At 72.6% G+C, this 56,646-nt stretch carries 50 protein-coding genes; 13 read left to right on the forward strand and 37 right to left on the reverse strand.

Going from position 1 to position 56,646, the window contains the following annotated elements:
* Positions 1–155: 155 nt before the first annotated feature.
* Positions 156–1,052: a DUF4231 domain-containing protein gene (locus ACFXDJ_RS17830; RefSeq protein ID WP_384654238.1), complete on the forward strand. Its 897-nt coding sequence runs from the start codon at positions 156–158 to the stop codon at positions 1,050–1,052.
* Positions 1,053–1,073: 21 nt separating this feature from the next.
* On the opposite strand, the gene ACFXDJ_RS17835 is transcribed toward ACFXDJ_RS17830, so the two are convergent.
* From ACFXDJ_RS17835 to ACFXDJ_RS17845, 3 genes are all read right to left on the reverse strand, one after another.
* Positions 1,074–1,553, reverse strand: a complete 480-nt coding sequence (locus ACFXDJ_RS17835; protein WP_384654236.1) for a hypothetical protein — start codon at positions 1,551–1,553, stop codon at positions 1,074–1,076.
* 111 nt (positions 1,554–1,664) lie between these two features.
* Positions 1,665–2,489: a S1 family peptidase gene (locus ACFXDJ_RS17840; RefSeq protein WP_384654270.1), complete on the reverse strand. Its 825-nt coding sequence runs from the start codon at positions 2,487–2,489 to the stop codon at positions 1,665–1,667.
* A gap of 476 nt (positions 2,490–2,965) precedes the next feature.
* Positions 2,966–4,105 carry a DUF5685 family protein gene (locus ACFXDJ_RS17845; protein ID WP_384654234.1) on the reverse strand — a complete coding sequence of 380 codons (1,140 nt, stop codon included), beginning with the start codon at positions 4,103–4,105 and terminating at the stop codon, positions 2,966–2,968.
* Between the two features lie 283 nt (positions 4,106–4,388).
* Here ACFXDJ_RS17845 and ACFXDJ_RS17850 point away from each other — a divergent pair, with 283 nt between their 5' ends.
* Complete coding sequence (locus ACFXDJ_RS17850; RefSeq protein WP_330295645.1) at positions 4,389–4,841, forward strand: cell division protein SepF; 453 nt, start codon at positions 4,389–4,391, stop codon at positions 4,839–4,841.
* A gap of 32 nt (positions 4,842–4,873) precedes the next feature.
* Here ACFXDJ_RS17850 and ACFXDJ_RS17855 read toward each other — a convergent pair whose 3' ends face one another.
* Positions 4,874–6,043: an acyl-CoA dehydrogenase family protein gene (locus tag ACFXDJ_RS17855; RefSeq protein WP_384654232.1), complete on the reverse strand. Its 1,170-nt coding sequence runs from the start codon at positions 6,041–6,043 to the stop codon at positions 4,874–4,876.
* 117 nt (positions 6,044–6,160) lie between these two features.
* Between ACFXDJ_RS17855 and ACFXDJ_RS17860 the strand changes: the two genes are divergently transcribed.
* Positions 6,161–7,135 (forward strand): helix-turn-helix transcriptional regulator, encoded by a 975-nt coding sequence (locus ACFXDJ_RS17860; protein ID WP_384654230.1) that lies wholly within the window; start codon positions 6,161–6,163, stop codon positions 7,133–7,135.
* Positions 7,136–7,434: 299 nt separating this feature from the next.
* Here ACFXDJ_RS17860 and ACFXDJ_RS17865 read toward each other — a convergent pair whose 3' ends face one another.
* Positions 7,435–8,514 carry a phosphatase PAP2 family protein gene (locus ACFXDJ_RS17865; RefSeq protein WP_384849493.1) on the reverse strand — a complete coding sequence of 360 codons (1,080 nt, stop codon included), beginning with the start codon at positions 8,512–8,514 and terminating at the stop codon, positions 7,435–7,437.
* A gap of 250 nt (positions 8,515–8,764) precedes the next feature.
* Positions 8,765–9,880 carry a glycosyltransferase family 39 protein gene (locus ACFXDJ_RS17870; protein ID WP_384663878.1) on the reverse strand — a complete coding sequence of 372 codons (1,116 nt, stop codon included), beginning with the start codon at positions 9,878–9,880 and terminating at the stop codon, positions 8,765–8,767.
* A gap of 243 nt (positions 9,881–10,123) precedes the next feature.
* Here ACFXDJ_RS17870 and ACFXDJ_RS17875 point away from each other — a divergent pair, with 243 nt between their 5' ends.
* Positions 10,124–11,857 carry an MFS transporter gene (locus ACFXDJ_RS17875; protein WP_384849496.1) on the forward strand — a complete coding sequence of 578 codons (1,734 nt, stop codon included), beginning with the start codon at positions 10,124–10,126 and terminating at the stop codon, positions 11,855–11,857.
* Positions 11,858–11,879: 22 nt separating this feature from the next.
* Here ACFXDJ_RS17875 and ACFXDJ_RS17880 read toward each other — a convergent pair whose 3' ends face one another.
* Entirely contained in the window at positions 11,880–12,581 is a 702-nt protein-coding gene (locus tag ACFXDJ_RS17880; protein ID WP_384663472.1) for a transglycosylase family protein, read from the reverse strand.
* Positions 12,582–12,887: 306 nt separating this feature from the next.
* Here ACFXDJ_RS17880 and ACFXDJ_RS17885 point away from each other — a divergent pair, with 306 nt between their 5' ends.
* Positions 12,888–13,676 carry a hypothetical protein gene (locus tag ACFXDJ_RS17885; RefSeq protein ID WP_384663470.1) on the forward strand — a complete coding sequence of 263 codons (789 nt, stop codon included), beginning with the start codon at positions 12,888–12,890 and terminating at the stop codon, positions 13,674–13,676.
* Between the two features lie 206 nt (positions 13,677–13,882).
* Positions 13,883–14,338, forward strand: coding sequence for a hypothetical protein (locus ACFXDJ_RS17890; RefSeq protein WP_384663469.1), 456 nt, complete (start codon positions 13,883–13,885; stop codon positions 14,336–14,338).
* A gap of 25 nt (positions 14,339–14,363) precedes the next feature.
* Here ACFXDJ_RS17890 and der read toward each other — a convergent pair whose 3' ends face one another.
* The 5 genes from der to ACFXDJ_RS17915 form a co-directional block, all read right to left on the reverse strand.
* Positions 14,364–15,824 carry a ribosome biogenesis GTPase Der gene (gene der / locus ACFXDJ_RS17895; protein WP_384849499.1) on the reverse strand — a complete coding sequence of 487 codons (1,461 nt, stop codon included), beginning with the start codon at positions 15,822–15,824 and terminating at the stop codon, positions 14,364–14,366.
* A 75-nt stretch (positions 15,825–15,899) separates the two neighbouring features.
* Positions 15,900–16,547: a lysophospholipid acyltransferase family protein gene (locus ACFXDJ_RS17900; protein ID WP_384654430.1), complete on the reverse strand. Its 648-nt coding sequence runs from the start codon at positions 16,545–16,547 to the stop codon at positions 15,900–15,902.
* The gene (cmk, locus tag ACFXDJ_RS17905) at positions 16,544–17,251 is read right to left on the reverse strand and encodes a (d)CMP kinase (protein ID WP_384654433.1); all 708 of its coding nucleotides are present in this window, start codon (positions 17,249–17,251) and stop codon (positions 16,544–16,546) included. The genes ACFXDJ_RS17900 and cmk overlap by 4 nt, the downstream gene beginning before the upstream one ends.
* A 105-nt stretch (positions 17,252–17,356) precedes the next feature.
* Positions 17,357–18,445, reverse strand: coding sequence for a prephenate dehydrogenase (locus ACFXDJ_RS17910; protein ID WP_384654436.1), 1,089 nt, complete (start codon positions 18,443–18,445; stop codon positions 17,357–17,359).
* A 139-nt stretch (positions 18,446–18,584) separates the two neighbouring features.
* Positions 18,585–19,112: a YidB family protein gene (locus ACFXDJ_RS17915; protein WP_384658823.1), complete on the reverse strand. Its 528-nt coding sequence runs from the start codon at positions 19,110–19,112 to the stop codon at positions 18,585–18,587.
* 71 nt (positions 19,113–19,183) lie between these two features.
* Here ACFXDJ_RS17915 and ACFXDJ_RS17920 point away from each other — a divergent pair, with 71 nt between their 5' ends.
* The 3 genes from ACFXDJ_RS17920 to ACFXDJ_RS17930 all read left to right on the forward strand — a co-directional run bounded on the left by ACFXDJ_RS17920 (position 19,184) and on the right by ACFXDJ_RS17930 (position 20,814).
* Positions 19,184–19,525: a DUF952 domain-containing protein gene (locus ACFXDJ_RS17920; protein WP_384658788.1), complete on the forward strand. Its 342-nt coding sequence runs from the start codon at positions 19,184–19,186 to the stop codon at positions 19,523–19,525.
* An 88-nt stretch (positions 19,526–19,613) separates the two neighbouring features.
* A complete protein-coding gene (locus tag ACFXDJ_RS17925) occupies positions 19,614–20,078 on the forward strand; it encodes a Rieske (2Fe-2S) protein (protein WP_384658791.1) in 465 nt (154 codons plus the stop codon).
* A gap of 28 nt (positions 20,079–20,106) precedes the next feature.
* Positions 20,107–20,814 (forward strand): DNA polymerase beta superfamily protein, encoded by a 708-nt coding sequence (locus ACFXDJ_RS17930; protein ID WP_384658794.1) that lies wholly within the window; start codon positions 20,107–20,109, stop codon positions 20,812–20,814.
* A gap of 29 nt (positions 20,815–20,843) precedes the next feature.
* Here ACFXDJ_RS17930 and ACFXDJ_RS17935 read toward each other — a convergent pair whose 3' ends face one another.
* The 13 genes from ACFXDJ_RS17935 to ACFXDJ_RS17995 all read right to left on the reverse strand — a co-directional run bounded on the left by ACFXDJ_RS17935 (position 20,844) and on the right by ACFXDJ_RS17995 (position 35,889).
* Positions 20,844–21,872, reverse strand: a complete 1,029-nt coding sequence (locus ACFXDJ_RS17935) for an ADP-ribosylglycohydrolase family protein (protein WP_384658797.1) — start codon at positions 21,870–21,872, stop codon at positions 20,844–20,846.
* Positions 21,869–22,639, reverse strand: coding sequence for an NUDIX domain-containing protein (locus tag ACFXDJ_RS17940; protein ID WP_384658799.1), 771 nt, complete (start codon positions 22,637–22,639; stop codon positions 21,869–21,871). Before ACFXDJ_RS17940 ends, ACFXDJ_RS17935 begins: the two co-directional genes overlap by 4 nt.
* Complete coding sequence (locus ACFXDJ_RS17945) at positions 22,636–23,832, reverse strand: AAA family ATPase (RefSeq protein WP_384658802.1); 1,197 nt, start codon at positions 23,830–23,832, stop codon at positions 22,636–22,638. Before ACFXDJ_RS17945 ends, ACFXDJ_RS17940 begins: the two co-directional genes overlap by 4 nt.
* Complete coding sequence (pnuC, locus tag ACFXDJ_RS17950) at positions 23,829–24,467, reverse strand: nicotinamide riboside transporter PnuC (RefSeq protein WP_384658806.1); 639 nt, start codon at positions 24,465–24,467, stop codon at positions 23,829–23,831. Before pnuC ends, ACFXDJ_RS17945 begins: the two co-directional genes overlap by 4 nt.
* Before the next feature lie 113 nt (positions 24,468–24,580).
* Entirely contained in the window at positions 24,581–26,095 is a 1,515-nt protein-coding gene (locus tag ACFXDJ_RS17955; RefSeq protein WP_384658809.1) for a pseudouridine synthase, read from the reverse strand.
* Positions 26,095–26,766 (reverse strand): SMC-Scp complex subunit ScpB, encoded by a 672-nt coding sequence (gene scpB / locus ACFXDJ_RS17960; protein ID WP_384658826.1) that lies wholly within the window; start codon positions 26,764–26,766, stop codon positions 26,095–26,097. The genes ACFXDJ_RS17955 and scpB overlap by 1 nt, the downstream gene beginning before the upstream one ends.
* Positions 26,766–27,827, reverse strand: a complete 1,062-nt coding sequence (locus tag ACFXDJ_RS17965) for a segregation and condensation protein A (RefSeq protein WP_384658812.1) — start codon at positions 27,825–27,827, stop codon at positions 26,766–26,768. The genes scpB and ACFXDJ_RS17965 overlap by 1 nt, the downstream gene beginning before the upstream one ends.
* A 282-nt stretch (positions 27,828–28,109) precedes the next feature.
* Positions 28,110–28,601 (reverse strand): hypothetical protein, encoded by a 492-nt coding sequence (locus ACFXDJ_RS17970; RefSeq protein WP_384849502.1) that lies wholly within the window; start codon positions 28,599–28,601, stop codon positions 28,110–28,112.
* Positions 28,586–29,746, reverse strand: a complete 1,161-nt coding sequence (locus tag ACFXDJ_RS17975; protein WP_384656661.1) for a ParA family protein — start codon at positions 29,744–29,746, stop codon at positions 28,586–28,588. The genes ACFXDJ_RS17970 and ACFXDJ_RS17975 overlap by 16 nt, the downstream gene beginning before the upstream one ends.
* Positions 29,747–30,083: 337 nt before the next feature.
* Positions 30,084–31,199 carry an alanine dehydrogenase gene (gene ald / locus ACFXDJ_RS17980; protein ID WP_384656664.1) on the reverse strand — a complete coding sequence of 372 codons (1,116 nt, stop codon included), beginning with the start codon at positions 31,197–31,199 and terminating at the stop codon, positions 30,084–30,086.
* 152 nt (positions 31,200–31,351) lie between these two features.
* Positions 31,352–33,325, reverse strand: coding sequence for a tetratricopeptide repeat protein (locus tag ACFXDJ_RS17985; protein WP_384656667.1), 1,974 nt, complete (start codon positions 33,323–33,325; stop codon positions 31,352–31,354).
* A gap of 178 nt (positions 33,326–33,503) precedes the next feature.
* Positions 33,504–34,136, reverse strand: a complete 633-nt coding sequence (locus tag ACFXDJ_RS17990) for an NUDIX domain-containing protein (protein WP_384656685.1) — start codon at positions 34,134–34,136, stop codon at positions 33,504–33,506.
* A 100-nt stretch (positions 34,137–34,236) separates the two neighbouring features.
* A complete protein-coding gene (locus ACFXDJ_RS17995) occupies positions 34,237–35,889 on the reverse strand; it encodes a CTP synthase (RefSeq protein WP_384656669.1) in 1,653 nt (550 codons plus the stop codon).
* A 473-nt stretch (positions 35,890–36,362) separates the two neighbouring features.
* Between ACFXDJ_RS17995 and ACFXDJ_RS18000 the strand changes: the two genes are divergently transcribed.
* On the forward strand, positions 36,363–38,168 hold the full coding sequence (locus ACFXDJ_RS18000; protein ID WP_384656688.1) for a glycoside hydrolase family 15 protein: 1,806 nt from the start codon (positions 36,363–36,365) through the stop codon (positions 38,166–38,168).
* A gap of 18 nt (positions 38,169–38,186) precedes the next feature.
* Here the strand turns inward: ACFXDJ_RS18000 and ACFXDJ_RS18005 are convergent, their stop codons facing one another.
* Positions 38,187–40,253: a zinc ribbon domain-containing protein gene (locus ACFXDJ_RS18005; protein WP_384656671.1), complete on the reverse strand. Its 2,067-nt coding sequence runs from the start codon at positions 40,251–40,253 to the stop codon at positions 38,187–38,189.
* Between the two features lie 193 nt (positions 40,254–40,446).
* On the opposite strand from ACFXDJ_RS18005, the gene ACFXDJ_RS18010 reads away from it, so the two are divergent.
* Positions 40,447–41,829 carry an FAD-binding protein gene (locus ACFXDJ_RS18010; protein WP_384849505.1) on the forward strand — a complete coding sequence of 461 codons (1,383 nt, stop codon included), beginning with the start codon at positions 40,447–40,449 and terminating at the stop codon, positions 41,827–41,829.
* A 24-nt stretch (positions 41,830–41,853) separates the two neighbouring features.
* Here ACFXDJ_RS18010 and ACFXDJ_RS18015 read toward each other — a convergent pair whose 3' ends face one another.
* Positions 41,854–43,491, reverse strand: coding sequence for a flavin monoamine oxidase family protein (locus ACFXDJ_RS18015; protein WP_384656677.1), 1,638 nt, complete (start codon positions 43,489–43,491; stop codon positions 41,854–41,856).
* 15 nt (positions 43,492–43,506) lie between these two features.
* A complete protein-coding gene (locus ACFXDJ_RS18020; protein ID WP_384849508.1) occupies positions 43,507–45,027 on the reverse strand; it encodes an APC family permease in 1,521 nt (506 codons plus the stop codon).
* A 181-nt stretch (positions 45,028–45,208) separates the two neighbouring features.
* Here ACFXDJ_RS18020 and ACFXDJ_RS18025 point away from each other — a divergent pair, with 181 nt between their 5' ends.
* Positions 45,209–46,831, forward strand: coding sequence for a PucR family transcriptional regulator (locus ACFXDJ_RS18025; protein WP_384656683.1), 1,623 nt, complete (start codon positions 45,209–45,211; stop codon positions 46,829–46,831).
* A 284-nt stretch (positions 46,832–47,115) separates the two neighbouring features.
* Here ACFXDJ_RS18025 and ACFXDJ_RS18030 read toward each other — a convergent pair whose 3' ends face one another.
* The 5 genes from ACFXDJ_RS18030 to ACFXDJ_RS18050 form a co-directional block, all read right to left on the reverse strand.
* Positions 47,116–48,195, reverse strand: coding sequence for a glycosyltransferase family 4 protein (locus tag ACFXDJ_RS18030; RefSeq protein WP_384659526.1), 1,080 nt, complete (start codon positions 48,193–48,195; stop codon positions 47,116–47,118).
* A 189-nt stretch (positions 48,196–48,384) separates the two neighbouring features.
* Positions 48,385–50,112, reverse strand: coding sequence for a DNA repair protein RecN (recN, locus tag ACFXDJ_RS18035; RefSeq protein ID WP_384659529.1), 1,728 nt, complete (start codon positions 50,110–50,112; stop codon positions 48,385–48,387).
* Positions 50,113–50,233: 121 nt separating this feature from the next.
* Positions 50,234–51,178, reverse strand: a complete 945-nt coding sequence (locus ACFXDJ_RS18040) for an NAD kinase (protein WP_384849511.1) — start codon at positions 51,176–51,178, stop codon at positions 50,234–50,236.
* On the reverse strand, positions 51,175–51,990 hold the full coding sequence (locus ACFXDJ_RS18045; protein WP_384659522.1) for a TlyA family RNA methyltransferase: 816 nt from the start codon (positions 51,988–51,990) through the stop codon (positions 51,175–51,177). Before ACFXDJ_RS18045 ends, ACFXDJ_RS18040 begins: the two co-directional genes overlap by 4 nt.
* A gap of 7 nt (positions 51,991–51,997) precedes the next feature.
* The gene (locus tag ACFXDJ_RS18050; protein WP_384849514.1) at positions 51,998–52,267 is read right to left on the reverse strand and encodes a hypothetical protein; all 270 of its coding nucleotides are present in this window, start codon (positions 52,265–52,267) and stop codon (positions 51,998–52,000) included.
* A gap of 65 nt (positions 52,268–52,332) precedes the next feature.
* On the opposite strand from ACFXDJ_RS18050, the gene ACFXDJ_RS18055 reads away from it, so the two are divergent.
* A complete protein-coding gene (locus ACFXDJ_RS18055; protein WP_384659516.1) occupies positions 52,333–52,680 on the forward strand; it encodes a sterol-binding protein in 348 nt (115 codons plus the stop codon).
* A 118-nt stretch (positions 52,681–52,798) separates the two neighbouring features.
* Here ACFXDJ_RS18055 and ACFXDJ_RS18060 read toward each other — a convergent pair whose 3' ends face one another.
* The 4 genes from ACFXDJ_RS18060 to ACFXDJ_RS18075 form a co-directional block, all read right to left on the reverse strand.
* Positions 52,799–53,632 (reverse strand): ABC transporter ATP-binding protein, encoded by an 834-nt coding sequence (locus ACFXDJ_RS18060; RefSeq protein WP_384849518.1) that lies wholly within the window; start codon positions 53,630–53,632, stop codon positions 52,799–52,801.
* Positions 53,629–54,687, reverse strand: coding sequence for a FecCD family ABC transporter permease (locus ACFXDJ_RS18065; RefSeq protein ID WP_384849521.1), 1,059 nt, complete (start codon positions 54,685–54,687; stop codon positions 53,629–53,631). Before ACFXDJ_RS18065 ends, ACFXDJ_RS18060 begins: the two co-directional genes overlap by 4 nt.
* Positions 54,684–55,733, reverse strand: a complete 1,050-nt coding sequence (locus tag ACFXDJ_RS18070) for a FecCD family ABC transporter permease (RefSeq protein WP_384849524.1) — start codon at positions 55,731–55,733, stop codon at positions 54,684–54,686. The genes ACFXDJ_RS18065 and ACFXDJ_RS18070 overlap by 4 nt, the downstream gene beginning before the upstream one ends.
* A 76-nt stretch (positions 55,734–55,809) precedes the next feature.
* The gene (locus ACFXDJ_RS18075; protein WP_384849527.1) at positions 55,810–56,577 is read right to left on the reverse strand and encodes a maleylpyruvate isomerase family mycothiol-dependent enzyme; all 768 of its coding nucleotides are present in this window, start codon (positions 56,575–56,577) and stop codon (positions 55,810–55,812) included.
* Between the last annotated feature and the right edge of the window lie 69 nt (positions 56,578–56,646).

Raw genomic sequence — 56,646 nt, forward strand, 5'->3', positions numbered from 1 at the left:
CCCACACACAACCCCCACCTTCAATCGGATCACCCCTGGTCTAAACAACGCCACCTTGTAGATGGGGTGGTTTTCCGCAGCTGGGCCCCCCCCCGGGGGCCCCCCCCCGACCCAACTCCCGACTCCAGACTGGGGGGTTCGCTGTGAGTGACAGCATGACCTTTCGCAACGAGGACCTGCCCGCCCTCTTCCACCACACCGACCAGGCGGCGATCTCCCGGCAGCGGGAGTCCACCCAGGCCACCCGCGCCCAGCTCGTGCTGCTGGTCGCGGCGGCCGGGGCCGCCGCCCTGCCCGACGGGCCGACGGCCGGGTCCGTGCACCTCTTCGGCCTGCTGAGCGCGCTCTGCTACGCCGGGGTGCTGGCCGTGGGCATCCGGGCGACCCGGCGCCGGGCCCGGCCGCAGTGGCAGCTCAACCGCAGCGCCGCGGAGTTCATCAAGTCCCTGGCCTGGCGGTACGCCGTCCACGGAGCCCCGTTCGGCAGCGATGTCCCGGGGCCCGAGGGCACGTACCGGACCCGGCTGGAGGCGGGGCTGGACGAGCTGCGGAAGATGGGCTGGGAGGATCCGCGGACCGACGGGGCGGTGCCGGCGGGCGGGGAGATAACCGGCGCGATGCACCGGCTGCGCGGCCTGAACTACCAGGTGCGCAGGGAGACTTACGTACGGGACCGGCTGATCGAGCAGCGCAACTGGTACCAGCGCCGGACGGAGGTGTCGCGGCGGGCGACGGCCCTGTGGTCGTGGTCGATCGTGCTGCTGACCTGTCTGGCGCTGCTGTTCGCACTGGTCGGGGCGTTCGGCTCGGGTCCCGGGCCGAAGCTGACCGGGCTGCTGAGCGCGGCCGCGGCGGCGGGCATCGCCTGGAACGAGGTGCGGCGCCACCATCCGCTGATCGAGGCGCACACCCTGATCGAGCAGGACCTCTCCGCGATGATGGTCGTGATGCAGACGACCATCACGGAGACGCAGTGGCCTTCCGCGGTCTACGAGACGGAGCGGTACGTGTCCCCGCAGCACACCGACTGGCTTGCCCGGCACAGCAGTTGACGTGGCGTGCGGGGCGTGGCCTCAGTCCCGGGTCACGCCCTCGCACCAGATCACGGTGACGGGCTTCCCCAGCGTGCGCGTGTAGGCGACGATCTCGGCGGTGCCGCCGTGCCCCCGGGCGGGCAGGCCGTCCCAGACGGCGACGAGGCGGTCGCAGGAGTCGGCGATGTAGGTGCCGGCGGCGTAGTAGGCCTCGTCGGTGGAGCGGGCGAAGTCCATGCGGACCTCCTGGGCGGCCCGGCGCTTGAGCCCCCGGTAGCGCTCCAGGGCCTCCGCACCCTCGAAGCCCTCCTCGTAGTCCCGGCTGGGGATGACCACGGTGAGGTCGGCGCCGCATTCCAGCGCGATGGCGGCGAACAGCTGGTCCGCTCCCTCGGCGAGGCTGGAGAGGGCCTCCAGCGGCCCCTCGTGGCTTCCCAGCACGGCCCGCAGGCCTTCTTCCACGTGACCGAGCGCCTCGTCCGGGATCGACCTGTGGCCGGTCACGCCGATTCGTTTCATTCGCAGACCTGCTCCCCCCGTGGACACGGACCCCCTGGACATCCTCCCAGAAGGCGGGAGGACGTCCAGGGGTGCGGCGGGGGCGCATGGGTCCACGACGGGCCGGACGGCCTAATACACGCTGACCCCGTACGCGTTGAGCGCTTCGACCACGGGCTGGAAGAACGTGGTGCCGCCCGAGGTGCAATTGCCGCTGCCCCCGGAGGTGAGGCCGACGGCGCGGGTGCCGGAGTAGAGCGGGCCTCCGCTGTCGCCGGGCTCGGCGCACACGTTGGTCTTGATCATTCCGTAGACGATGTCGCCGTTGCCGTAGTTCACGGTGGCGTTGAGGCCGGTCACCGTGCCGCTGTGGACGCCGGTGGTGGAGCCGCGCCGGGTCACGGACATGCCGTTGGTGGGGTTGACGGCGCTGGTGATGTCCTGGCTGCCGACGGTGCCGGGCGGCACCGGGGAGTTGCTGGCGTACTTGATGAGGCCGTAGTCGTTGACCGGGAAGCTGGAGCCGACGGTGGACCCGATGACCGTGCTGTGCGAGGAGCTGGTCCACCAGGTGCCCGCGCCGTCGGTGCAGTGGCCGGCGGTGAGCACGTAGTAGGTGCTGCCGCTGCGCACGTTGAAGCCGAGCGAGCACCGCCAGCCGGAGGTGTAGATGGCGTCTCCGCCGGAGATCAGTTTGGTCAGCTTGCCGGGGATGCGCTCGATGCGCAGCGCGGCGGCGTCCGCCCCGGCCTCGCGGCGGATTCTGGCGAGGCCGGCGGCCGAGACGGTGGAGTCGGCGGTGACCACGAGGGTTCCGGTGGCGGGGTCGGTGTGCCAGGCGGTGCCGGCGACGTCGGCGCGCAGGACCGAGGCGCCGGCCGTGGCGAGCCGATCGGCGCTGAAGCCGCCGTCGGCGTGGGCGGTGGTGGGGGCGGCGAGGGCGGCCACCGCGGCCATGCCGGTGGCCACGGCGAAGAGCCTGGAGCGGATGATGCGGGTGATCCTCACTTGTCGTCCTCCCGGAAGGGATCGGGGGCCCGGTCGTGGGGTGCCGGAGCCCGTGGGGGGCGGCCGGGGGCACGACCGGCGCGAGGCCGTTCGACGTGCCCCTGACAAACTTCGAGAGACGCTGTCGGGAGTGTCCTGGCGTCAGATACCGGCAGCAAGGGCGCCTTTCAGCCGCCGCTCGCCCGTGAAGGCCGTACGCCGCCCCGGAACGGCCGGAATTCGACCTTCCGGGTAGCCGGCGAGCCCGGGGATCCCCCGGAGGGAGTCTGGGTGAGGGGTCCGGCCCCGGAGGTCGGGTCGTCTGCGGAAAGTGCGTCAGCGCTCATGCCGCTCAACCCTTCCACGCCGGCCCGGCCGGGAACCGCAAGGTACCCCGTCCGGGCCTGCACGGATTCGAGGCCGGACTGCGCGGATCTGATCCGGCCTCAGCAGCCGTCGCAGGGACAGCAGCAGCAGTCGCAGCCGTCGCAATCGCAGTCACAGTCCCCGCAGTCGCACTTGTCGCACCACGCCTCCCGCTTCTTGCGGGACCAGGGCCCCTCGTGGTCCGTGCAGCACAGCTGGCAGGTGCAGAACAGTCCGATGGCCACCGCGCAGCCCGGCAGGAGGCCCCGGCGGGGCTTGTGCGGGGGCGGCGGCGGACCGAAGCCGGCCGGCGGGGGACCGAAGCCGCCCTGGCCCGCGGCATCCGTCACGGTATGGGCACAGCCGGCGGTCCCGAAGGCCCGGTCCACGGAGGTGCGCAGCTCGTGCACCAGCAGCCGGTGGGCGAGGCCCGCGTCCGCGAACCGCGCCTCGCCCAGGGCCAGCCGGATGCCGTGGAGGGCGTCGTCGCAGAGCCTGCGGGCCTCGGCCCGGGAGGTTCCGGTGGCGGTCAGCGGGTTCCAGGCCCCGGCGGCGGCGTCGGCGCCCTGGTCCTCCACGGCGTCCAGCAGGTGCGCGAGCCGCCCGAAGTAGCGGCCCGCCTCGGCGAGCGCGGGGGCGTTGTCTGGCCGTCCGGCGAGGGTCGCGGTATGGGCGAAGGCGGCGGCCGTGGCGGTCTCGGTCGGCTCGGTCACCACGAGCACCGGCGTGCCGGGGCCGGCCAGGGTCTCGATGCCCGCCTGCCGGTCCACGGCGTCGACGAGCACGGCCGTGTCGAACCCGAGCGAGGCCCCGGTACGGGCGCCGGCCCGGTCCCAGCCCCGGGCCACCCGGCGCGCGGCCAGCGCGATCGGGGCGCGGGCCAACAGCCCGTCCCGGTCGGCCACGTGGTCCCGCACCTTCGCGGAGGCCAGGACCAGCGAGACGGCGGCCGCGAGCCTCGCACCCTCGCCCTGGGCCACGGCGGCGGTGCGCATCCCGCGCAGTGGACAGGGGCCGGCGGTGCGCCGCGCGCCGGCGGCCGGACCCGACTGAGCCTCCGTCAGAACGGAGACGAGCAGCCCGTCGTAGTTGGTCACGATCCTCGCGAGCTGGCCGTGGTCCCCCCGAAGTGCCAGGCACAGACCGCACAGATGGGCCATCCACTCCGCCTTGAAGCGCTCCCCCAGTCTGTGCGTGCAAGGCCTGACGATGCCGAACATGGTGCTCCCCCGTGTGTCATACGTGTGCTCGACGGGCATCGTAACGAGCCCGGCCCTTCACCCGTACGACCCCGTCGGTCACCCGTACGGCGGCACTGGTCGTATTTTCACTCAGTCAGCAGCGGTACCCGCCAGGATCCTTGACCGTACAACGGATGTTCTGCACCAGTACCGTCACGAAACCCCTGCGCGGCGACTATCCACTTGGCGCGTTGTCAGCATCATGGACGACGATAGGGACGCGGAAGAGAAGACAGACTGACCGCGATGAAAGGAGGCGTCCATGGGTTCGGTGCGCAAAGCGAGTGCCTGGCTGGGTCTCGTGGAGGACAGCGACGACGAGCGTTACTACGACGACGACTACGCGGAGGCCCCGCAGGGTGGTTCGGTGGTCGGCCCCGGCGAGCAGTGGGTCACCGACCCGCGCGTCAAGGTCGCGTCGGAGTCCGCCGTCGAGCAGGGCCGGCGCATCGCGACGGTCACCCCCGACGGTTTCCGTGACGCGCGCGGCATCGGCGAGCTGTTCCGCGACGGCGTCCCGGTCATCGTGAACCTGTCCTCGATGGACCCGGGCGACGCCAAGCGCGTGGTCGACTTCGCGGCCGGTCTGACCTTCGGACTGCGTGGCTCGATCGAGCGGGTGGCGACCAGGGTCTTCCTGCTGACCCCGGCCGACACCCAGGTCGTGAGCGGCGAGGCGGGCGGCCGCTCGCGCGATTTCTTCAACCAGAGCTGAGCAGGGCTCTCACCGGCTGAGGGCCGGCCGGCTCACCGGAAGGCATCGAGCCCGGTGAGTGCCTTGCCCAGCACCAGTTGGTGCATCTCGACGGTGCCCTCGTAGGTGAGGACCGATTCGAGGTTGGTGGCGTGCCGCATGACGGGGTATTCGAGGGAGATCCCGTTGGCACCGAGGATGGTCCGCGCGGTGCGGCAGATATCGATGGCCTCGCGGACGTTGTTGAGCTTGCCGAAGCTGATCTGCTCCGGCCGCAGGGTGCCCGCGTCCATCCGCCGGCCCAGGTGGTGGGCGAGCAGGATCCCCTTGTGCAGCTCCAGCGCCATGTCCGCGAGCTTGGCCTGGGTGAGCTGGAACCCGCCGATGGGCCTGCCGAACTGCTCGCGCGTCTTCGCGTAGTCGAGCGCCGCCTCGAAGCTGGCGCGCGCCGCGCCCATGGATCCCCACACGATCCCGTACCGCGCGTGGCTGAGGCAGCCGAGCGGCCCCTTGAGCCCGGTGACGCCCGGAAGCACCGCGTCGGCGGGCAGCCGTACGTCGTCCAGGACCAGCTCGCTGGTCACCGAGGCGCGCAGGGACCACTTGTGCTTGATCTCGGGCGCGGAGAACCCAGCGGTGTCCGTGGGCACGGCGAACCCGCGGATCCCCTCGTCGGTCTGCGCCCAGACGACGGCCACGGCCGCCACCGAGCCGTTGGTGATCCACATCTTGCGCCCGTTGAGCACCCAGTCGGTGCCCTCGCGCTTGGCGTACGTGCGCATCGCGCCGGGGTCAGAGCCCACGTCGGGCTCGGTCAGCCCGAAGCATCCGATGAGCTCGCCGGCGGCCATGCCGGGCAGCCAGCGCTGCTTCTGCTCCTCGGAGCCGTACTTCCAGATCGCGTACATGGCCAGCGAGCCCTGTACGGAGACCAGGGAGCGGATCCCGGAGTCGGCGGCCTCCAGCTCCAGGCAGGCGAGCCCGTACTGGACGGCGCTCGCCCCGGCGCAGCCGTATCCCTGGAGGGACATCCCGAGCGCGCCGAGCGCGCCGAGTTCTCTGGCGAGCTCCCGGATCCCGGGCAGCTCGCCGTTCTCGTACCACTCGGCGATGTTCGGCAGCACCCGGTCGGCGGCCCAGCCGCGGACGGTGTCGCGGATGGCGAGGTCCTCGGGGGTGAGGAGTTCGTCGAGCCCGAGCGGGTCGGTGGGAACGAAGGACACGGAGCCTCCTGGCAGGCCGGGTGGTGCGGAAACGGTGTGCGGAAACCTAGCGCTGCAAGTTTGTCGCTCCGTCCCCGCGCGGTCCACCCGCTTCCCGGATGGGGGCAGACTGCGGGAATGCTCGATACCTCCGCGCGGCTGCTCCGCCTCTTGTCCCTGCTGCAGGCCCACCGGGAATGGACCGGAGCCGATCTCGCCGACCGGCTCGGGGTGACCCCGCGCACCGTGCGGCGGGACGTGGACCGGCTGCGGGAGCTCGGATATCCCGTGAACGCCAGCCCCGGCACCGGTGGCGGGTACCAGCTGGGGGCGGGCGCCGAACTGCCGCCGCTGCTGCTCGACGACGACGAGGCCGTCGCCGTGGCCGTGGGGCTGCGGACCGCCGCCGGCAACGGCGTCGAGGGGATCGGGGAGGCCTCCGTACGGGCCCTGGCCAAGCTGGAGCAGGTGCTGCCGTCCCGGCTGCGGGGGCGGGTGTCGGCGCTGAACGAGTTCACCGTGCCCATGCTGCGCGGGGCCGGCCCGTCCACCGTCGACCCGGCCGTGCTGACCGGTCTGGCCACGGTCTGCCGCGACGGCGAGCGGCTGCGCTTCGACTACCGGGACCACGGGGGCACCGTCACCCGCCGCACCGTCGAACCGCACCGGCTGGTGTGCACCGAGCGCCGCTGGTACCTGGTCGCCTGGGACCTCGACCGGGAGGACTGGCGGACCTTCCGGGCCGACCGGATCGAGCCCAGGCCCCCGCACGGCCCGCGCTTCACCCCGCGCCCGCCGCCCGCCGAGGACCTCGCCGCGTACGTCTCCCGGGGGATCTCGCAAGGGGCGTACTCGGTCCGGGCGGTCGTCCGGCTGCGGGTGCCGATGGCGGAGGCCTCGCAGCTCGTCGGGGCGGCCGACGGGACCCTGGAGCCCCTCGACGAGCGGAGCTGCGTCCTGCGCACGGGGGCGGTGAACCTTCATGTTCTGCTGATTCACATCATGCTGCTCGGCTGTGAGTTCGAAGTCGTCGAGCCGGTTGAGCTGACGGACCGGATCAGGGCTCTGCGAGATCTCCTCGGCAGGTCTCTGGAACCTCGCGAAGCATCCTGAGAAGTGAAGAAGATGTAAGGAAGCGGAGGGGACCCGGAGTGGGTTCCGGCGGGAATTCCGGGAAGTCGGGAGGTAATTCGAAAGACAATTCACCCCGGGCGTGTCGCGGACCGGGAAATGAATGGTCCGGACGAACTCGACGGCACAGGACTGTCGACATTCCGTGACACAAGCGTGACCCGGTACGGACGAACCTCCGAGCGCGCGGCTGACGGCCGGTCCGGAGGTACGACGAAGGCGGGCCCCGGTCCTCGACCGGGGCCCGCCGTCATCGCGGAAGTGTGCGTACCGTTCGCGAATCAGCCTCCGGCAGCCGGGCGGGCCGTGCCGCGCGCCGGGGTGCGGTCGGCGTGGGCCGGGCGGCGGCTGCCGACCGGGGTGGCCGGCGGCCGCTCGGAGCGGACCAGGTACGGACGGGCGGCGGCGTGGCCGGCGGGCCGAGCGGCCGGATAGTGCCCGGCCGCGGCCGGAACCGCGACCCCGACCGGAACCACCGGCGCGGCGGGCTCCGCCGTCGCCGCGGCGGAAGGCCCGACGGGCCGCTGGAGCCGCCACTTGCCGCCCGCGGAGAGCAGCGGGACGAGCACTCCGGTGAGGGGCTCGGGCACCCGCCCGGCTTCCACGAGGGAGCGCAGCCGCGCGCGCACGCCGAATACGTAGGCCTCCGCGTGGGCGATGAGGGGCTCGAACCACGGCAGCGCCAGGAGCACGAGCACACCGGCGGACCAGCCGAGCAGGACGTCACTGACCCAGTGGGTGCCGAGGTACACGGTGGTGGCGCCGACGCTCAGCGAGACGACCGCGGACACCACGGAGAGCACCCGGCGGGTGACCACGGTCGAGGCCAGGTAAGCCAGGATTCCCCAGGTCACGACGGCGTTGGCGGTGTGGCCGGAGGGAAATATATCCCCGCCGGCGAAGAGCTCGGCGGAGCCGATCCGGGTGGCGTAGTGCGGGCCGAGCCGGCCGAGGCCGAGCTTGACGGCGCCGACCGTGATGTTGAGGAGCAGCAGCGCCACGCCGAGGGTGACCAACGGGCGCAGGGTGTGCTGCCGCCAGGACCGCCAGCCGAGCCAGGCGGCGACCATCACGGCGGTGGGTCCGCGCTGGCCCAGGACCACGAGGTAGTCGAGGAAGGCGTGGAGCTGCGGCCACTGCTCGTAGGGCCGGAAGAACATGACCTGCCAGTCCAGGCGGACGAGCCAGGAGGTGGTCAGGACGGCCACGACGATCGCGAGGTAGAAGGCGAGTGTCGCTCCGAGGAGCACGACGCGGTGCCGGCTCATCTGCGGGGTTTGCAGATGAGCCGGTCGCTCTGGTTCCCGGTCCAGCCGGGCGAACACCCGCTCCAGTCTGGGCAGGATTTGGTCGGTACGCACTCAATCGACGTTACCGCGCGCCGATGGGCGGCCCGGTCGAATCGAGGGCTTTGTGATGACCATGTGATGTGGAGTTGGTCTCACACGGGACTTAATTCCCGTCATTCCGCCTTTGGTTGGAGCGCCGCCGGTCCCTTGGCCCGGCCATTTCTTCGCATACTTCGCCGGGCTTTATCCGCACAGGTCGAATTGTTTTGCTCAAAGATGGATCGGAATGATCCATTCCGTGATGTCGGGCCCGTACCGCCGCCTACGGGGGGCCCGAGCCGTGCAGCCAGAAGGCCCCGTACCCCGCCGATACGACGGCCAGCGCGCCCAGCGCGGCGGTCGCCCGGCCCGGCCGCCACCCGGCCAGCGCCACCGCCGGCGGGAACACCAGCGGGAAGGCGGGCAGCAGCAGCCGGGGCTTGGAGCCGAAGTACCCGGAGGCGCACAGCGCCAGCGCCACCACGATCCCGCAGTAGACGAGCAGCGGGACCGGCTGCCGCTGCCGTACGCAGAGCCCGTACAGCCACAGCACCAGCGCGACCCCGGCGATCAGGCCGACCCCGGCGAGGAAGGCGGAGGAGGCCAGGCGGGCGGCGATGAAGCGGGCGAAGGCCCAGCCGCCGTCGAAGCCGTTGCCCCAGCCGCCCTGCACGTCCAGGTATCCGGTCAGGCCGCCGCCGGTCCGCGCGCCGACCCACAGCACGTACGCCGCCGCGCCCAGCGGAGCCAGCAGGGCCCCCGCCACCGCCCGCCCGGAGCCCTCCCCGCGGCGCCGGGCCAGGGCCGCGGCCACCCAGACCGCCGCGACCACCGCGGCCCCGACCGGGCGGGTCAGCCCCGCCCCGGCCGCGAGCAGACCGGCGGTGAGCCAGCGGCCGCGCAGGGCCCCGTAGAGGCTCCAGGCGGCCAGCGCGGTGAACAGCGACTCGCTGTACGCCATCGACTGCACGATCCCCACGGGCAGCGCGGCCCAGAGCCCGACGGCGAACACCCCGGCCCGGCGGCCGTGGAGCAGGTCGGCCACCGCGAAGATCCCCCAGGCCGCGGCGAGCCCGGCGACCGCCGACACCACCAGGCCGGCGGACCCGTAGCCGAGGCCGGTGACGGCCGAGACCAGCCGTTCCAGCCAGGGCAGCAGAGGGAAGAAGGCCAGGTTGGAGTGGACGTCCCCGTTGGGGAGGGCCACCTCGTACCCGTACCCGTCGGCGGCGATCCGGGCGTACCAGAGAGAGTCCCAGCGCGCCGAGAGCAGCGTGTGCGCACTGCTGCCGGCCACCGCCCCCCACACCGCGAGCACCGTCAGCCCGAAGAGCCGGACCGCCGCGAAGACGGCGAGGGCGGGCGCGGCCCGGCGAAATCCAAGATCCTTCACGGGCATGATTATCGGGGGCGGGGGCGGGCGCGGCCCAAGCGGAGGGAACGGTGCGCGTCGAGTGGCACACACCACACGGCGGCCGGCGGCGGGATGAGAGCTTGACCACGTGTCCCAGAGCCGAACTCGCGTACGCTGACTCTTCACTCGCGTGTCGACGCCGGACCCCGTAGGACGCCACCTTCACCCACTGTGGCCCCGAAAGACGCTGGTCCGCCGAGTGCGAGGGATCACCTGGGAGGTACATGCATGTCGGGGACGAACACGACCACCGGCGACAGGAACCCTTCCCCCCGGCAACTGCTGCAGCTACGGCAACGACTCCGTGCGGCCTCCGGCGGGGCCAACCGCTGGGCGGTCCTGGCGGTCCTCTGCGTCAGCCTGGTCCTCGTCGCGCTCGACGCGACGATCCTGCACGTGGCCGTCCCCTCCGTCACCGAAGACCTGCGGCCCGGCTCGGTCGAGCTCCTGTGGATCGTCGACGCCTACCCGCTCGTCTGCGCCTCCCTGCTGATCCTCTTCGGCACCCTCGGCGACCGCGTCGGCCGCCGTCGCGTCCTCCTCCTCGGCTACGGACTCTTCGGCGTGGCCTCGGCCGTCGCCGCACTCGCCGACAACGCCCAGGTCCTCATCGCCGCCCGCGCCCTGCTCGGCGTCGGCGGCGCGATGATCATGCCGGCCACCCTGTCGATCCTGCGCCAGGTCTTCCCCGACCGCCGCGAGCGGGCCCTCGCCATCGGCATCTGGACCGCCGTCGCCGCCATCGGCGCGGCGAGCGGGCCGGTCCTCGGCGGCTTCCTCGTCCAGCACTTCTGGTGGGGTTCGGTCTTCCTCATCAACATCCCGCTGATGATCCTGCTCCTGCCGCTGGGCCGGTGGCTGCTGCCCGAGTCGAAGGGCACCTCCGACGGGCCCTGGGACGTGCTCGGCGCGCTGATGGCCGCCGGGGGCGTCCTCGCCGTGGTCCTCGGGGTCAAGCGGTTCGGCGCGGAGCGGCAGGTCGCCGACCTCGAAGCGATCGTTCCGCTGCTGATCGGCGCGGTGCTGCTGGCGGCGTTCGTGCGCCGGCAGAAGCGGCGCGCGCACCCTCTGATCGACATGCGGATGTTCTCCCGGCCCGCCTTCAGCACCTCGGTGGGCTGCATCGTGCTGGCCATGCTCGCGCTGGTCGGGCTGGAGCTGATCGCCGTCCAGTACCTCCAGCTGGTGCTGCGCCTGAGCCCGCTGGAGACCGGGCTGCGGCTGCTGCCGCTCACCTTCGCCGCGATGGCGGCGGGCGCGACCGGCTCGTACACCCTGGCCCGGACCGGGCCGCGACGGATGGTCTCGCTGGGCTTCGTGCTGACCGCCTTCGCGGTGCTGCTGCTGACCTTCATGGGCCAGCACGACCGGCCGGTGCTGCTGACCGTCGGGTTCGTCCTGCTCGGCTTCGGCCTCCAGACCACCCTGTTCGCAGCGTACGAGTCGATGCTCAGCGAGGCCCCGGCGGCCACCGCGGGCGGCGCGGCCTCGATAGGCGAGACCTCGTACCAGCTGGGCGCGGGCATGGGCATCGCACTGCTCGGCAGCGTGATGAACGCGGCCTACGCACCCGGGCTGACCGGGGTGCCCGGGGTCTCCGAAGCGCAGTCCGCCGACGCGGCGCACTCGCTGGGCGAGGCGTACCAGATCGCGGCGCAGCTCGGCGGAGCGGCGGGGGACTCCCTGTACGCGGCCGCCCGGCAGTCCTTCGTCCACGGTCTCCACGTCACGCTGGTGGTCAGCGCCGCGCTGCTGCTGGCGGGGGCGCTGATGGCGCTGAAGCTCCCGCGCGCGATGGAGTGCGCGGATCCCGAAGCCACCGCCGAGCGGGAACGGGGTCCGGTACGGGTCCCCGCGCAGCCGGGGTCCGAGGCCTCGGACCCGGCCCCCGGAGCCCCCGCGGCCCGCATTCCGGCGCAGTCCTCGAACGACCCCGACCCGGCGGTCGGCCGCCCGGCCTGAGCCGGACCGAGGGCCGAGGGGGTCAGACCTTCCGCGCCGACGGGCCGGGTGCCGGGGCCGGGGCCGGGCTGTGAGCCGGAGCCGGAATCGGAGCCGGAATCGGAGTCGGAGCCTGCGAAGGCACGGGCGGGGCCGCCGGTGACGGGGTGGCCGGTGACGGCATAGCCGGGGGCAAGGTCAGGAGGGTGCCGATCCGGAGGGCGTCCGGGCGCGGGCCGATCACCACCCGGTTCGCCTCGTACAGCGCCTGCCAGCCGCCCTTCACCCGGTGCCGCCGCGCGATCGCCGCCAGCGTGTCCCCGCTCCGCACCACGTGCATCCGCCCCGCCAGCCCGTACCGCGTGGCGCACACCGGCCAGGCCTCCCAGCCCTGCGTTCCCAGCAGGTCCTCCGCGACGCGGATCTGCTGGTCCCGCGTCGCCAGGTCGGCCCTCGGGGCGAACAGCAGGCCCCCGTGCTCCTCCCACGTCGGCTGCCAGAACTGCAGTCCCCCGTAGAACCCGTTCCCCGTGTTCACGGCCCACCGGCCCCCGCTCTCGCAGTCGGCCACGCAGTCCCACGGCCACTTCCCGCCGGGTCCGCAGTCCACCGACCGGCCGTGGGCTCCGGGCGCGGGCGGCGGCGGAGCGGCCTCCGCCGACACCGGGAACAGCACCGGAACGAGCACGAGCACCAGCCCCAGCGCGGCGGCGCGGGCGGCGGCCGGGATCCCCAAGTTGCGCATCGCGTCACGCTACGCAGCCCCGTACCGGGGCCCGCGCCCGCCACACCGCGCCCCGGCCGCGGCCACCCGCTCGGCCCCGCCCGCCGCCGCCGGGCCCGCCGCCGAAACGATCCACACCGGCCACCAACTGCGCACAATCAGAAAACAGTTGGCACGAAAACAACGCCCCGGTCGGACCGTTCACTCCTTCGGGGGTCCGGTTCGATTCCGTTCCCTCAAACGGCGTGACCCCGGCCGCCACTCCCCCGTTGAGCCCGGCGAGCCGGAACCCCCCGGCCCCGCACGCCTAGTCCGAGGAGCCACCCCGTGCCGCGCATGCTCGAAGTCAGTGATGAGGTACGTGCCGAGATCGGCGACGAGGAGGCCGAACGGCTGCTCGCCGGTGACGGGTCCCCGGGCAGTTACGACTGCACGTCCTGCCGCACCCCCGGCGACTCGGAGCGCGAGCAGACCAGCACCGTGCTGTTCGTCGGCGACGAGACCGCCGTCCTCGCCTTCGCCCACGCCGGATGCATCCCCTCGCAGGTGGTCTCGGTCCCCGAGGCCCACCTCCAGGGCGCCGTCCGCTCCATCACCGGCGACAGCCCCTCGGCCCCCGCCGGCGACGTACCGCAGTCCGTGCCCGGCGGCCAGGCCGTCCTCGGCATCACCAGCGGCCTGATCCTGATCAACGGGGAACTGCACCCCGCCCTGGTCGTGGAGCCCACCGCGCCCATCGCCCGTCCCGGCACCACCGGTCCCGGCGACGACTTCCTCCCGCTCCTCATCGAGCAGGGCTTCGTCCCGGTCACCGACACCGACGAGCTCCCGTCCGCACTGAGCGGCTGGTCGATCCTGCTCGCCGCCGGCCAGCTGCACTCCGTGCTCCAGCCCGGCCAGATCGCCTGGTGGCAGGCGCACAAGCCGCTGTCGGTCACCGACGGCTGGCGGGCCGCGGTCAACAAGACCCAGCGCGTCCTGGTCTACGCCGCCCCGGTCGACTCCATCGGCCAGCAGCCCCGCGAGGACCTGCTCCGCGCCGCCCTGGACAAGGCCGCGGCCAACGGCAAGCTGGTGGCCGCCTCGATGCCGCTGGCGGGCACCCCGGGCGCCTGAGTCGCAGGCTCTCCCCCGAACCGCCGTCCGCCCCCCAGGGGGCCGGGCGGCATGCGCCGGGGGTGCGCGGTCCGTCCCGCGCACCCCCGGCGATCTGCGTTTTCCGCCCTGTGACCCCGCATCCGTGGGGCGCCGGTTTCGTTGGCTGATACGTGCATTCCTACGATGTCTCCCGCGCCCCGTCCTATCCGAGCACCGTCCCCCCGATGCGCCAAGCACGGGAGCTGGAGAGCGCTCCGGCCGCCTCGCACACCCCGATCTACGACCTGCTGTACTCGGAGTACCTGCGCGCCTTCCGGGCCCTCCCGGGCGACCGCACGGGCGAGGAGGACCTCGGCTTCACGGCGTTCTCCTACGGCGGCTCGTACGCGGGCTCCCACGCGGGCCCGCACCCCGGCGGCGGCGCGTACCCGAGCACGTACGGGAGCACCTACGGGAGCACGTACGGCGGCTCCCACACCGCCGCCCAGGGCAGCGGCTGGAACGGTTCCTCATGGCAGCAGGCGGACGCCTGGCAGCCCGCGTACACCCCGCAGCCACAGCCACAGCCGCAGTACTCGTACGCGGGCTCCGGCTCCGCATACACGAGCGGGCGGCAGCACCAGACCGGGATGCAGCACATCCCGGCGGCCCTGCCGCCCGCTCCTCGCCGGGGCTTCTAGGCCCCGCCGTACCGCCGTACCGCCGTTACATCTTGCGCTTGTGCTGGGCGCCGCGCTTCTCGCGCACCCGGACCGAGATGTGGATCGGGGTTCCCTCGAAGCCGAACTCCTCGCGCAGGCGGCGCTCGATGAAGCGGCGGTAGCCGTGCTCCAGGAAGCCCGAGGCGAAGAGGACGAACCGCGGCGGCTTGCTGCCCGCCTGGGTGCCGAACAGGATGCGCGGCTGCTTGCCACCGCGGATCGGGTGCGGGTGACCGGCGACGACCTCGCCGAGGAAGGCGTTCAGGCGGCCGGTGGGGATGCGGGTCTCCCAGCCGGCGAGCGCGGTCTCGATGGCCGGGACCAGCTTCTCCATGTGGCGGCCGGTGAGCGCCGAGACGTTCACCCGGGGCGCCCAGGCGACCTGCTGCATCTCGGTCTCGATCTCGCGCTCTAGGTAGTAGCGGCGCTCCTCGTCGAGGTTGTCCCACTTGTTGTACGCGATCACGATCGCGCGCCCGGCCTCGACGGCCATGGTGATGATGCGCTGGTCCTGGACGGAGATGTTCTCGGTCGTGTCGATCAGGATGACCGCGACCTCGGCCTTCTCCACGGCGGCGGCCGTACGCAGGGAGGCGTAGTAGTCGGCGCCCTGCTGGAGGTGGACCTTCTTGCGGATGCCCGCGGTGTCGATGAACTTCCAGGTGACTCCGCCGAGCTGGATCAGCTCGTCGACCGGGTCGCGGGTGGTGCCGGCCATCTCGTTGACGACGACCCGGTCCTCCTTGGCGACCTTGTTCAGCAGGGAGGACTTGCCGACGTTCGGACGGCCGATGAGGGCGATCCGGCGCGGGCCGCCGACGGCGGTGCCGAAGCGCTGCTCGGGCGCCTCGGGCAGGGCCTCCAGGACGGCGTCCAGCATGTCGCCGGTGCCGCGGCCGTGCAGGGAGGAGACCGGGTGCGGGAAGCCGAGGCCCAGCGACCACAGGGACGCCGCGTCGGACTCGCCGCTCTGGCCGTCCACCTTGTTGGCGCACAGGACGACGGGCTTGCCCGCCTTGCGCAGCAGCCGGACGACGGCCTCGTCGGTGTCGGTGGCGCCGACCTTGGCGTCCACGACGAAGACGACCGCGTCGGCGGCCTCGATGGCGTACTCGGCCTGGGCGGCGACGGAGGCGTCGATGCCGAGGACGTCCTGCTCCCAGCCGCCGGTGTCGACGACCTTGAAGCGGCGGCCGGCCCACTCGGCCTCGTAGGTGACGCGGTCGCGGGTGACGCCGGGCTTGTCCTCGACGACCGCTTCGCGGCGGCCGATGATCCGGTTCACCAGGGTCGACTTGCCGACGTTCGGCCGGCCGACGACGGCGAGGACGGGCAGCGGGCCGTGGCCGGCTTCCTCGAGCGCGCCTTCGACGTCCTCGATGTCGAAGCCTTCTTCCGCGGCGAGCTCCATGAACTCCGCGTACTCGGCGTCGCCAAGTGCTCCGTGGTCGTGCTGGTCGTTCATGAAGTCCGTTCCTCGTCGTTCGTGGTGATCGGTGGCACCCGCGCAGCGCGGTTCCACTACTAGGTCAAGTCTCGCTCAGCGCCCGGTGAGGCGCTTGGCATCGGCCAGGTGGGCGGTCAGCCGGTCCTGGATGCGTACGGTGGCCTGGTCCAGCGCGGTACGAGTACGGCGGCCACTGCCGTCCCCGGCGTCGAAGGCATCGCCGAAGACGATGTCGACCCTGCTCCTCAGCGGCGGCAGCGCCTTGACGACGCGGCCGCTGCGCTCGGTGCTGCCCAGTACGGCGACGGGCACGATGGGTGCGCCGCCACGGACCGCGAAGTACGCGAGGCCCGCGCGCAGCGAGGCGAAGTCGCCCTCGCCCCGGGTGCCCTCGGGGAAGATCCCCAGGGCTCCGCCGTTCTCCAGCACGCCCAGCGCGCGGCCGATCGCGCCCCGGTCGGCGCCGGAGCGGTCCACCTTCACCTGCCCGATCCCTTCGAGGAAGGGGCCGAGCGGGCCGACGTACGCCTCCTTCTTGATCAGGAAGTGCAGCGGCCGGGGGGCGGTGCCCATGACCATGGGTCCGTCGATGTTGTGGGAGTGGTTCACGGCCAGGATCACGGGGCCGGACGCGGGGACCTTCCAGGCCCCCAGTACGCGCGGCTTCCACAGGCCGTACATGAGACCGATGCCGATCCGCCGGCCGACCGCCGCACCCTTGAGGGAGGGCGTATCGCTCACGAGCGGACCGTCCTTTTCTCTTCCACCAGAGTCACCACGCACTCGATCACCTGGTCGAGCGTGAGCTCGGTGGTGTCCACCTCGACGGCGTCGCCGGCCATGGCCAGCGGGGAGGTCTTGCGGCCCGAGTCGGCGGCGTCGCGCTTGATCAGCGCTTCCTTGGTGGCCGCGAGGTCCGTGGCCTCCTTGCCGCGCAGCTCGCCGCTGCGGCGGGCCGCGCGGGCCTCGGCCGTGGCGGTCAGGTAGATCTTCAGGTCGGCGCCGGGCAGCACGGTGGTGCCGATGTCCCGGCCCTCGACGACGATCCCGCCGGCCTCCTCGGCCGCCCGGGCGGCGATGGAGCGCTGGAGCTCGGTGATCAGGGTGCGCACCTCGGGGACGGCGCTCACGGCGCTGACCTTGGAGGTGACCTCCTGGGTCCGGATCGGGCCGGAGGCGTCCAGGCCGTCGACGGTGATGGTGGGCGCGGACGGGTCCGTGCCGGACACGACGGCCGGCTTGGCCGCGGCGATGGCGATGGCCTGCGGGTCGTCGGTGTCGACGCCGTTGGTGATCATCCACCAGGTGATGGCCCGGTACTGGGCACCGGTGTCCAGGTAGCGCAGCCCGAGCTTGGCGGCCACGGCCTTGGAAGTGCTGGACTTGCCCGTGCCGGAGGGACCGTCGATGGCGACGATCACGGCGGACGGAGCTGCGGTTTCCACGGTGCGGGCACCTTCCTGGTTGCGCGTACGTGTCCGGGCGCGCCAATAGCGCCCCTCCTCCAGGTTACCGGGCTTTTCGCCGCCGCCCGCCGGATGAGCGCCCGGCTACTGCTGGCGCAGCGCCCAGCCCCGCTCCCGCAGGTCCGCCGCCAGGCCCGCGGCCGCCCGCGGTTCCACCATCAGCTGTACCAGGCCCGCCTGCTGGCCCGTCGCGTGCTCGATCCGCACGTCCTCGATGTTGACGCCGGCCCGCCCGGCATCGGCGAAGATCCGTGCCAGTTCGCCCGGCTGGTCGGAGATGAACACGGCCACCGTCTCGTAGGCCGCGGGCGCCGCGCCGTGCTTGCCCGGCACCCGGACCCGCCCGGCGTTGCCGCGCCGGAGCACGTCCTCGATGCCGGCCGCCCCGCCGCGCCGCTTGTCCTCGTCGGCCGACTGCAGGCCCCGTAGGGCCTCCACGGTCTCCTCCAGGTCGGCGGCGATGCCGGCCAGTACGTCCGCCACCGGTCCCGGGTTCGCCGAGAGGATCTCCACCCACATCCGCGGGTCGGAAGCGGCGATCCTCGTCACGTCCCGTATGCCCTGTCCGCACAGCCGGACGGCCGTCTCGTCGGCCTCCTCCAGGCGGGCCGCGACCATGCTGGAGACGAGCTGCGGGGTGTGCGAGACCAGCGCGACGGCGCGGTCGTGCGCGTCGGCGTCCATGACCACCGGGACGGCCCGGCACAGGGCCACCAGCTCCAGCGCCAGGTTCAGCACCTCGTGGTCGGTCTCCCGGGCCGGGGTCAGCACCCAGGGACGGCCCTCGAAGAGGTCCGCCGTCGCCGCGAGCGGCCCGGACTGCTCCTTGCCCGCCATCGGGTGCGTACCGATGTAGGCCTTCGTGTCCACTCCGAGCGCGTCCAGCTCCCGGCGCGGGCCGCCCTTGACGCTGGCCACGTCCACGTAGGCGCGGGCCAGGTCCCGGCCGATCGCGTCGGCGAGGGCGGCGGCCACGTGGGCCGGCGGTACGGCGATGATCGCGAGGTCGGCCCGGCCCTCGCAGGGCTCCTCCGAACCGGCGCCGAGCGAAGCGGCCGTACGGACGTTCGCGGCGTCGCGGTCGACCAGGTGGACGGCGATCCCGCGGGCGGCGAGGGCGAGCGCCGCGGAGGTGCCGATCAGTCCGGTTCCGATGACGACGGCGGTTCTCACGGGCGCTCCAGGGAGGGGTAGGGAGAAGATCGGGACGGTGGCGGCGGTGCCTGTCCCAGGGTAGCCAGCCGGGACGCGGAAGGGCCCGGCCGTCCGTCCGGTGGGACGGACCGCCGGGCCCTCGCGGGAACCGACTGCCTTACAGGTTCTGCTGCTTGATGATGTCCTCCAGCGAACCGGAAGGCAGAGAGCCGGTCGGGCTCAGCTTGTCCACGGCCTGCGGCAGCGCCTGCGCGATCTGGGCGGCCGCGTCCTGCGGGCTGACGCCCGCCTGCTCGGCGACCTTCTGCAGGGTCTCGTCCGGCAGTGCCTCGGCGATCTGCGCGCCGCTGACCGCCTGGTTCTCTCCCGTGCCGACCCAGGACTGGGCCTGGTCCACCAGGCCCGACTTGGTCAGCATGTCCAGCAGGCCGCCGAGCGGGTTGTTCGCGCCTCCGCCGGCCGCCTGGGCTCCGCCACCGCCGCCCGCGAGCGCGCCGAGCAGTGCGCCGAGGATGTTGCCGGCGCCGCCGCCGGCGGAGCCGCCCTGTCCGCCGCTGCCGCCACCGAGAAGGGAGCCGAGAAGGGAGCCGAGGTCATTACCCGCCATGGTGCTGCCTTTCGAAGAGGGACCGGGGCGCGCGGAAGAGGGCGTACCCGGCTTCGAGATACGGACAATGTCACCCAGAGCGGGCGGGTCCGCCACTTGGCGCAGAACACGGCGCGGAACGGCGCGGCCGCTGCGGTAGAACGATCGGCATGATCTTCCACCTCGTACCGCTCGCCGACTGGACCGCCGAGCCCGCGCTCCCGTACGCCCCCGCCTCGCTCGGCTCCGAGGGCTTCGTCCACTGTTCGGCCGACCCGGAGACCGCGCTCGCGATCGCCTCCTCGCACTACACGGACGTACCGGGCACCCTGCTGGCCCTGGAACTCGACGAGCACGCCCTGACCTCGGAGGTCCGCCGGGACGAAGGTCCGGGGGCCCGCTACCCGCACGTCCACGGTCCGCTGAACCGGGACGCCGTGATCCACGTGTGGGAGGTCGTACGCACGCCCGGATCTCCGGCCGAACTCGTCCCCTGGCGGCTGGAGAACTGACTGAGCCAGAGCGTGGCGGGGTTTTCCTGGAGCCCGTTCACACGTCAGGATGCCTCTCGCCAGCCCGTCGATCACCCGAGGAGAACTCATGAGCGACCCCAGCCTCACCGCCCGGCGCACCGTCCTGGCGGTCGGCGCGACCGCCCTGGCGGGCGGCGTGCTCACCGCGTGCGGAGGCGCCGACGAAACGACGAAGCCGAAGGACGAGGGCGGCAGCTCGCCCGCCGCGAAGTCCCCGGAGGCCTCGGCCCCCGCCGGCGGGAAGAAGACCCTGGTCAAGGCCGCGGACGTACCCGTCGGCGGCGGCACGATCATCAAGGACCAGAAGCTGGTCGTCACCCAGCCGACGGCCGGTTCCTTCCGCTGTTTCACGGCGGTGTGCACGCACCAGGGCTGCATCGTGGCCAAGGTGGAGGGCGGCACCATCGACTGCCCGTGCCACGGCAGCAAGTTCCAGGTCGCGGACGGGGCGGTGGCGCACGGCCCGGCCACCCGGCCGCTGGCGGAGAAGAAGATCGAGGTCTCCCCGGCGGGCGATATCTCGCTCGCCTAGCGGCGACCCGGCCGCCTACGCTCCCGGGATGAACGACAAGCCGACGCCCGAGCCGCTCGAACTCACCCTGGTCAGGGACCACACGGTCTACGCGTGCGTGATGGGTTCGAGGGCGTTCGGCCTGGCGACCGAGGCGAGTGACACCGACCGGCGCGGTGTCTACCTCGCCCCGACCCCGCTCTTCTGGCGCTTCGAGAAGCCGCCGACGCACGTGGAGGGGCCGCGGGAGGAGGAGTTCTCCTGGGAGCTGGAACGCTTCTGCGAGCTCGCCCTGCGCGCCAACCCGAACATCCTGGAGTGCCTGCACTCCCCCCTCGTCGAAGACCTCACCCCGGTCGGAGAGGAACTCCTCGCCCTGCGCGAGGCGTTCCTCTCCCGTCGGGCCCACACCACCTTCAGCAGGTACGCGGCCTCTCAGCGCGGCAAGCTCCTCGCGGACCTCCGCAACCACGGCGCCCCGCGCTGGAAGCACGCCATGCACCTGCTGCGGCTGCTCCTGTCCTGCCGCGACCTGCTGCGCACGGGCCGCCTGGTGATCGACGCGGGCCCCTACCGCGACCGCCTCCTCGCCGTCCGCCGCGGCGAGCTCGGCTGGGACGAGGTCGACGCCTGGATGACCCGCCTGGTGGAGGAATCGGAGTCCGCCCTCACCACGACCCCCCTCCCCGAGGGCCCGGACCTCCCCCGCGTGGAGGACTTCCTCCTCCGCAGCCGCCGCGCGTCGGCGCTGGGTTAGGCCTGGGCTAGGCCTGGGCTGGGCCTGGGCTAGGCCGTCTCCGCATCCCAGAGCGCGCCGAAGGCCAGCAGCTCGTCCCGGTACTCGATGCGGCCCTCCCAGTCGCGGGGCCAGACGTCCGCGCCGAGGTGGGCGCCCGCGAAGGCGCCGGCCAGGCAGGCGATGGAGTCGGAGTCCCCCGCCGTGCAGGCCGCGCGGCGCAGGGCCAGGAGGGGTTCATCGGGGAAGAGCAGGAAGCACTGGAGGGCGGTGGCCAGGGCCTCTTCGGCGATCCAGCCGTCGCCCGTGGTGAGGCAGGGGTCCGTTTCCGGGGAGGGGGTGCGCAGGGCGGCGGCGAGGCGGTCCAAGGCCGCGAGGCACTCGTCCCAGCCCCGTGCCATGAAGGACTCCGCCGAGGCGTCGCAGGAGGTGCGCGTCCAGAGGTCGCCGAGCCAGCGCTCGTGGTAGCGGGTGCGGTTCTCCAGCGCGTAGGAGCGCAGGAGGCCGACCAGGCCGGTCGGTTCGGCGCCCCGCGCCAGCAGGTACACGGCCCGTGCCGTGAGGTCGGAGGCGGCCAGCGCCGTCGGGTGGCCGTGGGTGAGGGCCGACTGGAGCTGGGCCGCGCCGGCCCGCTCCTCCTCCGTCCAGCCGGGCACCAGCCCGGCCGGCGCCACCCGCATGTTCGCGCCGCAGCCCTTGGAGCCGATCTGGCTGGCGTCGCGCCAGTCCCGCTCGGGGAGTTTCAGCAGGTTGCACGCCTTCAGGCAGGTGTTGCCCGGGGCCCGGTTGTTCTCCGGGGAGAGGTACCAGTCGACGAACTCCTCCCGGACCGGGCGGGCGAGGCGCAGCGGCCCCACCCGGCCCCGCTCCGCGGCGGTCCGTATGCCCCGGGCGAAGGCCAGCGTCATCTGGGTGTCGTCCGTGACGATCGCCGGGCGGGGCAGGCTCATCTGCCGCCAAGGGCCCGTCTTCGCCAGGATCCCCGGTACGTCGTTGAACTCCGTCGGGAAGCCGAGCGCGTCCCCCAGGGCCAGGCCGATCATGGCGCCCGTCGCCGCTCGCTTCGCGGTCCTCGTCATCGCGTGGGTCCTTCCGTGGGGCGGAGCAGGGGCGGGTGCAGGCTGGTCGCGGGTCCGGGCCGGTACAGCGCGGCCGGTTTGCCGCGGCCGCCGGTGAGCCGGGCGGCTCCGGGCACGGCCTCGACGAAGCCGGGCGTGGCCAGGACCTTGCGGCGGAAGTTGGGGCGGTCCAGGGCGGTGTCCCAGACGGTCTCGTAGACGGCCTGGAGCTCGCCGAGGGTGAACTCGGGCGGGCAGAAGGCGGTGGCCAGGCAGCTGTACTCCAGCTTCGCGCCGACGCGGGAACGGGCGTCGGCGAGGATCTCCGCATGGTCGAAGGCCAGTCCGGAGCCCGGTCCCGGGCCCGGGCCCGGTCCCGACGCCTCCCCCACCGGCACCCAGCGGGCGCGGTCCGCGTCCCCGCCGCCCCCGGCCGCCGGTTCCGGCAGGTCGGGGACGAGCGCCGTGAAGGCCACCGAGACCACCCGCATCCGGGGGTCGCGGTCCGGGTCGCTGTACGTCCGCAGCTGTTCGAGGTGGAGCGCGGCGACCGTGCTGTCCGGCAGGCCGGTCTCCTCGGCCAGTTCCCGCCGGGCGGCCGTCTCCGCGGATTCCCGGGGCAGCACGAACCCGCCGGGCAGCGCCCAGGCGCCCGCGTACGGTTCCTGGCCGCGGCGGATCAGCAGGACGTGCAGGATCCCGCCGCGCACGGTGAAGACGGCGAGGTCCACGGTCACCGCGAACGGCTCGAAGGCCGAAGGGTCGTAGCGGGGTCCGGCAGCACTCATCGGCTCCGCTCCCGCGTCCGACCGGTCTCCGGAACCGGACCCGGTCCAGGACCCTGCTCCGGCACCCGGACGGGCCCCCGCTCCGGCAGTGGGTCCGCGAACTGCCAGCCCTCGTCGAGCAGTTCGTCCACGGCGGCCATGGCCGTCGCCAGCCGCGTCTCGCGGTCCCCGCTCACCACCAGGAAGCGTTTCCCGGTCCGCTCCAGCTCCTCCCGGAACCGGCCGGTCATCCAGGGTCTGAGCTGCGGTCCGTCGCGCAGCCCGTCGTCCTCGAAGGGGACATCCGCGTGGTCGGTGAGCAGGTACAGGTCACGGTGGGTCCCGGCGGCGATCCGCTCGACCTCCTCGCTCCGCCCGCCCATGTACCGCTCGTGCCAGATGCCGGTGGCGAAGGAGTCGGTGTCGCAGAAGAGCACCGGCGATCCCAGCCGGGCCGCCCGCTCCTCCTCCGCGTCCTGCCGCCGCGCGATCACCGGGAACTCCGCCGAGGCGAAGCTCACATCGGCCCAGGTCGCCGCCGGGTCCGCCGCGCGGGCCGCCGCGAGCCGCTCCTCGCTGTAGCGCCGGCCGTACTCCTCGACCCAGCCCGTCTTCGCCCAGACCCCGCCGCGCCGCCGCCAGTGCTCCGCCAGCGCCCGCGAGAGGGTGGTCGTGCCGGTGGACTCGGCGCCGAGCACGACGATCCGCCGGGTCAGGGCGGCCCGTACGGCGGGTCCCAGGAACTCCCAGTTCCCGGCCGGGTCCGCCCGTACCGCCGTGCCCGACACGGGGAAGAGGGTCCGGTCCCGGTCCACGCAGACCTCCTCGGCCCCGAACCGCCGCGCGAGCTCGGTCCCGTACTCCTCGGAGGTGAAGACGGCGTCGATCCGGTGGCCCACCGCCCGCCGGAAGATCGCCATGTGCGCCTCCCAGACCGCCGGGTCGTGCAGGTCGACCGGGATGTCGTCGACGGCGCCGACGACCTCGGCTCCCGGGTGCGCCTCGCGCATCCAGGCGACCCGGTCGGCGAGCGGCACCGATTCCACGGAGGCCGCGCAGACGAGCACGGTCAGCCGCTCGCACTGGTCCTGGGCGGTGCGCACCAGGTGGTGGTGGCCGGCGTGCGGCGGATAGAACTTGCCGAGCACCAGGCCGCGCTGGTGGAGCGTCTCGCCGTGGACGGGTTCGCGGACGGGCTTGTCGCGGCGCCTCATGCCGTCGCCTCCAGGGTCCTACGGGCCTCCCGTGCGGGGAGCGCCCGGCGCCAGCCGAGGAGTCCGGCCACGCACAGGGCGAGGAAGACCACGTAGAGCAGGGAGGTCAGGTAGAGCCCCTTGTACACGTACAGCGGGATGTACACGAGGTCGGCGGCGATCCACAGCCACCAGGATTCGACGAGCTTGCGGCACTGCCCGTAGGTGGCCGCGAGCGAGAGCCCGGTGGTGAGCGCGTCCCAGAACGGGACGGTGGAGTCGGTGGCGCGGCCCAGCAGGAGCGTCAGCCCTAGCACCCCCACCGCCCCCGCCGCGGCCAGCCAGGCCCATTCGGTGGCCGTGGTGCGGCGCACCGGCAGGGCTCCGGCGGTTCCTGGTCCACCCCCGTGGGTCCAGGACCACCAGCCGTACGCGGCGAGGGCGATGAAGACGATCTGCAGCCCGGCGTCGGCGTAGAGGCCGGCCTGGGCGAAGAGCACGATGAAGAAGATGTTGTTGGCGATGCCGATCGGCCAATTGGCGATGTGCTGCCGGGCGACCAGCCAGACGCACAGGGCTCCTGTGGCGAATCCGAGGATCTCGGTCCAGCTCGTCTGCCACCCCATGATGACGACCCCCGCTCTCTTTATGGTCATGTTGACTATAAACAGGAGCGCGGGCCCGCACAAGCGCTTTCGGGCCCCGCACAAGCAGAAAACCCGCGGCGCCCGAAGGCACCGCGGGTTTCCGATAGCGAGGGGGGTGGGCCTTACAGACCGACCTCGCGCATGAGCATGCCGACCTCGGTGTTGGTCAGGCGGCGCAGCCAGCCGGACTTCTGGTCGCCCAGCTCGATCGGGCCGAAGGCGGTCCGGACGAGCTTCTCGACCGGGAAGCCGGCCTCCGCCATCATGCGGCGGACGATGTGCTTGCGGCCCTCGTGGAGGGTCACCTCGACCAGGTAGTTCTTGCCGAGCTGGTCGACGACGCGGAAGTGGTCGGCGCGGGCGTACCCGTCCTCCAGCTCGATGCCGTCCTTGAGGCGCTTGCCGATCTCACGCGGCAGCGGGCCGGTGATCGCGGCGACGTAGGTCTTCTTCACGCCGTACTTCGGGTGCGTGAGGCGGTGGGCCAGCTCACCGTGGTTGGTGAGCAGGATGATGCCCTCGGTCTCGGTGTCGAGCCGGCCGACGTGGAAGAGACGCGTCTCACGGTTGGTGACGTAGTCACCGAGGCACTGGCGGCCGTCCGGGTCCTCCATGGTGGAGACGACGCCGGCCGGCTTGTTCAGCGCGAAGAACAGGTACGACTGGGTGGCGACGGTCAGGCCGTCCACCTTGATCTCGTCCGAGGGCTTCACGCGCTTGCCCTGCTCCAGCACGATCTCGCCGTTGACCTCGACGCGGGCCTGCTCGATGAGCTCCTCGCACGCACGGCGCGAACCCATGCCGGCACGGGCGAGCACCTTCTGCAGACGCTCACCCTCCTCCTCGGCGCCCGGGAAGGTCTTCGGGGTCTTGATCACGGGCTTGTCGGCGTAGCGGTCGCGCACGCGCTCCTCGATCCGCGCCTCCAGCTCGCGCGGCTTGGACTGACCGCTGCGGCTGCCGGGGCCGATGCGGGGGCCGCCCGCACCGCCGATGCCGGGGGTCCGGGAGACCTTGGGGCCGCCCTTGGCGCCACCACGGGCCGCCGCGCCGCGCGCGCCGCCACCACGGTTGCCGTCGGCCGCGCCACGGGCACCGCCGCCGCCGGCCTTGGCGCCGCCGCGGCCGTTGCGCTCGCCCTCGGGGCCCACGTCGTAGCGACGCTCCTCGGGGCGGGGGTTGCGGATGCGGGGGGCCTGCTCGCGGTCGCGGTCACGCGAGTCGGAGCCGCCACCCTGGTAGCCGCCGCCGCTGGAGCTGCCGCCGCTGCGGTAGCCGCCGGAGGAGCCGCCGCCCTGGTAGCCGCCGCCGGAGCTGCCGCCACGGGAGCCACCGCCCTGGTAGCCACCGCCGGTGCTGCCGCCGCGGGAGCCGCCACCCTGGTAGCCACCGCCCGAGCTGCCGCCGCGGGAGCCGCCACCCGTGCTGCCGCCGCGGGAGCCACCGCCCTGGTAGCCACCGCCCGAGCTGCCGCCGCGGGAGCCGCCGCCCGAGCCGCTGCCGCCGCCGGAGCCGCTACCGCGGTAGCCACCACCGCCGCCGCTGGAGCTGCCGCCGCGGGAGCCACCGCGCGCGCCGCCACCACCGCCGCTGCTGTTCCTGTTGCCGCCACCGTTGCCGTTGCCGCTGCTTCGCATCAAAGTTCCGTCGTCTTGTCGTCTTCATCGGTATCCGGAGAATCCGGATCGAACGACGGAACACCCTCTTGCGTCTCGGCTTCGATCGCGTCCGCCTCGGGGAGGAAGGGCGCGAGCTCCGGGAGCTCGTCCAGGCCACGCAGGCCCATCCGCTCCAGAAAGTAGTTCGTCGTCCTGTACAGGATCGCACCTGTTTCGGGTTCCGTCCCCGCCTCCTCCACCAGACCCCGCTGGAGGAGGGTGCGCATGACCCCGTCGCAGTTGACTCCGCGGACCGCCGAAACCCTCGACCGGCTGACCGGCTGGCGGTACGCGACGACGGCCATCGTCTCCAGGGCCGCCTGGGTGAGCCGGGCCTGCTGGCCGTCCAGTACGAAGGCCTCGACCGCCGGCGCGTAGGCCCCGCGGCTGTAGAACCGCCAGCCCCCGGCGACCAGCCGGAGCTCGAATCCGCGGCCCTGGATCTCGTACTCGTCCACGAGCTCGCGCAGCGCGTCCGCGACCTCCCGGGGGGTCCGCTCCAGCACCTTGGCGAGGTGCGCCTCGGTCGCCGGCTCGTCCACGACCATGAGGACCGCCTCCAGGGCGGGCTTCAGGGCCAGCCCGGCCACCTCGCCGCCTCCCGCCGGGCGCTCCCGCTCCCGCTCCCCGGTACCGCTCGTTCCCGCGATCACTCCTGGACCTCCACGATCCGGTCGAACTCGTCCGTCACCCTCGGCATGCCGTCCCCGTCCCCGCCGCTCCAGCGCACGGTGAGCGTGTTCAGGGCCTCTTCCTGGTCCAGGACCACCGCCTTCTCCCGGTAGAGCTCCAGGAGGGCCAGGAAGCGCGCGACCACGGTGAGGGTGTCGCCCGCGTCCTCGGTGAGTTCCTGGAAGGTGGCCTCGCCGCGCGCCTTGAGCAGCGCCACGACCAGCCCGGCCTGCTCCCGGACGCTCACGAGCGGTGCGTGGATGTGGTCCACGTAGACCTGCGGTTTCGCCCGCGGCTGCATGGCCTTGACGGCGAGGCGCGCCAGCCCTTCGCCGCCGATGCCGATGACCACCTCGGGAAGGAGTTCGGCGAGGCGGGCCTCCAGGGCGACGGTCCGCGGGTACCGCTTCCCCTCGCTCTCGGCCCGTTCCTGGAAGATCTCGGCGATCCGCTTGTACGCCCGGTACTGGAGCAGCCGCGCGAAGAGCAGGTCCCGGGCCTCCAGCAGCGCGAGGTCGGCCTCGTCCTCCACCTCGGCGACGGGCAGCAGCCGGGCGGCCTTCAGGTCGAGCAGGGTGGCGGCGACGACCAGGAACTCGGTGGTCTGGTCGAGGTCCCAGTCGGGCCCCATGGCACGGATGTGCGCCATGAACTCGTCGGTGACCTTCGACAGCGCGACCTCGGTGACGTCGAGCTTGTGCCGGGAGATGAGCTGCAACAGCAGGTCGAAGGGCCCCTCGAAGTTGGCGAGCCGCAGGGTGAACCGCCCGTCACCACCGGCCCCGACCCCGGTCTCGACCCCTGGCGCCCCGTCGCCCCCCTCGGGCGCCCCTTCGGCCGCCCCGGCCGCAGGGGTCGCACCGGCGGCCTCCGGGGCCTCGGCGGGCCCGTACGGGGCCCCTGCGGGCTCTACGGGGCCCACGGAGCCGCTAGGGGCCGCCAGGGACCCCGCAGGCTCCTCCTCCACCGCCACGGGGACGCCCGGGCCGCGGCCCAGCTGGCGGCGGGACGGGTGGCCGGGTTCGGCGGGAGAGGGCATCGCGGTCCAGGGTGGTGCGGAAGGGAGCGGCCGGTCGGGCCGGGGCCGGGAGCCCGTGCCCAAGGCTCCCACGCGCGGCCGTCGGCCCGGCGCGGGGACCCGCCAGGGCGGGCCCGGCGGGGCCGCGGGCGGCGGGGGCCACGGGCGGTGCCGGCCGGGACCCCGCCCAGGCTTCGACGGACGGAGTCCGGCGCAGCGGCGCGCTGTGACACGAGCTGCTCCGCAGCGTGGCGGTGAGGCCCGCCAGGGCCGATCCGTGCGAGCGCCGCGTCAAAAAAGGGGTCAGCGGCCCCGCAGGCGGCGGACCAGGATGCTGGCGTCGCCGCGGGATTCCAGGTCCGCCAGGACCACGGCGACCGCTTCGCGGACGATGCGGCCGCGGTCGACCGCGAGACCGTGCTCCCCGCGCAGCACCAGCCGCGCGTGTTCCAGGTCCATGAGCTCCTCGGCGGAGACGTAGACCGTGATCTTCTCGTCGTGCCGCTCGCGCCCGCTGGGCCGCCGGTTCGCACCGCGGCCCTGGCCCTTGCCCCGGCCGGGCGAAGGGGCCGGGACGGCGACGCCACCGGAACCTTCCTGCGGACGCCGCTGCGCGCCCACTCCCGGCTCCGTACCGGCCTCAGCCTCCCGGCTGCGGCCCTCCCCCGCCGTGCCCTCCGCCGCCGACGCGGCGTGTTCGACTCCCCGCGACGCCGGCGAGGACGACGTCAGCGCCATCCCCCCGGTCGTACGGAACAGTTCGTCGGCTCCGGGCAGACTCACTCGGCGGGACACCGGGCGAGCACCTCCCTGGCCAGCTGGCGGTAGGCGGCGGCGCCGACGGAGTTGGAGGCGTACGTGGTGATCGGTTCACCGGCGACCGTGGTCTCCGGGAAGCGCACCGTGCGGCCGATGACCGTGTGGTAGACGTGGTCGTCGAAGGCCTCGACCACGCGCGCCAGCACCTCGCGGCTGTGCACCGTACGGGAGTCGTACATCGTGGCGAGGATGCCGTCGAGCTCCAGCTCGGGGTTGAGCCGCTCCTGCACCTTCTCGATGGTCTCGGTCAGCAGTGCCACACCGCGCAGCGCGAAGAACTCGCACTCCAGCGGCACGATGACCTTGTGAGCCGCCGTCAGGGCGTTCACGGTCAGCAGACCGAGCGAGGGCTGACAGTCGATCACGATGTAGTCGTAGTCGGCCATCAGGGGCTTCAGGGCCCGCTGCAGCGTCGATTCGCGCGCGACCTCACTGACCAACTGCACTTCCGCAGCGGACAGGTCGATGTTGCTCGGCAGCAGGTCCATGTTCGGAACCGCCGTCTTGAGCAGCACCTCGTCGGCCGACATGCCCCGCTCCATGAGCAGGTTGTAGACCGTCAGGTCGAGCTCCATCGGGTTCACGCCGAGACCCACGGACAGTGCGCCCTGGGGGTCGAAGTCGACGAGCAGCACGCGGCGCCCGTACTCGGCGAGAGCGGCACCCAGGTTGATGGTCGACGTGGTCTTGCCCACGCCGCCCTTCTGGTTGCACATCGCGATGATCTTCGCCGGACCGTGGTCGGTCAGCGGACCCGGGATCGGGAAGTACGGCAGCGGGCGTCCGGTCGGGCCGATCCGCTCACGGCGCTGGCGGGCAGCGTCGGGGGCGAGAGTGGCCGCGTACTCGGGGTCCGGCTCGTACTCCGCGTCGGGGTCGTAGAAGTGCCCTTCGGGCACCTTGTCGTAGTCGGCGAAACCCACGGGCTTTTCGCCGCTCAGGTCGCCGGCCCTGGAGTTCACGTCTAGGCCGTCCATGCTCTTTTGGGGCGTCGTCATGCGCTGGTGGTTTGCGAAGGTGCGGACTGCGACGGAGCCGACAGCTTCGATTCCGGCAGGGCCCTGACCCCGCGCAGGCGTACCTGCTCGACCACCCCCAGGAGCAAATGTCGACTCATTCACAAGTCGTCTTACCTCCTCGGACGTGACCAGGACACTTATCGATAGGTCAGCGTGGCACCATGCCGACGGTTGGCGACTCTATGGCGTGTCACCACTCAGCGGCAACACAATCCGCCGGACCCGGCACGATGTGTCGGCAACCGAACACCACTCTGTCAAGGGCGTACGAGCTGTCGCCGGGAAGTTTCGCAGGTGTGCGAAAGGGTTAAAGGGTTACGTTCGAGGCGAGTTGAGCGGCCCCGCCGCCCGCCCCGCAAACGTGTCCGGCCGGACCTTGCGGGCAAGGTCCGGCCGGATACGTGAGATTGACGTCAGTCGTTGACGGAGCGGCTCGGAATCAGCCGAGGAGCGTGTTCAGCTCCAGGGTCGCCAGGCCGTGGGCCTCGGCGACGGGACCGTAAACGACCTGGCCGTCATGGGTGTTGAGGCCCAGGGCGAGCGCCGGGTCGCGACGCAGCGCCTCGACCCAGCCGAGGTTCGCGAGCTGCACGATGTAGGGCAGCGTGGCGTTGGTCAGCGCGTAGGTGGAGGTGTTCGGCACCGCGCCCGGCATGTTGGCGACGCAGTAGAAGACCGAGTTGTGGACCTGGAAGGTCGGCTCGGCGTGCGTGGTCGCGCGGGAGTCCTCGAAGCAGCCGCCCTGGTCGATCGCAATGTCGACAAGGACACTTCCGGGCTTCATCTTGGCGACGAGCTCGTTGGTGACCAGCTTCGGGGCCTTCGCACCCGGGATGAGGACCGCACCGATGACGAGGTCGGCCTCGATGACGGCCTTCTCCAGCTCGTAGGCGTTGGAGACGATCGTCTTGATCTTCGTGCCGAAGATCTTGTCCGCCTCGCGGAGCTTGTTGATGTCACGGTCCAGCAGGGTCACGTGGAAGCCCATGCCGACGGCGATCTGCACGGCGTTCCAGCCGGAGACGCCGCCACCGATGACCACGCACTCGCCGGCGTGGGTGCCGGGCACGCCGCCCGGGAGGACGCCGCGGCCGCCGACCGAGCGCATCAGGTGGTAGGCGCCGACCTGCGGGGCCAGCCGGCCCGCGACCTCGGACATCGGGGCGAGCAGCGGGAGGGCGCGGTTCGCCGTCTCGACCGTCTCGTACGCGATGGCGGTGGTGCCGGACTCCAGCAGGGCGTCCGTGCACTCGCGGGAGGCCGCGAGGTGCAGGTAGGTGAAGAGGGTCTGGTCCTTGCGGAGGCGGTGGTACTCCTCCGCGATGGGCTCCTTGACCTTCAGCAGGAGGTCCGCGATCGCCCAGACCTCGTCGGCGGTGCCCAGGATCTCGGCGCCGGCCGAGACGTACTCGGCGTCCGTGATCGAGGAGCCCACACCGGCGTTCTGCTCGATGAAGACCTGGTGGCCGTTGCGGACCAGCTCATGCACGCCTGCGGGCGTGATGGCGACCCGGAACTCGTTGTTCTTGACCTCGCGGGGGATGCCGACCTTCATCGTGGCTCACGGTCCTTGGCTCAGGGGATGTTTCGGGGTACTTCCATACAAACCCGTTTACAAGAACACGCAACGGGATGCCCCAGGAACGACCCGGGTGAACCCAGTCTAATGAAGGACGAGCTGCTGTCTAGCCTTGCAAACCAATAATCTCAGTCGGAACCACTACGGATTTCGCAGGCTGCGGGGTCATCTCCCAACAATCTGTCGGCCGCGGACCGGTGCAGCCTGGCCGCCGCGGGATCGCCGAGCCGGTCCAGGGTGTCGGCCAGCCGCACCTGGAGCGCGGCCTGAAGCCGCAGGTCCCCGGCCTTGCGCGCCAGCTCCACCGCCTCCCGGCAGGTGTGCAGCGATTCCTCGGGCCGCCCCGCGTACTCCTGGATCCGCGCCATCTCGCTCAACGCCTTTGCCTGGCCCGGGACATCGGCGAGCTTGCGGTACCCGGCGGAGGCGGCCCGCCAGCTCCGCAGCGCCTCCCCGTACCGGCCCGCGTAGGTGTGCACGTTTCCGAGCCGTCCGTACAGCCTCGCCTCGTCCGCCCGCTCCCCCCGCGCGAGGGAGTGCGACAGGGCCCTGCCGAACCAGTCGGAGGCCCGGTGCCAGTCCGCGAGCTCCTGGTACGCGCCGCCTACGGATTCCATCGCGCGGCCCGCCGCGTACGGGTCATTCGCCGCCCTTCCGGCGTCCAGCGCGGCCCGGTACCGCTCCAGCGCCTCCTGGGTACGGCCGGTCCCGGCGTCCAGATCGGCCAGGTTCAGCAGCGCGGCGGCCTGCTCCCGGTGCAGATCGCGCCGCCGGGCCACGTCCAGGACCAGGCCGTGCAGCCCGTACAGCTCGGGGGCGGCCCCGGCGGTGCCCCGGTGGTCCGAGAGGGCCCCGGCGAGCGCCGCGACGAGGCGGCGGGCCAGGGTGTCCAGCTCCCCGTCGGCGACGGCCAGGGAGGCCGCCGCGGACAGCGCGGGCAGCCGGGTGTCCAGCCAGGTCGCGGCGGCCCGCCGGTCGGCGAAGCGCAGCGCGCGCGGCAGCCCGTCCAGCTTCTCCGGGACACCGAGACCGCTGCCCTCGTCGTCCTCGGCCATGGCCCGGCAGGAGAGCAGCAGCCGTACGGTGCGCTCCAGCATCCGGGCCCGGGCCAGCTGGACCTCGGCGGGGCGCTCCCTGGCCTCCAGCAGGGCCTGGAGCAGCGGGGCGAGGCAGCCGGGCAGCAGGAACAGCCCGTCGTGGGCGCTCCGTACGAGGCCCAGCGCGGCGAAGTCCTCCAGGATCGACTGCGCGGCGGCCACGGAGCAGCCGGCCAGGGCGGAGGCGGTGTGCGAGTCGACGAGCCCGGCCGGGGCAAGCGGAAGCAGCCTCAGGGTCCGCTGGGCGGGCTGCGGGAGGGACTCGTAGACGAGCCGGAACGTCCGGGCGAGCGGGCCGCCGGCGCCGGCGGGCATGTCGTGGAGCTGCTTGGCCACATCGGTGATGGAGGCCTTGGGGTGCGCGGCGAGCCAGCCGCCCGCCAGGCTCAGCGCGGCGGGCTGGCCCCCGCACTCCTCGGCGAGGGCTTCGGCGGCGCAGGGGTCGTTGGCCACCCGGATGTCGCCGATGCGCTGGACGAGCATGCGGACGGCGGCGGGGGTGTCCAGGCCCCCCAGGGTGCAGGGGCGGACATCCGGAATCCCCGTGAGGGGCCCCTCGGCGGTGACCACGACCAGGCACTCGGGGGTGTCCGGCAGCAGGGCGTCGACCTGGTGCGGGTCGGCGGCGTCGTCGACGAGGAGCACCGCCCTGCGGCCCACGAGGGCCGTGCGCAGGGCGGAGCTGAGCTCGTCCTCGGCGGCTCCGGGCGGGGTGGGCTGCCCGAGCCCCTCCAGGAGGGTGCGGATGGCACGCTCGGTGGCGACGGCCTCGCCGCCGGGGGTGGTGAGGCGGACCTTGTGCACCCCGTCCGGGTACTCGTCGGCGATCTCGCGCACCAGGGCTTCGGCGAGGGCGGTCCGGCCCGACCCCGGCCGCCCGGCGACGAGCAGCACGCGGGCCCGCGGCGCCTTGGCCTTGCGGCCCGAGAGGGTGTCGAGCCCGGTCCGCGCGATGTCCTCGCGCAGCTCCTTGAGCTCACGCCGCCGCCCGACGAAATCCGTCACGGATCCGCTCCTCTCGCTGCCTTCGGATTGCGAGCGTAGTTCACGCAGAGCGACGAACCGGGTGGAGCGCGGCGGACAAATCGCCCGATCGGATCAGCCGATGGTCACACCAGGAACCCTTGTGGCCCCACCGGTCCCCCAGGTGGCCCAACGCCTCGCCGGAGGAGGTCCCGCCGGGCTACGCCTCGTACGGGCGGGCCGGCCAGGGGGACTGGGCCGGGCGGAGGGAGTCGAGGCCGCCCTCGGAGGCAAGGGCCGCCGACAGGGCCAGGACACCCGTCACCATCCCCGGGTTGCCGAGCTCGCCCGCCAGCACGCCCCGTACCAGCTCGGGCAGCGCCACCCACGCCAGCTCCATGTCCGCCTCCTCCGAGCCGGACTCCGCGTACCGCTCCCCCTCCGCCTCCGAGACGCCCCGGGCGAGGAAGATCCGGATCGCCTCGTCCGAGCCGCCGGGCGAGGCGTAGAAGTCGGCCAGCACCCGCCAGTCCTCGGCCTTGACGTGCGCCTCCTCGTACAGCTCGCGCTGCGCCCCGTGCAGGGGGTTCTCCCCCACCACGTCCAGCAGGCCGGCCGGGAGCTCCCACAGCCGCCGCCGCACCGGGTGCCGGTACTGGCTCAGGACGAGGACCCGCTCCTCCTCGTCCAGGGCCAGTACGCACACCGATCCCGGGTGCACCTGGTAGTCGCGGCGGGCCACGGACCCGTCCGGCATCCTGACCTCGTCCGAGGCCACCGCCGTCTTCGCGCCCTGGAACGGCCGCCGCGTCGACACCGTCTCCCAGGATTCCGCCGTGTCCTTGATGCCGATGTCCATGCCCCGTACCCCTCCGCAACGCGCGACAGCCGGGGTACGGATCTCCGTACCCCGGCTGCCCACGTTATGCGGTCCGCGTTGCGCGGTCGAACTGCTACTTCGCGGCCTGCTGGCGCTCCACGGCCGCCTTGACCAGGCCCGCGAACAGCGGGTGCGGGCGCGTCGGACGCGAGCGCAGCTCCGGGTGGGCCTGGGTGGCCACCAGGTAGGGGTGCACCTCGCGCGGGTACTCGACGTACTCGACCAGCTTGTTGTCCGGGGAGGTGCCGGAGAAGACCAGACCGGCCTTCTTCTCCAGCTCGCCGCGGTAGGCGTTGTTGACCTCGTAGCGGTGGCGGTGGCGCTCGTCCACGTACGCCTGGTCGCCGTAGACCTCGCGCACGATGGAACCCTCGGCGAGCTTCGCCGGGTACATGCCCAGACGCATGGTGCCGCCCAGGTCGCCCGCACCCTCGACGAAGGCCAGCTGCTCCTCCATCGTGGAGATCACCGGGTTCGCGGTGGAGGCGTCGAACTCGGTGGAGTTCGCGTCCTCGATGCCCGCCAGGTTGCGCGCGGCCTCGATGACCACGCACTGCAGGCCCAGGCACAGGCCGAGCAGCGGGATCTTGTTCTCGCGGGCGTAGGTGATCGCGCCGACCTTGCCGTTGACACCACGGTCGCCGAAGCCGCCGGGCACGCAGATCGCGTCCACGTCGGCCAGCTGCGCCGCGGCGCCGGCCGGGGTCTTGCAGTCGTCGGAGGTGACCCACTTGATCTGGACGCGGGCCTTGTTGGCGAAACCGCCGGCGCGCAGCGCCTCGGTCACCGACAGGTAGGCGTCCGGCAGGTCGATGTACTTGCCGACGAGCGCGACCTTGACCTCGTGGTCGGGGTTGTGGACCCGGTCCAGCAGGTCCTCCCACACCGTCCAGTTGACGTCGCGGAACGGCAGGTCGAGCTTGCGCACGACGTAGGCGTCCAGGCCCTCGGTGTGCAGCACCTTGGGGATGTCGTAGATGGACTTGGCGTCGATCGCCGCGACCACGGCCGCCTCGTCGACGTCGCACATCAGCGAGATCTTGCGCTTGATGGAGGTGGGGACCTCGCGGTCGGCGCGCAGCACGATGGCGTCGGGCTGGATGCCGATGTTGCGCAGCGCCGCGACCGAGTGCTGGGTCGGCTTGGTCTTCAGCTCGCCGGAGGGGCCGATGTAGGGCAGCAGCGAGATGTGCACGACGAAGACGTTGTCGCGGCCGACCTCGTGGCGGACCTGGCGGACCGTCTCCAGGAACGGCAGGGACTCGATGTCGCCGACGGTGCCGCCGACCTCGGTGATGACCACGTCCACGTCGGCGGTGGCCATGCGGCGGATGCGGTGCTTGATCTCGTTGGTGATGTGCGGGATGACCTGCACGGTGTCACCGAGGTACTCGCCGCGCCGCTCCTTGGCGATGACCTGCGAGTAGACCTGGCCGGTGGTGACGTTGGCCGAGCCGTCGAGGTCGACGTCGAGGAAGCGCTCGTAGTGACCGATGTCCAGGTCGGTCTCGGCGCCGTCGTTGGTGACGAACACCTCGCCGTGCTGGAAGGGGTTCATCGTGCCGGGGTCGACGTTCAGGTACGGGTCGAGCTTCTGCATCGTGACCCGCAGACCGCGCGCCTTCAGCAGCGCACCCAGGCTGGAGGCCGTCAGGCCCTTGCCGAGGGAGGAAGCGACACCCCCGGTGACGAAGATGTGCTTGGTCGTCATGGATTTGGGCGGCATCGCCAAGAGGGGGCTCCCGTGGGTCGCGAGGTGAGGTGCGTCCGGCGCCTGCCACCATCGATCCGGAGGGGTCTCAGGGGGCGCCGAAGCTGCGGTTTCGGGGCTCCTGATTCGCACAGGCAGACCACCGGTCCACGGGATACCAGCCTATCAGCGCCCGGGCCGGTCCGCTTCCGGCCACGCGCCGGATCCTGTGCCGACCCTCGTCGCGGGGACATCGTTCCTGCTCACCCGTTCGGCCGAGCGCCATTGTCCCGGGGCTCCGGGGGATCACTAGGGTGCCGTCATATCCTGCTCGGAGATCGATCACATCACCGTCGAGCAGCCCCGCGAACGGCGTAACCCGGCCGGTTCCGGAATCATGGGCGGGGCGCGGCGTTCCACACAGAGGAACGGGGGGCACCGCTCTACCGCGCGACCGCGCAATGCCAGCGCCCTACGGGGCGGACGTGCTGTTCGACTGGAGATGCAACGTGTCCGGGCGCATCGAGGATTACGCACTGATCGGGGACATGCAGACCGCGGCTTTGGTCTGCCGGGACGGGGCGGTGGACTGGTTGTGCCTGCCACGTTTCGACTCCCATGCCGTTTTCGCGAGCATTCTCGGGACCGAGGAACACGGGTTCTGGCGGATCGGCCCGGCGTTCCCGGCCGGCACCGAGGCCCCGCGCGCCTCGCGCCGCCGCTACCGCGGTGACTCGCTGGTCCTGGAATCGGAATGGGACACCCCGCGCGGCACGGTCCGCGTGATCGACTTCATGCCGCCCCGCGAGAACCACGCCCCGCAGATCATCCGCATCGTGGAGGGCATCAGCGGGCGCGTCCCCATGCGCTCCGCCCTGCGCATGCGCTTCAGCTACGGCCGCGTGGTGCCCTGGGTGCACAAGGTCGACGGGCGTACGGTCGCCGTCGCCGGCCCCGACTCGGTCTGGCTGGACACCGAGGCGCAGACCTACGGCAAGGACCTGACCACGTACTCCGACTTCACCGTCGGCCCCGGCGACCGGATGGCCTTCTGCATCAGCTGGCAGCCCTCGCACAAGGAGCCGCCGCAGCAGCCGGAGGCCGAGGAGGCCCTGACGGCCACCACCGGGTTCTGGCACGAGTGGGTCGAGCAGTGCACGTACCACGGCCCGTACCGGGAGGCGGTGATCCGCTCCCTGATCACCCTCAAGGCCCTCACGTACGCCCCCACGGGTGGGATCGTCGCCGCGCCGACCACCTCCCTCCCCGAGGAGATCGGCGGGGTCCGCAACTGGGACTACCGCTACACCTGGCTGCGCGACGCCGCCATCACCCTCTCCTCGCTGCTGCGCACCGGATACCGCGAGGAGGCCCGCGCCTGGCGCGAGTGGCTGCTGCGCGCGGTGGCCGGCGACCCGGAGAACCTGCAGATCATGTACGGGATCGCGGGCGAGCGGGAACTCGGCGAGACCGAGCTCGACTGGCTGCCGGGGTACGAGAACTCGCGCCCGGTCCGGGTCGGCAACGGAGCCGCCGGACAGCTCCAGCTCGACGTGTACGGCGAGGTCACCGAGGCCCTGCACCTGGGCCACATGACGGGCCTGGCACGCAACGACTACGCGTCGCTGCTCCAGCTCAAACTGATCCGCTACCTGGAAACCCACTGGGACCAGCCGGACGAGGGCATCTGGGAGGTGCGCGGCCCTCGCCGGCACTTCGTGCACTCGAAGGTGATGGCGTGGGTGGCCGTGGACCGCACGATCAAGCTGATCGAGAGCGGGGACGCGGACGGGCCGCTGGAGCGGTGGCGGGAGCTGCGCGACGAGATCCACCAGGACGTGTGCGAGAAGGGCTACGACAAGGAGCGCAACACGTTCACGCAGTCGTACGGCTCGAAGGAGCTGGACGCCTCCCTCCTGCTGATCCCGCAGATGGGCTTCCTGCCGCCGGACGACAAGCGGGTGATCGGCACGATCGAGGCGATCCAGCGCGAGCTGTCCACCCCCGACGGCTTCATCCTGCGCTACCCGACGGCGGGCGAGGAAGCGGGCGTGGACGGCCTGGAGGGCGACGAGGGGGCCTTCCTCGCGTGCTCGTTCTGGATGGCCGACGACCTGGCGATGATCGGCCGCGTCGACGAGGCCCGCCGCCTCTTCGAGAAGCTCCTCTCGCTCCGCAACGACCTGGGCCTGCTGGCCGAGGAGTGGGATCCGAAGCTCCAGCGCCAGGTGGGCAACTTCCCCCAGGCCTTCAGCCACGTCCCCTTGATCGACACGGCCCTGCGGCTCACGGCGAGCGGGGCGTACGGCGGGTGACTAGCGTCTCGGATGAGCTTAGGTTTTCCCAGCCGGGGCTGGGTGTTCGCCCCGGTCGGAAAAGAGTCTCGGGTTTCGCCGTGGCCGCTGTCTGAGCGGGGTGGCGTGGGTGTGCAGGTGGAAGCCTGCTCCGAGTCTGGCCCCGCACGGTTGGTGCCGTGCGGGGGTGCTCATCGTGTGCGGTGCCTGCCGCCCACGTCGCCGCTGGGTGCGGTGGGTGGGTGACTCGGGCTGCCGCCCCGCCGGACGCTTTCCACCCGGACCTGCCGCCGAAGATACGGCTGCTGGTGTTCCGGGTGGGGCGGGGACCCTGCGTCGCTGCCTGGGCACAGGGCGGATTCTCGTCGGGCCCGTCTTCGTCCGGTCCACAGCGGATTGCTGCGGACCGGCCCCTGACAGGTCCGGGTGGGTGGGCTTGGTGTGCTGGACGGGCCGGTCCAGCTCCTGAACCGTGCGGCGGATCACATAGGTGCCACTCTCACGGTCCAGGAGGGTCAGGTCCTGATGTTGCAGGCCCCGGGCGCCGATGCGCTGCCAGGCGGCCACGTCCCGGTCCGCGCTGTATCCGCAGTCGGAGTTGGGGCAGGTGGCCCATTTCCAGCCCGGCCGGGTGCTGTCGGGGGCGGCGTGGTGACGGAAGGCGGTCAGGCAGCGGGGGCAGTACTTGGAGGTGCCACGCGCCGGGACGATCACCACCGCGATCCCGTACCGGGCCGCCTGGTGACGTACGTCCGCCACGATCTGTCCGCGCACCGAGCCGGAGAGGCGGGTGTTGAGGGTGCGGCCTTTGCCGCGGGCCTCCATGTCCCGCAGGTCCTCCAGATAGATCACCGACGCCCCCACGGCCCGGGCGTGATCCACCATGAACCGCGCGGCCGCCTTGGCGATCTGCGCGTTCAGGCGTTCACGGCGTCTACTGACCCGGGCGTGCTCGGTGCGCAGGACGGCGAGTTTGGCGGCGGTCGCCGGGTCGGGCCAGCAGGCGAGGGCGTGTTGGCCGTCCAGGAGCGCCTGGAGATGGGCGGCTTTGGTCCACAGGTGTTCGCCATGGACGCGGAGCCGGTCGGCCTTGGCCAGAACCCCGTTCATACGGAGGAAGACCGACTGTCCGTCGGTGAGGACGGCTGGTTGGGCGCCACCGGTCAGGGTGACGGTGCCGCCGGTGAGTAGCGTGTTAAGCCCGTAGTCGAAGGCCACCGCCCGACCGTGCCCGGAGCGCAGCGTCTTGGGCACGGGGGTCGTGTGTGCAACATCGAGTCGCAGCCGCCCGCCACGTAGGCGCAGGGTGGGGGCGTGCAGGGCAGCCGTGGCGTCAATGGTGGGCGGCAGGCGGAACCGGATCCGTACCGGATGCCAGTCGGCACGATTGCGGGGGTCGGGGCGTACGGGGAGCCGTACGGTCAGCACCGCGTAGCGGGCGGGGTCGTCCTCGCACCGGACCAGGGTGGCGAGCTGTTTGTCGGCAGCGGCCAGCACCACCTGACGGCCCCCGCCCAGGGCCGCCTCCAGCTCACACAGACCAGCGGGCAGACGCCGGTGCACGGCGAGGAACCGCGCCACCTGTCGCGTGCGCGAACGGAAGACGGACGCGGGCACTGCCGCTCCCTGCGCGCAAGCCCCCCAGAGCGCTGCCCACTCCTCATCAGTGCGCTTGAGCGGGTCAACACCGGTCGGCCAGGTGCTCAGGACCGCATCGACCAGAGCGGCCCGCCATTCAGCCGACCGCAGGACCCGCCCGGCCTGCTCCTCGGCGACCCGACAGACCCGGTCGGGCACATACAGGCCCTCCGGGACGACAGCCGTCCAGCCCAGCGTCCGCAACGCCATCCACGCGTTCGACGGCAACCGCTCGCCCCAAGGCGCAATACCCGAAGCGAGCAGCGCCAGCTCGGCCCGAGACCAGTGCCCGCCGACAACCCCGGCGGCCATCGTCTCCACCAGCGCCGTCAGCCAGCCCACCCGCTCACCCAACGCGGCCGCGTTCAGCACCTCACCGCTGACGGTGTCCAGGCCCCGGAACGCGGTCGCGGACGCGCACGCCACCCGCCCGGTCTCCCCCTCACCCAGCGCGATCTTCCGCCGCACGCCCACACCCCCGCCCCAGCTGCGACCGACAGTCCGATCATCGGACTCACATACGGAACGAGCCCACCCCCGGCAAGGACACGCAACACGACCAGAACCTGCACAAGCCATAGGGAAACCAGGCCAACCCAACGACTGCGTGCGACCCTGGAAGGGTCGTCTGCCCTTCCGCCCCTCCCGGAAGGGGGTAGCCATGGCTCCCCTCTCGAAGGCGGGCACGGCACTTGCCGAGCTCCGCGAAGACCTGTCCGGTGACGTCTTCACTCCGGACGATCCGGGGTACGACGAGGCCCGCGCGGTCTACAACGGGATGATCGACCGCAGGCCCGCCGTCATCGCGCAGTGCGAGAGCCCGGTGGACGTGGTGACGGCCGTGCGCTTCGCGCGCCGGCTCGACCTGCCCGTAGCCGTGCGCGGCGGCGGCCACAGCGTCGCCGGCATGTCCCTCAACGACGGCGGCCTGGTCGTGGACCTGCGCCGGATGCACGCGGTGACGGTCCATCCCGGGGCGTCGGCCGTCCAGGTCGAGGGCGGCGCCACGATGAGCCACCTCGACCGGGCCTGCGAGCCGTACGGGCTGGCGACCACCGGCGGCCGCGTCTCCACCACCGGGGTCGGCGGTTTCGTGCTGGGCGGCGGCACCGGGTGGCTGGACCGCAAGTTCGGCCTGGCGGTGGACAACCTGCTCGGCGTGGACCTGGTCACCGCCGAAGGCGAGATGGTGACGGCGACCGCCCAGGACCACCCCGAGCTGTTCTGGGGGCTGCACGGCGGCGGCGGCAACTTCGGCATCGCGACCTCCCTGACCCTGCGGCTGCACGAGCTGCCGGTGATGTCCATCGCGTTCCTGCTGTACCTGCCGGAGCACGGGCCCGAGGTGGTCCGTACGTTCCGCGACATTCTGGACTCCGGACCGCGCGAGGCCGGTGGCGGCGCCATCTACCTGACCGGCCCGCCCGAGGAGTTCGTCCCGCCGCACCTGGTCGGCCTGCTGCTGGCGGGCGCGCTGGTCACGTACGCGGGACCCGAGGAGGAGCTGCGCGCTCTGGCCGCGCCGCTGCTGGCGATCCCGCACGAGGTGGAGATGGTGACGGTCCTGCCCTACGCGGAGCTCCAGTGCATGCTCGACGACCCGCCGGGCCTGCGGAACTACTGGTCGGCCGAGTACCTGACCGGTGTGCCCGACGAGTTCGTGGACGTGTTCTGCGCCCGCGCGGACTCCATGCCGGTGCCGAGCGGCACCCAGCACGTCGTGTGGCCGCAGGGCGGCGCGATCGCGGAGGGTCCGGCCGACTACCCGGTGCCGTTCCGCGACGCGCCCTGGGCGGTGCACCCGTTCGGAGCCTGGGAGGACCCGGCCGACGACGACCGCGTCCGCCGGTGGGTCAAGGACGTCCGCGCCGACGTCCAGCCGTGGAGCACCGGCGCGGTCTACCTCAACTTCACGGGGGACGAGGGCGGCGACCGGGTGGTGGCCGGCCTCGGACCCGACAACATGCGGCGGCTGGGCGAGTTGAAGCGGCGGTACGACCCGGACAACGTCTTCCGCTTCAACCACAACATCAAGCCGGCCTAGGACCGGTTGCCTGAGGGCGACCGGTTACGTGAGGGCGGTGATCACCTCCCGCGCCGCCCGCTCCCCCTCGGTGGCCCCGCCTTCCATGAACCCCTGGAAGTCGTAGCTGCAGTGTTCGCCGCCGATGTGGATCCGGCCCTGCGCGGTGCCCTCGTACTTGGCGTACTTGTGCAGGTAGCCGGTCGGCCAGTACGAGTACGCGCCCAGCGAGTACGGGTTGCGGTGCCAGGCCGAGAGCTGCGCGCGCCCAGTCCAGGCGGCCTTGGTGCCGGGGAAGAACGCGTCGATCCCGGTGAGCATCCGGCCCGCGAGGGTGCGTACGTAGGGGTCGGAATCGGTGGCGAAGGGGCTGGCGGGGGTGAGCGAGCCGGCCAGGGTGCCGCCGCCGTACTGGAGCAGGATGCCGCCGTTGCCCGGCTGGACCTTCGTGGTGTCCCAGGTCTGCTGGATGTCGAGGTCGTTGAAGCAGTCCCCGGCGGAGACCCCCGGCCAGGGGCCGGTGCCGCGCCAGGGCCGGCTGGTGAACTGCATGTTGAGCTTGGTGCAGTAGCCCATGCGGGCATCGCGCAGCAGGTTCTTCATCAGCGGGTCGAAGCCGGCTCCGGTGAGGTCGATCCGCTGGAGGATCGGCAGCGGCAGACACAGGATGGTGTGGTCGGCGACGACGGTCCGGGTGGCGCCCGCGTCGTTGAAGGTCAGCGTCTGGGTGCCGTCGACGGCCACGCGTACGGCGGTCAGCTCGCGGCCCATCACGAGCGAACCGGCGGGCAGCGCCTTGGCGATGGCGTTCGGCAGCTGGTCGTTGCCGCCGGTGATGTGGTAGCGCTCGTTGGACTGGCCCCAGACGTTGAAGCTGCCGGGGTTGGGCTGGTAGCCCATGAGCAGGACGAGGGCGAGCGCGGACTGCTGATCGGTGTCGGCCCCGTACTCGACGTTGTACGCCACGTCGATGAAACGGCCGAGCTGCGAGCCGTGGCCGCCGGGGACGCGGGTCTCGATCCACTCGTACAGGGTCATGTCGTCGAGGGCCGTGCCCGCCGGGGTCGTCGAGTTCCAGGAGACCTCGCCGGCTTCCTGGAGGTCGCGGCGCAGCGCCTGGTAGACGGCCTTGAAGTCCTCGTCGGCCTGGGTGCGCGCGTAGTAGGTGCCGTTGAACCAGAGGACTTCCTCGGCTCCGTTGGGTCCGCCGCCGAGGAAGTCCTCGGTGGGCAGGTTGAAGCGGCGGCACAGTTCCAGGATCTTCTTGTGGCTGGTGTCGATCAGCTCGCCGCCGATCTCGGAGGTCTGCCCGTACGCCCAGAGGGAGCGCTGGCTGTACATCCGGCCGCCGACGCGGCTCGGGTTGGCCTCGTAGAGCGTGCAGGCGACGCCCGCGTCCTGGAGGGTGAGGGCTGCGGTCAGCCCCGAGATGCCGGCGCCGACCACGGCGACGCGGGCGGGGGTGACGGGCTGCTTCGCGGGGAGGGCCTCGACGGCGTGGGCACTGGCGGACGCGCCCGCCGCGGAGGCGAAGGCAGTGCCGAGACCGAGGGCGGCGGCCCGGCCGAGGAGCTGGCGGCGGGTGGAGCCGCGCACCTCGGCGACGGGCAGGCCGAGCCGGCGGGCGGCGGCGTGTTCGGCGGCGAGCTGTCGGAGCGCGTGCATGAGGGGCGTACGTGCCATGGCGGTGGCTCCTTCTCAGACGGCTGCGGAGGAGGGGGCGGGCTCGTCGGTGCGTTCGGCCGCGTCCTCCAGGACCACGCGGCCGATGATCTCGTAGCGCTCGGGGGCCTTGAACTTCAGCCACAGGCCGAGCCCGAGACCGCCGAAGAACACGACGCCGACGATCCACGGGATGAGGGTGAAGAAGAACGAGTCGGCGGCGAGCCCGGCCGCGGTCTTCATGTTGACCAGCAGCAGGACGACCACGGCGGCCATGGCGATCCCGCCGACGAGCGGGGCGGTGAAGGTGCGGAACCAGTGCCGGTCCTCGGGGTGGTTCTTGCGGAAGTAGCCGATCACCGCGAAGGAGCAGAGGGTCTGGACGATGAGGATCGCCATCGTGCCGAGGATCGCGAGCAGCGTGTACAGGTGGACGTACGGGTCCTGCCCGGTCAGCCAGAACTGCGCGACCAGGCCGGTGGCGATGGCCGTCTGCACCATGGAGGAGATGTACGGGGACCCGTGCTTGGCGTGCGTGCGGCCGAGGCCCGGGTGGAGGAAGCCCTCACGGCCGATGGCGTAGAGATAGCGGGCGGCGCACTGGTGGAAGGCCATGCCGCAGGCGAAGGAGCCGGTGAGCAGCAGCCACTGGAAGGCGTCGACGGCCCAGGCGCCGATGAAGGTGTGGGTCGGGGCGAAGAACAGGTCGAGGGGGCTCGCGGAGGCGGAGAGCTCCACCGACTTGGTGAGGCCGTTGCCGGCGATGGTCATCCAGGAGACGTAGATGTAGAAGAGGCCGACGCCGACCACGGAGATCAGGGTCGCCTTGGGGATGACCCGCTTCGGGTCGCGGGACTCCTCCCCGTACATGGCGGTGGATTCGAAGCCGACCCAGGACCAGAAGGCGAAGAAGAGGCCGAGTCCGGCGGAGGTGCCGGTGAAGGCGTTCTTCGGGTTGATGGGCTCCATCGGGATGCCGTCCGGGCCGCCGCCCGCGATCAGGACGGCGGTGGCGACGGCGAAGAGGACCGCGATCTCGGCGACGAGCATCACGCCGAGGGCCTTGGCGGTGAGGTTGATGTCGAAGTGGGCGAGGGCGGCGGTGACCGCGAGCATGGCGGCCGCGTAGACGATCCAGGGCAGGTCGATGCCGAGCTGGTCGTGGACGGTGGTCTTGGTGAAGTAGGAGAAGACGCCGACGATCGAGGCCTCGAAGACGATGTACGCGAGGACCGCGAGCATCCCGGAGGCCATGCCGGCGATCCGGCCGAGCCCGTGCGAGATGTACCCGTAGAAGGCACCGGCGGCGGTGATCCGCTTGGCCATGGCCACGTAGCCGACCGCGAAGACGGTGAGCACGGCGGTCGCGAAGAGGTAGCCGGCGGGGGCGCCGATGCCGTTGCCGAAGCCGACGGCGATGGGGAGGTTGCCGGTCATCGCGGTGATGGGAGCGGCGGTGGCGACCGCCATGAAGACGACGCCGACCAGGCCCACCGAATTGGCCTTGAGCCGCTGGACCTGTGGTGCGCCGCCGCCCGTGCTGGTATCCGTGCTCATGGCTCCTCGTTCCTGTCGTGAGGGCGCTCACTCTCGCTCCGCGTGACGTACACCACAATCGGCATGCGGTCCGATAATCTCCTTGCAGGGACGACGAGTTGTCAGGCCGGACGGGGGCATATCGGACTCCGTAACCGCCCGGTGATGTTCCGGGAACAGGGCGGCCGGTACCGTCCGCGATATGGACAACCAGGGCGGGATCACGGTTCAGCGGGCGCTGGAGCTGCCGGGGCTGCGGAGCGGGCTGCCCGAGGTGGTGGCCTGCGCCGACCGGCTCGGACGGAACGTGCGCTGGGTGCACGCCGGCGAGGTCCCCAACATCGCGTCCCTGCTCAAGGGCGGCGAGCTGCTGCTGACCACGGGGCTCGGCCTCGGCACCCGGCCCGCCGAGCAGCGTGCCTTCGTACGCCGCCTCGCGGACCGCGGCATCGCCGCGCTGGTCGTCGAACTGGGGCCGAGGTTCACCCGACTGCCCGCCACGATCGTGGAGACCGCCCGCGCGGCCGGCCTCCCGCTGGTCCAGCTGCACCGCGAGGTCCCCTTCGTGACGGTGACGGAGGAGGTGCACACCGAGATCGTCAACGGCCACTACGCCCTGCTCCAGCGGGCCGAAGAGGTCCACCGCCGCTGCACGGAAGCCCTGCTGGGCGGCGGCGGGATCCCGCAAGTCCTGCACATCCTGGCCGACTTCACGGCCAACCCGGTCTTCCTGGAGACCCCCGACGGACAGCTCCTGTACGCGGCCGGACCGGTCTCCGGCGAGGCCGCGGCGGATCCGCTCCAGGTGTGGGAAGGCCTGCGCGGCCAGCGCCCGGCCGAGCCGACCGGCAATGCCGTGGTGGTCGACGTCCCGGGCGGCGGCCACGGCACCGGGTCGGTGCGGGCCCGGCTGGTCCTGCTCGGCGTGTCCTCCCCGCTGCTGCCCGTGCACCGGATGGCGGCGGAGCGGACGGCGGGCGTACTGGCCGTCGTGCTGATGCAGGCCCGGCAGGAGGACGAGCTGGCGGCGCGCGGCCGCGGCGACTTCCTGACCGACCTGTCGGAAGGGCGGATCTCGGCGGAGGACGCCCCCGCCCAGGCGCGCGTGCTGGGCTTCAAACCGGGGTCCGGTCCGCTCCTGCCCGTGGTCATGCGGCTGTCCTCGGAGCTGGGCCCGTCGGGGAACTGGGCGGTCCTGGCCCGCGCGGTCCTGGAAGAACTCTCCTCGGTCGGCGTCCCGGTCCTGCTCGGCGTCCGCCCGGTGGAGGGCCGCGTCCCGCTGCTGGTCTCGCTCCGCAGCGACGCCGAACGCACGACGGTGGCGGACCGGGTCGCGGCGGCGCTGCGGGCCGGCGTCGAGCGTGCCGGCCTGGACCGGGCGGGGGCTCCGCCGGCCGTGGTCGTCGGGGTCTGCGGCAGCTGGGCCGCGGCCTCGGCGGGCCTGCGCCACGCGGCGGAGACAGCCACGGCCGCGCACGGGCTCCCGCCCCGGCCCTGGTACGACGCCCGCCGCCTGGACATCGACCTCCTCCTGTGGCGGCTGCGCGAACACCCCGACCTGGCGGCGTTCGTCGACCGCGCGATCGGCGCCCTGCGGGTCCACGACACGGTCTCCCGCCCCCCTCTGCTCCCCACCCTGGAGACGTACCTGGCCCACGCGGGCCGCAAGGCGGAGACCGCGCGCGAGCTCCACCTGAACCGGCAGACCCTGTACAACCGCCTGGCCCGCATCTCGGAACTCCTGGGCGCGGACCTGGACGACCCGGAGACGGTCCTCTCCCTCAGCCTGGCGCTCCGGGCGCGCCGCCACACGATCCCCTCTTAGGGCGTCGCCCACTGCCGTCCCGGCGCGGGGCCCGATGGGCGGGTGCGGGTAGTGCGCCCTGCGGGGCGGAGTCCCCTACCCGCCCTTCCACCGTTCCCCGGGCTCCGCCCGGACCCGGGGGGGGGGGGGGGCGGGCGCCCCGCGGTCGAGAAGGGACGCCACCCCGGAGACCCCCCCCGCGCCGGCGCTATCGCCCCCCGCCCCAAAAAACCCCCCCCCCCCGGCCCCCCCCCCCCGGGGGTCCGGGGGCTGGCCCCCGGCAACGGCGCCGCACCGGGCAAGGGCTACCGTCGGCGGGACATCAGTTCGTCGTAGACCGACAGGACCTGCGCCACCGTCTCGTCCTCCGACGGCCACGTCCCCGCCTGGGCGCGACCGGCCACCGCCAGCGCCTCCCGCCGCGCGGGATCGGCGAGGAGGCCGGACACGGCCGCGGCAAGCGCGCCCGCGTCCCCGTACGGGACCAGCACGCCCGCCTCTCCGACCAGCTCCGGCACACCGCCCACCGCGGTCGCCACCAGCGGCACCCCCACCCGCAGGGCCTCCTGCGCCAGCGGGGACCGCGTCTCCCACCGGCTCGGCAGCACCGCGACATCCGCCGCGGCCAGCAGCCGCGCCGCGTCCCGCCGGCGCCCGAGGAGCCGTACCGGCAGGCCTTCCGCGTGGATGCGCCGCGCGAGTTCCGCCCGCATCGGACCCTCCCCCGCGATCACCAGCAGCGGCACCGGGTCCAGCGTCCGCCACTCCCGCGCCGCGTCCAGCAGTACGGAGTACCCCCGCCTCGGCACCAGGCTGCCGACCGCGATCAGCAACGGCCGCTCCACGACGCCCAGTTCCGCCCTCGCCTTGCCCGGATCCGAAGCCTGGGCCCCATCCGTCCCGGCCGGCCCCGTCGGCCCCGCCGGCACCGCCAGCCGCGCGTCCCGCGCGCCGAGCCGCCGGGCCAGGTCCACCTGCGCGGAGGAGGCCCCGAGGACGATCGCCGCCGCCCTGGCGACGTGCCGTTCCAGCAGCAGGCTCAGCCGGCCGGCGCCGGGGCCGCCGCCGTGCCAGCTGACGACCAGGGGGACCCGGCGGCCGCGCAGGGCCAGGGTCGCGCGCATGCCGGCGCGTACGCCGTGCGCGTGCACCACGTCGGCCTCCACGCACGCGGCCCGCAGCGCGCTCACCGCGTCCGGGGTGAACCGCGCCCCGGCGCCGGTGAAGTCGTACTCCCCCTCCGCCTCGACGGGTGCGCACACGGTGACCCGTACGCCCCGGGCGGCGAGCCCGGTGGCCAGCGACCGTACGTGCGCACCACCGCTCGCGCCGCCGAGCACCTGGACGGTGCGAAGGACGGGGACGGTGACCGGGGAGCTGCTCACGGGCCGAAGCTCCAGGGTGAGGGGGGAAGGGACGTCGCCCAGAATGCCAGTCCGCACGCGCGTTCCGGGACCATACGGGTGCGGATCCCGTACGAGATACCGTTCCGCACCCCCGAGCCTCACCCACACGGGCTAGCGGGGCGTCAGCCTGACGACTACGCCCCGCCCGCTCCCACGCCTACGGCACACCTACGAAGACGCCTGCGCCGCCGCCAGCAGTTCCTCGGCGTGCGCCCTGGCCGACACCGAGTCCTCGTGGCCGGCCAGCATCCGCGACAGCTCGCGGATCCGGGCCTCGCCCTCCAGGACGGTGACGCCGCTGCGGGTCACGGAGCCGTCGTTGGTCTTCTCCACCAGCAGCTGCCGGTCCGCGAAGGCCGCCACCTGCGGAAGGTGGGTGACCACCACGACCTGCGCCGTCCTGGCCAGTTTCGCGAGCCGACGCCCGACCTCGATGGCCGCCTTGCCGCCGACGCCCGCGTCCACCTCGTCGAAGAGGTACGTGGGCACCGGGTCGGAGCCCGCGAAGACGACCTCGACGGCCAGCATCACGCGCGACAGCTCACCGCCGGACGCGCCCTTGGCGATCGGCCGCGGCTGGGCGCCGGGGTGCGGGGCCAGCAGCAGTTCGACCTCGTCCGTGCCCGAAGGCCCGTACGCGACGAGGCGGCCGCCGACCTCCACCCCTTCGGGGTCCTCGGTCTGGCGGATGTCGATGGTGACCCGCGCGTGCGGCATCGCCAGCGAGGCCAGCTCCTCGGTGACCGCCGAAGCGAACCGGGTCGCCGCCTCGCCCCGCGCATCGGTCAACGCCTGGGCCAGTGCGGAAAGTTCCAGCCGCAGCCCGTCCCGCTCCACGGTCAGTTCGTCGATCCGCTCGTCGTCGCCGTCCAGCTCCAGCAGCCGTACGGAGCCGCGCTCGGCCCACTCCAGTACGGAGTCCACCGTGTTGTCGGCCGACCCGTACTTGCGCGTCAGCTGGGTCAGCGCCGCCCGCCGGTCCTCCACGGCCGACAGCCGCAGCGGGTCGGAGTCCAGGTCGTCGGCGTATCCGGCGAGTTCCCCGGCCACGTCCCCGAGCAGGATCCCCAGCTCCCCGATCCGCTCGGCGAGCACGCCGAGCGCCGGGTCGTGCGAGCGTACGGATTCCAGTGCGCGGTGCGCCCCGGCGACGAGCGCGCCCGCGTCCACGCCCTCCGGGTCCTCCACGTTGCCCGCGAGGGCCGCGTGGGCGATCTGTGCGGCCGAGGCCAGCGATTCGGCGTGCCCGAGGCGTTCCGCCTCCGCCGCCAGCTCGGCGTCCTCGCCCGCGACCGGCTCCACTGCGGCGATCTCTTCGAGTCCGAAGCGCAGCAGATCGGCTTCCTGGGCGCGCTCCCGGGCCCGGGTGGTGATCTCTTCCAGCTCCGCGGAGACAGCGCGGAGCCTGCGGTGGGCGGCAGCGTACTTCTCCAGGGGGACGGCGACGGCGTCGCCCGCGTACCGATCGAGGGCCTGGCGCTGCCGGGCGGGCCGGAGCAGGCCCTGCTGGTCGGTCTGGCCGTGGACGGCGACGAGGTCCTCGGCGAGCTCGGCGAGCAGCCCGACGGGGACGGAGCGGCCGCCGACGTGGGCGCGCGAGCGGCCCTCGGCGGAGACGGTCCGGCTGATCAGCAGGGCGCCGTCGTCGAGCTCGGCCCCGGCTTCCTCGGCGCGCAGGGCGGCGGGGGCGTCCGGGCGCATGACGATGCGGCCTTCGACGACCGCCGCCTTGGCGCCGATCCGCACCAGGGCGGGATCGGCGCGCCCGCCGAGCAGCAGCCCGAGGCTGGTGACGACCATCGTCTTGCCCGCGCCGGTCTCGCCGGTCACCGCGGTGAAACCGGGCGACAGCTCGACCACCGCGTCGTCGATGACCCCGAGCGACCGTATCCGCATCTCCTCAAGCACGGGACGACGATACCGAGGTTTCCCGGGTGCCATGTGACGTCACTCGCCCAGATCGATTCGAACACTCATACTATTTACGTATGCCCGGCCACGCACGGTCCCGCCACGGCTAGTGCGGCGCCCCTCGCCACCCCGACACCGGCAGCGCGAACTTCGCGACCAGCCGGTCCGTGAACGAAGCGTGGTGCAGCCGCGCGAGCCGCACCGGCACCGTCCCCCGCCGGACCTCGACCCGGGCCCCGGCCGGCAGCTCCACCGTCCGCCGCCCGTCGCACCACAGCACCCCGTGCGGGGTCCCGGTCTGCACCTCCACCGCCAGCACCGAGTCCGGCGAGGTCACCAGCGGCTTCGCGAACAGCGCGTGCGCGCTGATCGGCACCATCAGCAGCGCCTCCACCTCCGGCCAGACCACCGGCCCGCCGGCCGAGAAGGCGTACGCGGTCGAGCCCGTCGGAGTCGCGCAGACGATCCCGTCACAGCCGAAGCCGGACACCGGGCGCCCGTCGATCTCCAGGACCACCTCCAGCATCCGCTCCGGGGACACCTTCTGGACGGCCGCCTCGTTCAGCGCCCAGTCCCGGTGCACCACGTCCCCGTTGGTCCGCACGACCACGTCGAGGGTCATCCGCTCCTCGACCTCGTAGGAGCGCGCCACGACCCGGTCCACGACCTTGTCCAGATCGTCCCGCTCGGCCTCCGCGAGGAACCCGACCCGGCCCAGGTTGACGCCCAACATCGGCACCCCCGAGCCGCGCGCGAACTCCGCTCCGCGCAGCAAGGTCCCGTCGCCGCCCAGCACGATCAGCAGCTCGCACCCGTCGAACACCTCCGGGGTGCACTCGGCCACCAGCTCCACCTCGGGCGGCAGCGGCAGGTCCACCGCCTCGTGCCGCAGGACCCGTACGCCCAGCCCGTGCTTCAGCAGCCCCTGCACGACCAGCTCGGCGCTGCGGATGGCCGCCGGCCGCCCGGTGTGCGCGAGCAGGAAGACGGTCCGCTGCCCCTGATCCGCCGATCCGGCCGATCCCGCCGGGTCCCCCGATAGTTCTGTCACTGCGGCCCCTCCGCCACTGCACGGTCAACATCCGCCGGGTCGAGTGCCGGTGCCCCCGCCCTCAGCCACAGAAAATACTCGACGTTGCCGGACGGGCCCGGAAGCGGGCTCGCGGTCACCCCGGCCACGCCCAGGCCCAGCTTCCATGCCTGCGCCGCCACGTCCCGCACGGTCTGCGCGCGCAGCTCCGTACTGCGCACCACACCGCCGCTGCCGAGCCGCTCCTTGCCCACCTCGAACTGCGGCTTGACCATCAGCACGAGGTCCGCGTCCGGCGCGCAGCACCGTACGAGGGCCGGCAGCACCAGGCCGATCGAAATGAAGGAAAGATCGCCGACGACCAGGTCCACGGGGACCCCGTCGAGCTGCTCGACCGTCAACTCGCGTACGTTCGTACGGTCCTTCACGGTGACCCGGTCGTCGCTCTGGAGCGACCAGGCGAGCTGCCCGTAGCCCACGTCGACGGCCATCACGTGGTCGACGCCCGCGCGCAGCAGCACGTCGGTGAAACCGCCCGTGGACGCGCCCGCGTCCAGCGCCCGGCGGCCCTCGACGAGCAGCCCCTGCGGCACGAAGACCGCGAGGGCGCCCGCCAGCTTGTGGCCGCCCCGGGAGACGTAGTCGGGATCGTCCTCGTCCTTGAGGACGACGAGGGCCGCGCTGGTCTCGACCTGGGTGGCCGCCTTCGTCGCCGTGTTTCCGCCCACGGTCACCCGGCCCGCCGCGATCAGCTGCGCGGCGTGCTCGCGTGAGCGGGCCATGCTGCGGCGTACCAGTTCGGCGTCCAGGCGGCGGCGTGCCACTCCTGCCACGTTCGGTTCAGCTCCTGTTTTCGTACGGACTCGGGCCGGTCGGTGCGTCCAGCGCGGTCAGCGCGGAGCGCAGCCCCTTGTGCACATCCTCGTACACCTCGACGTGTCCGTGGGCCGGGAGCCCGTCCACGTCCGCCAGCCGCTCCAGCCGCGCGTCCACCTCGGCGTGCCCGGTGGGCGTGCGTACGAGGCCCAGCGCGGCCTCGGCGGCGCCGGCGGCGCCGGCTGCCTCCGCCGGCGGATCCTGGGGTGGCGCGTCGGACGCTTCGTCGGTCATGCCCCGACGCTACCCCCAACCGCGCCCGCGGCCGCGCACGGCTCTGCGGTACCGTCGGGATCACGATGGCTACGACCGAGGAGTGCCGCGAAGCACTCGACCGACTCTCCGACAACCTGGCAGGGGCCGACGGCGACGTGCGCGGTGCGACCGCGCTCGACCGCTCGCTGAGCTGCCACATCACCGATCTGGACCGGACGTTCACGGGCCGCCTCGACGGAGGCCGGATCCGGGTGGACGCGGTGGTACCCGGGCCGCCGCCCGCCAAGGCCGAGATCCGCCTCGCCATGACCGGCGACGACCTGGTCGCCCTGGTAGCGGGCGACCTGAAGTTCGCCAAGGCCTGGGCCTCCGGCCGCATCCGCCTGGAAGCCGGCTTCCGCGACCTGCTCCGCCTGAAGAGCCTGCTGTAAACCCAGCCCGGCCGAATCGAGCCCGGCCAATCCCGCCCCGCCGGGCAAAATCCAGCCCCGCCGGCGTTTGAGGCGCGGGGGTCCGGGGGCTGGCCCCCGGCAACGGCGCCGCACCCGGCTACTCGGCCAACGCCACCGCCCCGGCACGGACCCGCGCTGCCGGGATCACCAACGGAGTCCCCGTCTCCGGATCCGCGATGACCTGGCACCGCAGCCCGAACACCCGCTCCACGAGCCCCGCCGTCACCACCTCCGCCGGCGGCCCCTCCGCGACGACCTTCCCGTCCCGCATCGCGATCAGGTGCGTGGCGTACCGCGCGGCGTGGTTCAGATCGTGGAGCACCGCCACCAGCGTCCGGCCCCGGCTCTCGTGGAGCTCCGCGCACAGGTCCAGCACGTCGATCTGGTGCTGGATGTCCAGGTACGTGGTCGGCTCGTCCAGCAGCAGCAGCGGAGTCTGCTGCGCCAGCGCCATCGCGATCCACACCCGCTGGCGCTGCCCGCCCGACAGCTCGTCCACGGCCCGGTCGGCGAGCTCGGCGACCCCGGTGGAGGCCATCGACTCGGTGACGATCCGCTCGTCGTCCGCCGACCACTGCCGCAGCAGCCCCTGGTGCGGGTAGCGGCCGCGCGAGACCAGGTCGCCGACCGTGATCCCGTCGGGCGCGATCGAGGACTGGGGCAGCAGCCCCAGCGTCCTGGCCACCTTCTTCGCCGGCATCGACCCGATGGCCTGCCCGTCCAGCAGCACCCGCCCCTGAGAGGGCTTCAGCATCCGCGACAGGGCCCGTAGCAGGGTGGACTTGCCGCAGGCGTTGGGGCCGACGATCACGGTGAAGGAGTTGTCCGGGATCTCCACCGACAGGTTCTCGGCGATGACCCGCTGGTCGTAGCCGAGGGTCACGTTCTCCGCGGTCAGCCGCTGCACTTTCCTGCTCCTCTGGTTCCTCATATCAGCCCCGCCTTGCGCTCGCTGACGAGCAGCCACAACAAATAGACGCCGCCGACCAGCCCCGTCACCACGCCCACCGGCAACTGGTCGGCTCCGAAGGCCCGCTGGGAGGCCCAGTCGGACACGAGCAGCAGCAGGGCGCCCATCAGCGCGCCGGTCAGCAGGCTCGCCCCGGGCGACCGGGTCAGCCGGCGCGCCAACTGCGGTGCGGCCAGCGCCACGAAGCTGATCGGCCCGGCCGCGGCGCTGGCCGCGGTGGTCAGCAGGATCGCCGCGACCATCAGGAGCAGCCGGGTCCACTCCACCCTCACCCCGAGGGCGTACGCGGCGTCGTCGCCCATCTCGATCATCCGCAGGGCCCGGCTCTGGCCGAGGACCAGCGGGAACAGCACCGCGCAGGAGGCGAGCAGCGGCCAGACCTGTGCCCAGTCCCGGCCGGCCAGCGACCCGGTCAGCCAGACCATCGCACGGGTGGCGTCGACGAGCTGAGCCTTCGTCAGCAGGTACTGGATGACGGCGATCAGCATCGCGGAGGCGCCGATGCCGACGAGGACCAGCCGGTAGCCGTGGATGCCCTGCTTGTACGCGAGCAGGTACACGATGAGTCCGGCCACCAGGCCGCCCACGAGCGCCCCGACGGCCACCTCGCCGGCGCCGCCCTTGAAGACGATGATGACGAGCAGCGCGCCGACGGCCGAGCCGTACCCGAAGCCCAGTACGTCCGGGGAGCCGAGCGGGTTGCGCGACACGGACTGGAAGACGGCCCCGGCCATGCCGAGGGCCGCGCCGACGAGCACGGCGACCAGGACCCGCGGCAGCCGCAGGTCGTTGATGACGAACTCGTGCGCCGGGGTGCCGTCGCCCAGCAGGGTCCGCACCACGTCCCACGGGGCGATCTCGAAGTCGCCGGTACCGATGAGGACCACGGCCATCGCCAGCACGAGCACCAGGAGCAGCACTCCCACGCCCAGCGCGCGCCGCTCCACGCGCAGCGAGATCCCTCCGGGCAGGTGAAGCGGCCGGGGTCCGGTCCGGCGTACGGAGGTCACTGTCACAGCTGGGCCATCCTCTTGCGCCGGACGAGGTAGATGAAGACGGGTCCGCCGATGAGGGCGGTGACGATGCCGACCTGGAGTTCGGCCGGCCGGGTGACGACCCGGCCGATGACGTCGGCGCCGAGCAGGAGCACGGGCGAGAGCACCGCTGAGTAGGCGAGTACCCAGCGCATGTCCGGGCCGGTGAACACCCGCACGAGGTGCGGGATCATCAGGCCGACGAAGACGATCGGCCCGCAGGCCGCGGTGGCCGCCCCGCACAGCAGGGTGATGGCCACCATCGCGCCGATCCGGGTCCGCGTCAGGTTCGCGCCGAGCGCGCGGGCGGTGTCGTCGCCCATCGCCATGGCGTTGAGCGGCCGGCCCAGCGTGAGCGCGAGCACGGCGCCGACGATCAGGAAGGGCGCCACCTGCTTGACGGTGTCCATGTTGGCGGAGGCCAGTGAGCCCACCGTCCAGAAGCGGAGCTTGTCCAGCGCCTTGCTGTCCATCAGCTGCACGGCGTTGATGTAGCCGACGAGGGCCGCGCTGGCCGCCGTACCGGCGAGCGCGAGGCGCACCGGGGTGGCGGTGCGGCTGCCGCCGAGCACGTACACGAGGACGGAGACGAGGGCGGCGCCGAGGAACGCCCACCACACGAACTCGCTCAGCGAGTCGGCCCCGAAGAAGCTGATCGCCGATACGACGGCGGCGGCGGCCCCGGCGTTGACGCCGAGGATGCCGGGCTCGGCCAGCGGATTGCGGGTCAGTGCCTGCATCACGGCCCCGGACAGGCCGAGGCCGAGCCCGACGAGCACGCCGAGGAGGGTGCGCGGGACCCGGAGGTCCCGCACGACGACGTCGGAGGTGGTTCCGGAGTAGTGGAACAGGCCGTGCCAGACCTCCTGGACGGGCATCTGCTTGGCGCCGACGGCGATGCTCGCCACCGCGATCAGCGCCAGGACGCCGAGGGCGGCGAGCAGACCGGCGGCTCGCACGCCGTGGCGCGAGCGGGTGGCGGCGGCCGGGGGCGCCGCGCTCTGTTCGGGGGGACTCTCAACCAACACGCAAGTTAGGTTAGCCTACCCTCCGCATTACTCCGTTCCCCCGAGCGGCCCGGGCGCCCCGGCGCCTCGTCCCGTCCTACTCGCTCGGGTCCCAGTCCCTGAGCTGCTCGAAGAGGCGCCGGTCGCCGTCGAGCTCCAGGGAGTCGACCGGGATGCGGTTGTACAGGATGAAGACCAGCTCGCTGGCCGTGCCCCGGAAGGAGGCGTCGGCCGGCGTGGTGCCGGGTCCGGAGAGACGGACGGTCCGCGCGCCGTCGGCGGAGAGCGAGAGGCGCCAGGAGCGGCCCTCGGAGGCGTGGAAGTCGAGGAGGGCGGGCTTGTGCGGCCAGGCGCTCGTCGTCGCGACGCAGGTGGACAGGAACTCGTCGACACCGTCGAGCGCCACCTCCTCCGGCAGCGGCTGCGGGGCACCTATGGTGATCTGGGCGTCGTACGTGTGCACCGCGAACTGCTGGAGCTGGTGCCGGGCCACGGCGCCGACGCTCGCCGGGGACTGCGAGTCCTCCCACCACGTCCAGCAACCGCCGTCCGGACCGGCCTCGCGCAGTGCGTCCAGCAGTTGCTCCGTGGACTCCGCCAGCCAGGCCAGCAGGGCCTCGCGCTCCCGGGGCGCGGCCGGGGCGCCCTGCGCCACGGCCTTAGCCGGGGCGGGCCCCGCGGCGACGGTGGCGGCCCAGTCGCGGCGCCCCTCGCCGATGTGCTGCGCCAGATCGAACAGCGTCCACTCGGGGCAGGTCGGCACCTGCGCGTCGAGGCTGGGCGCGGAGGCGACCGCGGCGCGGAAGGCGGTCGACCGTTCGTCGATCAGTCGCAGCAGAGCGGAGAACTCAAGAGTCGTTGTCACCCCGAATATCTATCACCGCGTTCCGACAATCGGACAGCGATTATTCGCGGCCGCCCGGCCGCCACGGCC

The sequence above is a fragment of the Streptomyces sp. NPDC059443 genome, from assembly GCF_042750105.1.
In the GTDB taxonomy this organism is placed as follows: Bacteria; Actinomycetota; Actinomycetes; order Streptomycetales; family Streptomycetaceae; genus Streptomyces.

Excerpts from the sequence above, each read along its gene's own strand:
- ACFXDJ_RS17830 (WP_384654238.1), top strand. The coding sequence starts at position 156 with ATGACCTTTCGCAACGAGGACCTGCCCGCCCTCTTCCACCACACCGAC.
- ACFXDJ_RS17835 (WP_384654236.1), bottom strand. The coding sequence starts at position 1,553 with ATGAAACGAATCGGCGTGACCGGCCACAGGTCGATCCCGGACGAGGCG.
- ACFXDJ_RS17840 (WP_384654270.1), bottom strand. The coding sequence starts at position 2,489 with ATGGCCGCGGTGGCCGCCCTCGCCGCCCCCACCACCGCCCACGCCGAC.
- ACFXDJ_RS17845 (WP_384654234.1), bottom strand. The coding sequence starts at position 4,105 with ATGTTCGGCATCGTCAGGCCTTGCACGCACAGACTGGGGGAGCGCTTC.
- ACFXDJ_RS17850 (WP_330295645.1), top strand. The coding sequence starts at position 4,389 with ATGGGTTCGGTGCGCAAAGCGAGTGCCTGGCTGGGTCTCGTGGAGGAC.
- ACFXDJ_RS17860 (WP_384654230.1), top strand. The coding sequence starts at position 6,161 with ATGCTCGATACCTCCGCGCGGCTGCTCCGCCTCTTGTCCCTGCTGCAG.
- ACFXDJ_RS17870 (WP_384663878.1), bottom strand. The coding sequence starts at position 9,880 with ATGCCCGTGAAGGATCTTGGATTTCGCCGGGCCGCGCCCGCCCTCGCC.
- ACFXDJ_RS17875 (WP_384849496.1), top strand. The coding sequence starts at position 10,124 with ATGTCGGGGACGAACACGACCACCGGCGACAGGAACCCTTCCCCCCGG.
- ACFXDJ_RS17880 (WP_384663472.1), bottom strand. The coding sequence starts at position 12,581 with ATGCGCAACTTGGGGATCCCGGCCGCCGCCCGCGCCGCCGCGCTGGGG.
- ACFXDJ_RS17890 (WP_384663469.1), top strand. The coding sequence starts at position 13,883 with ATGCGCCAAGCACGGGAGCTGGAGAGCGCTCCGGCCGCCTCGCACACC.
- der (WP_384849499.1), bottom strand. The coding sequence starts at position 15,824 with ATGAACGACCAGCACGACCACGGAGCACTTGGCGACGCCGAGTACGCG.
- ACFXDJ_RS17920 (WP_384658788.1), top strand. The coding sequence starts at position 19,184 with ATGATCTTCCACCTCGTACCGCTCGCCGACTGGACCGCCGAGCCCGCG.
- ACFXDJ_RS17925 (WP_384658791.1), top strand. The coding sequence starts at position 19,614 with ATGAGCGACCCCAGCCTCACCGCCCGGCGCACCGTCCTGGCGGTCGGC.
- ACFXDJ_RS17930 (WP_384658794.1), top strand. The coding sequence starts at position 20,107 with ATGAACGACAAGCCGACGCCCGAGCCGCTCGAACTCACCCTGGTCAGG.
- ACFXDJ_RS17935 (WP_384658797.1), bottom strand. The coding sequence starts at position 21,872 with ATGACGAGGACCGCGAAGCGAGCGGCGACGGGCGCCATGATCGGCCTG.
- ACFXDJ_RS17940 (WP_384658799.1), bottom strand. The coding sequence starts at position 22,639 with ATGAGTGCTGCCGGACCCCGCTACGACCCTTCGGCCTTCGAGCCGTTC.
- ACFXDJ_RS17945 (WP_384658802.1), bottom strand. The coding sequence starts at position 23,832 with ATGAGGCGCCGCGACAAGCCCGTCCGCGAACCCGTCCACGGCGAGACG.
- pnuC (WP_384658806.1), bottom strand. The coding sequence starts at position 24,467 with ATGACCATAAAGAGAGCGGGGGTCGTCATCATGGGGTGGCAGACGAGC.
- ACFXDJ_RS17955 (WP_384658809.1), bottom strand. The coding sequence starts at position 26,095 with ATGCGAAGCAGCGGCAACGGCAACGGTGGCGGCAACAGGAACAGCAGC.
- ACFXDJ_RS17965 (WP_384658812.1), bottom strand. The coding sequence starts at position 27,827 with ATGCCCTCTCCCGCCGAACCCGGCCACCCGTCCCGCCGCCAGCTGGGC.
- ald (WP_384656664.1), bottom strand. The coding sequence starts at position 31,199 with ATGAAGGTCGGCATCCCCCGCGAGGTCAAGAACAACGAGTTCCGGGTC.
- ACFXDJ_RS17995 (WP_384656669.1), bottom strand. The coding sequence starts at position 35,889 with ATGCCGCCCAAATCCATGACGACCAAGCACATCTTCGTCACCGGGGGT.
- ACFXDJ_RS18010 (WP_384849505.1), top strand. The coding sequence starts at position 40,447 with ATGGCTCCCCTCTCGAAGGCGGGCACGGCACTTGCCGAGCTCCGCGAA.
- ACFXDJ_RS18015 (WP_384656677.1), bottom strand. The coding sequence starts at position 43,491 with ATGGCACGTACGCCCCTCATGCACGCGCTCCGACAGCTCGCCGCCGAA.
- ACFXDJ_RS18020 (WP_384849508.1), bottom strand. The coding sequence starts at position 45,027 with ATGAGCACGGATACCAGCACGGGCGGCGGCGCACCACAGGTCCAGCGG.
- ACFXDJ_RS18025 (WP_384656683.1), top strand. The coding sequence starts at position 45,209 with ATGGACAACCAGGGCGGGATCACGGTTCAGCGGGCGCTGGAGCTGCCG.
- recN (WP_384659529.1), bottom strand. The coding sequence starts at position 50,112 with ATGCGGATACGGTCGCTCGGGGTCATCGACGACGCGGTGGTCGAGCTG.
- ACFXDJ_RS18050 (WP_384849514.1), bottom strand. The coding sequence starts at position 52,267 with ATGACCGACGAAGCGTCCGACGCGCCACCCCAGGATCCGCCGGCGGAG.
- ACFXDJ_RS18055 (WP_384659516.1), top strand. The coding sequence starts at position 52,333 with ATGGCTACGACCGAGGAGTGCCGCGAAGCACTCGACCGACTCTCCGAC.
- ACFXDJ_RS18060 (WP_384849518.1), bottom strand. The coding sequence starts at position 53,632 with ATGAGGAACCAGAGGAGCAGGAAAGTGCAGCGGCTGACCGCGGAGAAC.